This window comes from Kribbella sp. CA-293567 (assembly GCF_027627575.1).
GTDB lineage: Bacteria > Actinomycetota > Actinomycetes > Propionibacteriales > Kribbellaceae > Kribbella.
Genome location: NZ_CP114065.1, coordinates 4,736,747 through 4,792,562, shown reverse-complemented (window position 1 = coordinate 4,792,562; position 55,816 = coordinate 4,736,747). Strand labels below are relative to the sequence as shown.

Annotated in this window: 53 protein-coding genes (2 of these 53 cut by a window edge); 24 read left to right on the top strand and 29 right to left on the bottom strand. The window is 69.4% G+C overall.

What is annotated here, in order from left to right; genetic code table 11:
- On the top strand, positions 1–825 hold the 3' portion of the coding sequence (locus tag OX958_RS21930) for a threonine aldolase family protein (RefSeq protein ID WP_333486405.1). Its footprint begins 255 nt before the window's first position; the window shows 825 of its 1,080 coding nt (coding positions 256–1,080); its start codon lies beyond the left edge, outside the window; it ends in the stop codon at positions 823–825.
- 116 nt (positions 826–941) lie between these two features.
- Positions 942–1,919, top strand: coding sequence for a ribose-phosphate diphosphokinase (locus OX958_RS21925; RefSeq protein ID WP_270131020.1), 978 nt, complete (start codon positions 942–944; stop codon positions 1,917–1,919).
- Here the strand turns inward: OX958_RS21925 and OX958_RS21920 are convergent.
- A complete protein-coding gene (locus OX958_RS21920; RefSeq protein WP_270131019.1) occupies positions 1,916–2,536 on the bottom strand; it encodes a GNAT family N-acetyltransferase in 621 nt (206 codons plus the stop codon). The genes OX958_RS21925 and OX958_RS21920 overlap by 4 nt on opposite strands.
- A 62-nt stretch (positions 2,537–2,598) precedes the next feature.
- On the opposite strand from OX958_RS21920, the gene OX958_RS21915 reads away from it, so the two are divergent.
- The gene (locus tag OX958_RS21915) at positions 2,599–3,546 is read left to right on the top strand and encodes a helix-turn-helix transcriptional regulator (protein WP_270131018.1); all 948 of its coding nucleotides are present in this window, start codon (positions 2,599–2,601) and stop codon (positions 3,544–3,546) included.
- A gap of 25 nt (positions 3,547–3,571) precedes the next feature.
- Here OX958_RS21915 and OX958_RS21910 read toward each other — a convergent pair whose 3' ends face one another.
- On the bottom strand, positions 3,572–6,190 hold the full coding sequence (locus OX958_RS21910; RefSeq protein ID WP_270131017.1) for a glycoside hydrolase family 97 catalytic domain-containing protein: 2,619 nt from the start codon (positions 6,188–6,190) through the stop codon (positions 3,572–3,574).
- A 169-nt stretch (positions 6,191–6,359) separates the two neighbouring features.
- On the opposite strand from OX958_RS21910, the gene OX958_RS21905 reads away from it, so the two are divergent.
- Together OX958_RS21905 and OX958_RS21900 are read left to right on the top strand one after the other, a co-directional pair.
- Positions 6,360–6,887, top strand: a complete 528-nt coding sequence (locus OX958_RS21905; protein WP_270131016.1) for a hypothetical protein — start codon at positions 6,360–6,362, stop codon at positions 6,885–6,887.
- Between the two features lie 74 nt (positions 6,888–6,961).
- Positions 6,962–8,035, top strand: a complete 1,074-nt coding sequence (locus OX958_RS21900; protein ID WP_270131015.1) for a glycoside hydrolase family 172 protein — start codon at positions 6,962–6,964, stop codon at positions 8,033–8,035.
- A gap of 4 nt (positions 8,036–8,039) precedes the next feature.
- On the opposite strand, the gene OX958_RS21895 is transcribed toward OX958_RS21900, so the two are convergent.
- The 8 genes from OX958_RS21895 to OX958_RS21860 all read right to left on the bottom strand — a co-directional run bounded on the left by OX958_RS21895 (position 8,040) and on the right by OX958_RS21860 (position 14,550).
- Positions 8,040–9,323 (bottom strand): glucoamylase, encoded by a 1,284-nt coding sequence (locus OX958_RS21895; protein WP_270131014.1) that lies wholly within the window; start codon positions 9,321–9,323, stop codon positions 8,040–8,042.
- 10 nt (positions 9,324–9,333) lie between these two features.
- The gene (locus OX958_RS21890) at positions 9,334–10,215 is read right to left on the bottom strand and encodes a DMT family transporter (RefSeq protein WP_270131013.1); all 882 of its coding nucleotides are present in this window, start codon (positions 10,213–10,215) and stop codon (positions 9,334–9,336) included.
- An 89-nt stretch (positions 10,216–10,304) separates the two neighbouring features.
- Positions 10,305–10,838, bottom strand: a complete 534-nt coding sequence (locus OX958_RS21885; RefSeq protein WP_270131011.1) for an EF-hand domain-containing protein — start codon at positions 10,836–10,838, stop codon at positions 10,305–10,307.
- 116 nt (positions 10,839–10,954) lie between these two features.
- On the bottom strand, positions 10,955–11,782 hold the full coding sequence (locus OX958_RS21880; protein ID WP_270131010.1) for a DUF4184 family protein: 828 nt from the start codon (positions 11,780–11,782) through the stop codon (positions 10,955–10,957).
- Positions 11,783–11,838: 56 nt separating this feature from the next.
- Complete coding sequence (locus OX958_RS21875) at positions 11,839–12,639, bottom strand: hypothetical protein (RefSeq protein WP_270131009.1); 801 nt, start codon at positions 12,637–12,639, stop codon at positions 11,839–11,841.
- Positions 12,636–12,971 carry a PadR family transcriptional regulator gene (locus OX958_RS21870; RefSeq protein WP_270131008.1) on the bottom strand — a complete coding sequence of 112 codons (336 nt, stop codon included), beginning with the start codon at positions 12,969–12,971 and terminating at the stop codon, positions 12,636–12,638. The genes OX958_RS21875 and OX958_RS21870 overlap by 4 nt, the downstream gene beginning before the upstream one ends.
- Before the next feature lie 120 nt (positions 12,972–13,091).
- Positions 13,092–14,279, bottom strand: coding sequence for a serine hydrolase domain-containing protein (locus tag OX958_RS21865; RefSeq protein ID WP_270131006.1), 1,188 nt, complete (start codon positions 14,277–14,279; stop codon positions 13,092–13,094).
- A gap of 31 nt (positions 14,280–14,310) precedes the next feature.
- A complete protein-coding gene (locus OX958_RS21860) occupies positions 14,311–14,550 on the bottom strand; it encodes a hypothetical protein (protein WP_270131004.1) in 240 nt (79 codons plus the stop codon).
- A 164-nt stretch (positions 14,551–14,714) separates the two neighbouring features.
- Here OX958_RS21860 and OX958_RS21855 point away from each other — a divergent pair, with 164 nt between their 5' ends.
- From OX958_RS21855 to OX958_RS21840, 4 genes are all read left to right on the top strand, one after another.
- Positions 14,715–15,977 carry a sensor histidine kinase gene (locus tag OX958_RS21855; protein WP_270131002.1) on the top strand — a complete coding sequence of 421 codons (1,263 nt, stop codon included), beginning with the start codon at positions 14,715–14,717 and terminating at the stop codon, positions 15,975–15,977.
- On the top strand, positions 15,965–16,621 hold the full coding sequence (locus OX958_RS21850) for a response regulator transcription factor (protein ID WP_270131000.1): 657 nt from the start codon (positions 15,965–15,967) through the stop codon (positions 16,619–16,621). Before OX958_RS21855 ends, OX958_RS21850 begins: the two co-directional genes overlap by 13 nt.
- 78 nt (positions 16,622–16,699) lie before the next feature.
- Positions 16,700–17,500, top strand: coding sequence for an ABC transporter ATP-binding protein (locus tag OX958_RS21845; RefSeq protein WP_270130998.1), 801 nt, complete (start codon positions 16,700–16,702; stop codon positions 17,498–17,500).
- A 3-nt stretch (positions 17,501–17,503) separates the two neighbouring features.
- Positions 17,504–20,011 (top strand): ABC transporter permease, encoded by a 2,508-nt coding sequence (locus OX958_RS21840; protein WP_270130996.1) that lies wholly within the window; start codon positions 17,504–17,506, stop codon positions 20,009–20,011.
- A gap of 62 nt (positions 20,012–20,073) precedes the next feature.
- Here OX958_RS21840 and OX958_RS21835 read toward each other — a convergent pair whose 3' ends face one another.
- A complete protein-coding gene (locus OX958_RS21835; protein WP_270130995.1) occupies positions 20,074–23,307 on the bottom strand; it encodes a TIM-barrel domain-containing protein in 3,234 nt (1,077 codons plus the stop codon).
- Between the two features lie 226 nt (positions 23,308–23,533).
- Between OX958_RS21835 and OX958_RS21830 the strand changes: the two genes are divergently transcribed.
- Positions 23,534–26,008, top strand: coding sequence for an excinuclease ABC subunit UvrA (locus OX958_RS21830; RefSeq protein WP_270130994.1), 2,475 nt, complete (start codon positions 23,534–23,536; stop codon positions 26,006–26,008).
- A 122-nt stretch (positions 26,009–26,130) separates the two neighbouring features.
- Positions 26,131–26,367, top strand: coding sequence for a hypothetical protein (locus OX958_RS21825; RefSeq protein WP_270130992.1), 237 nt, complete (start codon positions 26,131–26,133; stop codon positions 26,365–26,367).
- A 25-nt stretch (positions 26,368–26,392) separates the two neighbouring features.
- On the opposite strand, the gene pknB is transcribed toward OX958_RS21825, so the two are convergent.
- From pknB to thiO, 5 genes are all read right to left on the bottom strand, one after another.
- Entirely contained in the window at positions 26,393–28,387 is a 1,995-nt protein-coding gene (pknB, locus tag OX958_RS21815) for a Stk1 family PASTA domain-containing Ser/Thr kinase (RefSeq protein WP_442913213.1), read from the bottom strand.
- Positions 28,388–28,521: 134 nt separating this feature from the next.
- Positions 28,522–29,520: a LysM peptidoglycan-binding domain-containing protein gene (locus OX958_RS21810; RefSeq protein WP_270130991.1), complete on the bottom strand. Its 999-nt coding sequence runs from the start codon at positions 29,518–29,520 to the stop codon at positions 28,522–28,524.
- Positions 29,521–29,694: 174 nt separating this feature from the next.
- Positions 29,695–30,471, bottom strand: a complete 777-nt coding sequence (locus tag OX958_RS21805) for a thiazole synthase (protein WP_270130990.1) — start codon at positions 30,469–30,471, stop codon at positions 29,695–29,697.
- Between the two features lie 10 nt (positions 30,472–30,481).
- Positions 30,482–30,682, bottom strand: a complete 201-nt coding sequence (gene thiS, locus OX958_RS21800; RefSeq protein ID WP_270130989.1) for a sulfur carrier protein ThiS — start codon at positions 30,680–30,682, stop codon at positions 30,482–30,484.
- Positions 30,679–31,833: a glycine oxidase ThiO gene (thiO, locus tag OX958_RS21795; RefSeq protein ID WP_270130988.1), complete on the bottom strand. Its 1,155-nt coding sequence runs from the start codon at positions 31,831–31,833 to the stop codon at positions 30,679–30,681. The genes thiS and thiO overlap by 4 nt, the downstream gene beginning before the upstream one ends.
- A 58-nt stretch (positions 31,834–31,891) precedes the next feature.
- On the opposite strand from thiO, the gene thiE reads away from it, so the two are divergent.
- From thiE to OX958_RS21780, 3 genes are read left to right on the top strand one after another with little or no spacing between them, the layout of a single operon-like run.
- Positions 31,892–32,557 (top strand): thiamine phosphate synthase, encoded by a 666-nt coding sequence (gene thiE, locus OX958_RS21790; RefSeq protein ID WP_270130987.1) that lies wholly within the window; start codon positions 31,892–31,894, stop codon positions 32,555–32,557.
- Complete coding sequence (locus tag OX958_RS21785) at positions 32,554–32,991, top strand: ribonuclease domain-containing protein (RefSeq protein WP_270130986.1); 438 nt, start codon at positions 32,554–32,556, stop codon at positions 32,989–32,991. The genes thiE and OX958_RS21785 overlap by 4 nt, the downstream gene beginning before the upstream one ends.
- A complete protein-coding gene (locus OX958_RS21780) occupies positions 32,988–33,416 on the top strand; it encodes a barstar family protein (protein ID WP_270130984.1) in 429 nt (142 codons plus the stop codon). Before OX958_RS21785 ends, OX958_RS21780 begins: the two co-directional genes overlap by 4 nt.
- Here OX958_RS21780 and OX958_RS21775 read toward each other — a convergent pair.
- Both OX958_RS21775 and OX958_RS21770 read right to left on the bottom strand, forming a co-directional pair.
- On the bottom strand, positions 33,394–34,101 hold the full coding sequence (locus OX958_RS21775) for a YqjF family protein (protein ID WP_270130983.1): 708 nt from the start codon (positions 34,099–34,101) through the stop codon (positions 33,394–33,396). The genes OX958_RS21780 and OX958_RS21775 overlap by 23 nt on opposite strands.
- The gene (locus tag OX958_RS21770; RefSeq protein WP_270130981.1) at positions 34,070–34,420 is read right to left on the bottom strand and encodes a DUF4180 domain-containing protein; all 351 of its coding nucleotides are present in this window, start codon (positions 34,418–34,420) and stop codon (positions 34,070–34,072) included. Before OX958_RS21770 ends, OX958_RS21775 begins: the two co-directional genes overlap by 32 nt.
- A gap of 66 nt (positions 34,421–34,486) precedes the next feature.
- On the opposite strand from OX958_RS21770, the gene OX958_RS21765 reads away from it, so the two are divergent.
- Complete coding sequence (locus tag OX958_RS21765) at positions 34,487–34,891, top strand: helix-turn-helix domain-containing protein (RefSeq protein ID WP_270130980.1); 405 nt, start codon at positions 34,487–34,489, stop codon at positions 34,889–34,891.
- Positions 34,892–34,894: 3 nt separating this feature from the next.
- On the opposite strand, the gene OX958_RS21760 is transcribed toward OX958_RS21765, so the two are convergent.
- Positions 34,895–35,968 (bottom strand): polyprenyl synthetase family protein, encoded by a 1,074-nt coding sequence (locus tag OX958_RS21760; protein WP_270130979.1) that lies wholly within the window; start codon positions 35,966–35,968, stop codon positions 34,895–34,897.
- A 57-nt stretch (positions 35,969–36,025) separates the two neighbouring features.
- On the opposite strand from OX958_RS21760, the gene metF reads away from it, so the two are divergent.
- Positions 36,026–36,940: a methylenetetrahydrofolate reductase [NAD(P)H] gene (gene metF, locus OX958_RS21755; protein ID WP_270130977.1), complete on the top strand. Its 915-nt coding sequence runs from the start codon at positions 36,026–36,028 to the stop codon at positions 36,938–36,940.
- Positions 36,941–36,975: 35 nt separating this feature from the next.
- Positions 36,976–37,506 (top strand): SixA phosphatase family protein, encoded by a 531-nt coding sequence (locus OX958_RS21750; protein ID WP_270130975.1) that lies wholly within the window; start codon positions 36,976–36,978, stop codon positions 37,504–37,506.
- On the opposite strand, the gene OX958_RS21745 is transcribed toward OX958_RS21750, so the two are convergent.
- The 4 genes from OX958_RS21745 to OX958_RS21730 all read right to left on the bottom strand — a co-directional run bounded on the left by OX958_RS21745 (position 37,503) and on the right by OX958_RS21730 (position 42,146).
- A complete protein-coding gene (locus tag OX958_RS21745; protein ID WP_270130974.1) occupies positions 37,503–37,829 on the bottom strand; it encodes a hypothetical protein in 327 nt (108 codons plus the stop codon). The genes OX958_RS21750 and OX958_RS21745 overlap by 4 nt on opposite strands.
- 115 nt (positions 37,830–37,944) lie before the next feature.
- The gene (locus OX958_RS21740; protein ID WP_270130973.1) at positions 37,945–40,155 is read right to left on the bottom strand and encodes a HelD family protein; all 2,211 of its coding nucleotides are present in this window, start codon (positions 40,153–40,155) and stop codon (positions 37,945–37,947) included.
- 72 nt (positions 40,156–40,227) lie between these two features.
- Positions 40,228–41,535 carry a phytoene desaturase family protein gene (locus OX958_RS21735; protein WP_270130972.1) on the bottom strand — a complete coding sequence of 436 codons (1,308 nt, stop codon included), beginning with the start codon at positions 41,533–41,535 and terminating at the stop codon, positions 40,228–40,230.
- On the bottom strand, positions 41,535–42,146 hold the full coding sequence (locus OX958_RS21730) for a DUF4126 domain-containing protein (protein ID WP_270130970.1): 612 nt from the start codon (positions 42,144–42,146) through the stop codon (positions 41,535–41,537). The genes OX958_RS21735 and OX958_RS21730 overlap by 1 nt, the downstream gene beginning before the upstream one ends.
- A gap of 138 nt (positions 42,147–42,284) precedes the next feature.
- Here OX958_RS21730 and OX958_RS21725 point away from each other — a divergent pair, with 138 nt between their 5' ends.
- Positions 42,285–44,213, top strand: a complete 1,929-nt coding sequence (locus tag OX958_RS21725) for an N-acetylmuramoyl-L-alanine amidase (protein ID WP_270130968.1) — start codon at positions 42,285–42,287, stop codon at positions 44,211–44,213.
- 74 nt (positions 44,214–44,287) lie between these two features.
- Here OX958_RS21725 and OX958_RS21720 read toward each other — a convergent pair whose 3' ends face one another.
- From OX958_RS21720 to OX958_RS21710, 3 genes are all read right to left on the bottom strand, one after another.
- Complete coding sequence (locus tag OX958_RS21720) at positions 44,288–44,758, bottom strand: YbaK/EbsC family protein (RefSeq protein WP_270130966.1); 471 nt, start codon at positions 44,756–44,758, stop codon at positions 44,288–44,290.
- 9 nt (positions 44,759–44,767) lie between these two features.
- Positions 44,768–45,802: a DUF4037 domain-containing protein gene (locus OX958_RS21715; protein WP_270130964.1), complete on the bottom strand. Its 1,035-nt coding sequence runs from the start codon at positions 45,800–45,802 to the stop codon at positions 44,768–44,770.
- Between the two features lie 78 nt (positions 45,803–45,880).
- Entirely contained in the window at positions 45,881–46,519 is a 639-nt protein-coding gene (locus OX958_RS21710; RefSeq protein WP_270130962.1) for a DM13 domain-containing protein, read from the bottom strand.
- Between the two features lie 313 nt (positions 46,520–46,832).
- On the opposite strand from OX958_RS21710, the gene OX958_RS21705 reads away from it, so the two are divergent.
- The 5 genes from OX958_RS21705 (at position 46,833) to OX958_RS21685 (ending at position 50,463) form a co-directional block, all read left to right on the top strand.
- Complete coding sequence (locus tag OX958_RS21705; protein WP_270130960.1) at positions 46,833–47,192, top strand: DUF6504 family protein; 360 nt, start codon at positions 46,833–46,835, stop codon at positions 47,190–47,192.
- Entirely contained in the window at positions 47,189–47,662 is a 474-nt protein-coding gene (locus OX958_RS21700) for an SAV_6107 family HEPN domain-containing protein (RefSeq protein ID WP_270130959.1), read from the top strand. The genes OX958_RS21705 and OX958_RS21700 overlap by 4 nt, the downstream gene beginning before the upstream one ends.
- Positions 47,663–48,076: 414 nt before the next feature.
- Positions 48,077–48,853: a neutral zinc metallopeptidase gene (locus OX958_RS21695; RefSeq protein ID WP_333486401.1), complete on the top strand. Its 777-nt coding sequence runs from the start codon at positions 48,077–48,079 to the stop codon at positions 48,851–48,853.
- A gap of 148 nt (positions 48,854–49,001) precedes the next feature.
- On the top strand, positions 49,002–49,748 hold the full coding sequence (locus OX958_RS21690) for a methyltransferase domain-containing protein (RefSeq protein ID WP_270130957.1): 747 nt from the start codon (positions 49,002–49,004) through the stop codon (positions 49,746–49,748).
- 250 nt (positions 49,749–49,998) lie between these two features.
- Positions 49,999–50,463 (top strand): DUF3040 domain-containing protein, encoded by a 465-nt coding sequence (locus OX958_RS21685; protein ID WP_270139118.1) that lies wholly within the window; start codon positions 49,999–50,001, stop codon positions 50,461–50,463.
- 288 nt (positions 50,464–50,751) lie between these two features.
- Here OX958_RS21685 and OX958_RS21680 read toward each other — a convergent pair whose 3' ends face one another.
- The 3 genes from OX958_RS21680 to OX958_RS21670 are packed head-to-tail and all read right to left on the bottom strand — an operon-like array spanning position 50,752 to position 55,358.
- Positions 50,752–53,118, bottom strand: coding sequence for a transglutaminase family protein (locus OX958_RS21680; RefSeq protein ID WP_270130955.1), 2,367 nt, complete (start codon positions 53,116–53,118; stop codon positions 50,752–50,754).
- Positions 53,115–54,401, bottom strand: coding sequence for a DUF58 domain-containing protein (locus tag OX958_RS21675; RefSeq protein WP_270130954.1), 1,287 nt, complete (start codon positions 54,399–54,401; stop codon positions 53,115–53,117). Before OX958_RS21675 ends, OX958_RS21680 begins: the two co-directional genes overlap by 4 nt.
- Positions 54,402–54,404: 3 nt before the next feature.
- A complete protein-coding gene (locus OX958_RS21670) occupies positions 54,405–55,358 on the bottom strand; it encodes an AAA family ATPase (protein WP_270139117.1) in 954 nt (317 codons plus the stop codon).
- Positions 55,359–55,662: 304 nt separating this feature from the next.
- Here OX958_RS21670 and mraZ point away from each other — a divergent pair, with 304 nt between their 5' ends.
- Positions 55,663–55,816: the 5' portion of a division/cell wall cluster transcriptional repressor MraZ gene (gene mraZ / locus OX958_RS21665; RefSeq protein ID WP_164602800.1), read on the top strand. It continues 278 nt past the right edge of the window; only the first 154 of its 432 coding nucleotides appear in the window; the start codon lies at positions 55,663–55,665; the stop codon falls past the right edge of the window.

Genomic DNA, 55,816 nt, shown 5'->3' with positions numbered 1-55,816 from the left:
CGGGCGCTCGCCGCGCCCGGCACCGAAGTGCTCTGCGAGGCGAGTGCGCACATCGCGCGCGCCGAGCTGGGTGCGCACGCGGCGGTCAGCGGGATCACCACCCGGACGTGGAGCGCGCCCGGCGGGCAGATCGACCTCGCGCAGATCCGCGCCCTGATCGCCCCGGACCTCGGCCCGTACTTCGTCCAGACGGCGGCCGTCTCGGTCGAGAACACCCACAACTTCGGTGGCGGGGCGATCCAGCGCTCGTACGACGCCCTCGCCGACGAGCTCGATGCGGCAGGTCTCCCGCTGCACCTCGACGGAGCCCGGCTGTGGAACGCGTCGGTGGCCTCCGGCGTACCGCTGGCGGCGTACGCGTCACGAGCAGCGGCGGCCAGCGTGTGTCTCTCGAAGGGACTCGGTGCTCCGGTCGGCTCCGTGCTCGTCGGGTCGGCCGAGCTGGTCCGTGAGGCGCGAGTCTGGCGCAAGCGACTGGGCGCGGGCTGGCGTCAGGCCGGCGTACTGGCCGGCGCCGGGCTGTATGCCATCCGCAACAACGTGGAGCGTCTCGCCGAGGATCACGCGAACGCGCGCCGGATCGCCGAGATACTCGCCGACGCGGCGCCTGGCTCGGTCAAGCCGGACCAGGTCGACACCAACATCGTCGTCGCTGACCTGGCCGGCACCGGCAAGACGGTCGCCGAAGTGGTGGCCGCCGCCGCGACCGCCGGTCTGCGGGTCGGTGGCGTCGGCGCGACCCAGCTGCGGGTGGTCACCCACCTCGACGCCTCGGCGGCGGACTGCAGAACCGCGGGGGAGATCCTGGCTCGCCTGCTCAGCTGAAGCGATGGTGATCGACGGCCAGGCGACCGCCGGGCCGCCGGAGGCCCTCGAGCTCAAAGTTCAGGACGCCGGCAGCTAGGCTGCGGGCTGTCGGGTCACAGCGTTCGGGGAGAGCCGTGCGAGAGATCGTCGTGTTCAGCGGAAACGCCCATTCCACTCTTGCTCAGCAGATCTGCGCTGATCTCGGGGTGGAGCTGTCGCCGGTGGAGATCCACCGGTTCAGCAACGACTGCCTTCAGGTCCAGTTGCAGGTGAACTGCCGGCAGCGCGACGTCTACATCGTCCAGCCGCTGGTGCCGCCGACGCAGGAGCACCTGATGGAGCTGCTGCTGATGATCGACGCGGCCCGCGGTGCCTCGGCGGCGCAGATCACCGCGGTGATCCCGCACTACGCGTACGCGCGCTCGGACAAGAAGGACGCCTCGCGGATCTCGATCGGTGCCCGGCTGGTCGCCGACCTGCTGGTTGCCGCCGGCGTCGACCGGGTGCTGACGATGGCGTTGCACGCTCCGCAGGTGCACGGCTTCTTCTCGGTACCGGTCGACCACCTGACCGCGATCGGGGTCCTGGCCGAGCACTTCCGCGGAACCGATCTCAGCAACACCGTCGTGGTCAGCCCGGACCTCGGCAACGCGAAGACCGCGACCCAGTTCGCCCGGCTGCTCGGCCTGCCGGTGGCGGCGGGCAGCAAGCAGCGGCTGGCCGACGACCGGGTGGTGATCGACGCGATCGTCGGCGACGTGGCCGGCAAGCGGGCGATCGTGCTGGACGACGAGATCGCCACCGGCGGCTCGATCATCGAACTGCTCGACCGGCTGAAGGACCGCGGCTGCGTCCAGGCGGCGGTCGCGACCACGCACGGGCTGTTCGCCGGCAAGGCGGTCGAGCGGTTGCGGTCGCATCCGTCGATCACCCAGGTGATCAGCACCGACACGGTGCCGCGGCCCGACGGTTTCCCCGAGCTGCAGGTCAGCTCGGTCTCCGGGTTGTTCGCCGAGGCGATCAAGCGGATCCACGACGGGGAGTCGGTCAGCAGCCTGTTCGACGGCGTCGATCCGACCCACGCGCCGCCGCAGCCCAAACTGCCCTTCTAGCTGTCCTCGAAGTCGATCCGCATCACGTAGCGCCGCAGTGTCGGGTGACTGACTTCCTGGAAGCCCGCCTCCTCGAAGACGCTGTAGTGCCCGACATGCAGCTCACCCCACGGCACGTTCTTGCCGGCGGCCGGCAACATCGGATACCCCTCCAGCGCCCGCGCGCCACGCTCGCGGGCGTACTCGATCGTCGCGCGGGCCATCGCGTAACTGACCCCGCGCCTGCGGTAGCCGAGTCGCGTCACGAAGCAGGTGATGACCCAGACCGAGTCGTCGTCCTTGTCCTCCTGGCGCCCCTTCCAGGGCACCGGCGTACGCCCGAGCAGCCGCGGGTACGCCGTCCGCGGCTCGACCGCGCACCACCCCACCGGCTCGCCGTCCAGATAGCCGACCAGTCCGCTGGTCTGTTTCGCCGCCGGGTTGTCACAGTTCGTCTGCTCCCGCATCAGCCCCGCGCGCTCCGGCTCGGTGGTCACCGACCACATCCAGCCGCGGGTCTTGAACCGCTGGCAGTGACACTGCCCGGCGTCGCTCTTGCCCAGCACGGCCTGCAGGTCCTCCCACGAAGCCTCGTTCGCCGGCCTGAACGTCAACTTGTCGTCGAGGGTCTCGTTCACGGCCGATAGGTTAGTGTCGATTGCGGACGATCAGCTTCCGGATAGGGCGGTTTACTGTGATCGTGGACGAGCTGAGCCCGACGGCCAAGGCGTTGCTGGCGCTCGAGCTGATTCAGGAGTGCCCCGGGATCTCGGGGGAGCGGCTGGGCCTCAGGCTCGGCGTCACCGACCGGGCCGCCCGCCGGTACGTCGGCATCCTGCGGGAGGCGGGCATCCCGATCGAGTCCAGCCCGGGCCGGTACGGCGGATATCGGGTCGGCCGTGGTTTCCGGCTGCCGCCGCTGATGTTCTCGACCGCTGAGGCACTCGGGCTGATGATGGCCGCGCTGGAGGGCCACCATCAGGCGTCGGACCCGGAGGACCCGGCAGGCAGCGCGCTCAGCAAGATCATCCGGGTCCTTCCGAAGCCGGTCGCCGAACCGGCCGAGTCGATGCGCCGGCTGATCACTCCGCGGCAGGCGGCCGACGGCACCTATCCCGATCCGGAGACCACCGCGGCCCTGGTCCAGGCCTGTGCCGCGGGGCGCCGGTTGCGGATCGGCTACCGCAGAGGCGATCGCGACCCGGTGACGATGGACGTCGACCCCTGGGCGGTCTCGGTGCGGCAGGGCCTCTGGTACCTGCTGTGCTGGTCACACACCAAAGACGCCCAACGCGTCCTGCGGGTCGACCGCGTCACCACGACCGAGACGCTGCCCGAGACCTTCACCCCCATCGACGGCCTCGATCCGGTCACCGCCATCGAGGACCACTTCGCCCAGGGCTGGCGCTACGCCATCGAGGTGATCATCGACGCTCCGCTCGCCGACATCGTGCTGGCCCGCAAGCTCGGGCGGCTCGAGCCGATCGACGAGACCCACACCCGGCTGATCGGCAGCACCGACGAGCCGGACTGGTACGCCTACCGGCTCGCCGCCCTCGAACACACCTTCTCGGTCGTCGAACCACCTGAACTGCGGGAGGCGCTGCAGGTCCTCGGACAGCGCATCCTCAAGGCCGCCGAGCTCTAGGGCGCGTCTTCCTAGCAGGGTCTCCCTAGCCGGCACAGGTCAGCGCGGCGCCACCCCAGTCGGCATGATCGCTGTTCTTGCCGTTGCCGCCGTCGGTGGTGGCGAGCGTGAGGCTCTTGATGCCGGTGACGTCGAGATCGAGGTGGGTGGCGGCCTCGCCGGCCCGGATCACCGGGGTATCGGCCAGTGTCTGGCCGTCGCCGACCACCACGAAGGTGACCGATCCGTCATCCGATTCCGTACCGTCGTCGACGCCGACGTCCGCGACGAATCGCGTGCAGGCTCCGCCCAGCCAGGTGGTCAGCGAACTCGCCGCGTGCGCACCGATGCCCTTGGCGAACGTCTTGCCCGCGATCGTCAGCGTCCCGGGCGGCCGGTCGCCACCGTGGTTGTGGTCGCGCTGCTGCGGCCTGCCGTAGCCGTTCACCTCATCGGTCCACGGCAGATCACTCACGTACGTCGCCCCGCGCGGCGGCAGCGGTTCGGCGAAGATCGGCGCCGCTCCGGCGGAGTGGATCAGCCGCCCGTCCGGCGCCGTGTACTTGCCTGCGACAACCAGTTCGAGCTTGCCCCGGGCGCCACCGGCATCGAGCCGCAACGTCCAGTTCCCGCTCACGCTCTCGCCGTCGTTCAGGCGATTCCTGGTGACCGGCGCACCGGCGACCAGCGTCCACCCGGCCGGTACCTCGGGAGCCAGGGTGAGGTTCCGCACGGGGCCACCTGTCCGCGCGACGAAGACGCCCTGCACCTTCACCGTCCCACCCGTGACGATCTGGTCGGCGGACGCGTCCACCAGCACCGTCGTACCGGGCACTGCCGTGCGTGGCTTGTCGCAGGTGACCAAGCCGGTGGCGTACGGGCAGGCCTGCAAGGCGAAGCCGCCATGGTTGCCCACGGCAAGGGACAGTTCGTCCGTCGCCCGGCGTACCGAGGAGGACCTGGCCAGCAGGCGCCCGTTGTCCGTCACGACCTCGACCAGCCACTGCTGACTCCCACCGAGGAACGACAGCGGTACTGCGATCGTGCCCGCGGCACCCGCCGTGATCCCACCGGCGAACCAGCGCGTTCCGCTCCGCCGTGCCATCACCGCCTGCTCGCCAGGCACTCCCGCGATCAGCCGCGTCTCGTCCCAGGCTGTCGGCAACTGCGCCAGGTACCGTGCACCTTCCGGCTGCGAGGCGAGCTCCTCGGGCGTACTGACGACATGCGTCCAGCCCGACTCGTAGACGACCGGCAGCGCGAGCTCGTGAGCATTGGTGGTCTCCGGCTTCGGGTTGGCCGCCGTCGCGAACCGGGTCGGCGTGTAGTCCATCGAGCCGATCACGTTGCGGGTGAACGGCAGGATCGTGTTGCGGGCCGCGTTCAGCCCGTTCTCCTCACCGCGCACGCCTTCCATCGTCATCACGTGCGGCCAGGTCCGGGCGAGTCCGTGCGGCACGGTCGAGCCGTGGAAGTTGATCATCAGCCGGTACTTCGCGGTGTCGGCGAGAATCGCGTCGTACCACTGGTACCGCGCCTGGGTGTCGGACTCCATGAAGTCGACCTTCACCCCCTTGACGCCCCAGCCGACCAGCTTCGGCAGCCATTCGTCGCGCTGTGCCTGGGTCTGCAGGTTGGTCCAGTGGAACCAGACCAGGACGTCGACACCTCGGGCCCGGGCGTACCGGGTCAGCTCCGGGAGCCAGGCCGGTTTCCAGCCTTCGTCCACGAGGACGAAGCCGAGGCCGTTCTTGGCCGCCGCGTCGACGTAGTCCTTCTGGCGTTCGAAGTTGCCGGGGCTGGAGTTCTCGGCGAGCCAGGACCACGACGACAACCCGGGCCGGATCCAGTTGGTGTCGGTGAAGCGGGCCGGGTCGGCGAGGTCGTCCACCAGGGTCGACGCGGTCACGTCGGCGAGCTCGCCGACGATCATCGTCCGCCAGGCTGTTGCCAAGGGCCCGGAAGAGACCACCTGCGGATCGGCCAGCTGGACGTCGTACCGGCTGGAGCCTTGGGTATGGGTGAGTCGCGCGCCGGAGTACCGGCCGTCGACACCGGCCTCGGCGAGCAGCGTGTAGTTGCTTCCGGCCCGGAACAGCGCGGGATGCCCGAACTGTCCGGTCGGGGCGGTGGCGGCGGTCGCCTGGGCATGCTCGTTCTCGTGCTGCGCGTTGTACGGCTGGAGCCAGTTGGTCGTGTCGGCGGCGAACGTGTAGCCGCCGGTCTCGCGCTGGACCGTCACCGGCCCAGGCAGCTCGTAGCGGAACGCGACTCCGTCGTCGGACACCCGCACCACCAGCGCGAACGAACCGCTCGCGTTGCCGAACGTCAGCCGGCTCTCCTGCTGGAAGACGCTGCGGTCGCGCTGCTTCCCGGTCGTCATCCGGTACGACGACCGCAGCGTCCGGTGGCTCTCGGCGGTCAGGGCAAGATCCTTGGACAGGTCGCCGGCCGCGGTGATCAGGCCGAGGTCCGCGACGCTGACCACCTCGGTAGCCCTGGAGCTGACCTTGAGCTTCAGTCTGCCGCTCGCCGACTCCAGCGACGCGCCGACGCCTTCGACGCCGGGCAGGACCCAGGTCTGGTCGCCGTCCACGGCCGCGACCGCAAGCGTGAGCGGAGTCAGCAAGGTCAAGGGCAGGAGCGCGGAGAGCAGCTTCAGCATCGGCGGTTCCTCACGAAAGGTGAACGGGCGGGCACACCAAGTCGCGCTCACGGTAGGAGCTAATGTTGATTACTGCAAGATGCCGTGCAGAAATGTCGGAATCCCGACGGCCTGCCGGGCCTGCAGCGGGAGTCGGAGCGACGGCGGGCGGTCGGCTACTGTCTGCGGCATGAAAGTACCTCCGCCGGCGGTCCGGGCGTGTGCAGCAGCCGGAGCCTGTGTGGTGATCGCGATCGGCGCGGCACTGGCCGTGGACGGGCGACTCGACCGGCACTGGCTGCTGCGCGGACTGACCTTGGTGCTGGCGCTCGGCTGCGCGGGCGTGCTGTGGACCGACTCGCGGCGCAAGCTCCGGTCGATCATCGGCTTCGTCGGCGTGCTGATGTTCGGCCTGGTGATCCCGGTCAGCTCGACCACCTGGTCGGAGCCCCCGGAGATCAAGTTCGCCCTGGCGGTCGCCGACGACGCCGCGGCCGGCGCCCAGAAACAGGCGCGCAGCGTCGTGACCGTGGAAGACGTCAAGGCCGCCGCCGAGGCCCGCGGCGGCGCGGTCGGCTCCCTGAAGACCGGACGCACCCCCGAGATCCGCGGCGCGGACGCCTACCCGCTGATCCTCCGCGCCACCAAGGACCAGGGCCGCCCCCGCGCCTGCCTCACCTTCGAGCAAGGGCAGAACGCCAAGATCCGGCCCTGCTGAGCCACCTCGACCAGATGGTGAGAAATCGATTTCCAGATCTCGTGCCAGTGGGCGCCGCAACCTAGGGTCGGAGTATGACTCTTCCGAAGCTGTCCGGGATCAGCGCGGTCGTCGATGTTCGGACCCGCTCCATCAGTCCCGAGAATCCGACCGGCGAGCCCGGTCAGGGCGGTCGGCGGACCGAGGGGACGGGGGCGAACGCCGCTCGTGATCTCGGGGTCGGGTGGAAGGTCTCGCCGTCCATCGAGATCGCGGCCGGCGAGACCGTGACGCTGGCCGACATCGCCGGGCCGGGGTGCGTCACGCACATCTGGCTGACCACCCACAGCGACCACTGGCGGCGCCTGGTGCTGCGCGGTCACTGGGACGGCGACGAGGCGCCGGCGATCGAGACGCCGGTGGGGGACTTCTTCTGTTCGGGCTGGGGCCGGTTCGCGCAGGTCAGCTCGTTGCCGGTCGCGGTCAATCCGAACGGCGGGTTCAACTGTTACTGGGAGATACCGTTTCGCTCGCAGGCGCAGTTGACGCTGGAGAACACCCATGACTCGGCAGTGGTCGTCTACTTCCAGGTGGACTACTGGCTGGGCGAGGTCGCGCAGGACTCGGCGTACCTGCACACGCAGTGGCGGCGGAGCAATCCGCTTGCTGCCAAGACGGTTCACACCCTGCTCGACGGGGTGGAAGGGCCGGGGCACTACGTCGGGACCTATCTGGCGTGGGGAGTGAACAGCACCGGCTGGTGGGGCGAGGGGGAGGTCAAGTTCTACCTCGACGATGACGACGAGTTCCCGACCATCTGCGGGACCGGGACCGAGGACTACTTCGGTGGCGCCTGGAACTTCGATCTGGGGCCGGATCGTGGTGGCTACGCGGAGTTCAGTACGCCGTACCTCGGGATGCCGCAGGTGATCCGGCCCGACGGGCTCTACCAGAGCCAGCAGCGGTTCGGGATGTATCGCTTCCATCTGCCTGATCCGATCCGCTTCCGGGAGAGGTTGCGGGTCGAGGTCCAGGCCCTGGGGTGGCGGTCCGGCGGCCGCTATCTGCCGTTGCAGGACGACATCGCGTCGACGGCGTTCTTCTACTCGACCGCGACCAGCACAACGCGGCCCGAGGCGCCGACGCAGGACGTGATGGAGATCTGTTAGTTGCTCAAGGCACCGGTAGCGGGTGGTCCAGCGCCGAGGCGGTGAGGACCACGAGAGCCGTCGTCCAGGCGAGCGGTGCTTCGCCGGCGGGCTTGAGGTCGCGGTTGACCTTCTCCGGCAGCGAACCGGTGGCGGTGCGGTGCGAGTTGAGCCAGGCAAGCAGTTCCTGCGCCGTACTGCGGTCGCCGCGGGCGGCGGCGCTCAGCGCGAACAACGCGGTCTGCGGTGTCCAGGAGACTCCGTCGGTGCGCCATTGTTCGCCGGGGGTGACGCCGCCGTTGGGTTGGGTGAGAGCCTCGAAGGTGCTTTCGATCGCTGCCGTCACGACGTCGCGGGCCGGAGCGAACGGCGGGCCGAGGACGGTCACGATCGCGTCCGCGGCGCCGCCGATGCCGATCGGCTCGATCCCGGGCTCGACGAAGCTGACCGCTTCGGCGGGGGTGCGCGGGTAGTCGGGGCCGAAGGTTTCATCGGTTGCTCTGGACAGCCTGTCGAGTGCGTGCTGCCAGGTAGCGACTTCGGTACTGCGGTCCAGTGCTGCGGCGATCTTCAAGCCGGATCTGAGCCCGGTGATCAGCGGCGCGATGGTGCCGAGCGTGACGTCCGACTCGGGCCGCTCCCAGTAGTCGGGGGAGGCGGCAGGCAGGTCGTCGTCGCCGAGTTCGGCGACGATCTGATCGCCGGACTCCTTCACCATCGCCCAGTACTCCGCGAGGGGTTGACCGGCTGGGGGTGTGGCGGCCTCGACACCGGATCGGCCTGCTGTACGCAGCTTGGTTTCGGCGCAGAACCAGGTGGCCCAGAGAACCCAGCCGGAGCCGTCGAGCTGCGGTTCACGCCCGTCCGCGACCTCCTTGCCCTCCGGAGCGGAGTACCGGGCACCCCAGCGGCCGGAGGACGGCCTGGTCCGGTTGAGGAATCCGAGCACCTTGTCGGCTTCGGCGTACTGGCCGACCGAGCAGCGGGCGGCGGCGACGAACGACGCGTCGCGAGGCCAGACGTAGCGCCAGGGGCCGTCCCAGCCGGCCAAGGTCGCGCCGTCCGGCAGGGTGAGCGCGTCCAGATCGGCCAGGGCGTCGCGGATCAGTTCGGGGCGGGCCAGGTCGGCCGAGTCGACGGGTGGCTCGATCCCGGCCGGGCCGGAGCGGCCGGTGATGCCCTCGGCAACCAACTGGGGCTGCGGGTTGAGGTGCAGGTTGACTGCCGTACCGGTGGCCAGGACGGCGAGCAGCAGCACGATCACGGCGGACGGGAACCACCGCACCCGCCGCGCGCTGTCGTCGCGCATCTCACCCTCCCTATTGCCCGAGGTGCTGGACCTCGGCCTCGAACTTACGCCGTGGCGCAAGCTCGACCAGATACATCGCGGACAGCACCAGCGCGCCACCGAGCAGCATCCGTCCGGTCAGGCTGTCGGTGCCGAACAGGACGGCGAACGCGGAGGCGAACACCGGTTCCATCGTCATCGCGATCGCCGCCCGGGTCGGCGTCAGGTGCGCCTGCGCCCAGGTCTGCACGATCAACGCGAGCGCCCCCGCGACCAGCGCCATGTAGATGACCGCGATCCAGTCTCCCGAACCGGTGGGCAGCGAGAAGCCACCGGGGACCGCGCCGACGGCGCAGACGGCGGTGATCACGACCATCTGGAGGGCGGACAGACCGAAGGCGTTCTCCGGGGTGGACCAGGCACCGAGGCCGATGATGTGCAGCGCGTAGAGGCAGGCCGAGGCGAGCGTCAGCAGTTCGCCGGTGCCCATGCTGAAGCCGCGGAGCGAGAGTACGGCGAGGCCGATGGTCGCCAGGACGACGGCGACCCAGGCCCAGCGGCCGATCTTGTGCCGCAGGATCACGGCGGCGAGCAGGGGAGTGAAGACGACGTACATGCCGGTGACGAAGCCGGACACGCTGGCCGAGGTGTGCCGCAGTCCCTCGGTCTGCACCAGTTGCGCGATGCCGTAGGTGATGCCGAGCGCGACACCCCGGCCGCGGTCGAGGCGGCTGAGCTTGGAGATCGCGGGCGGGTGGATGGCGATCAGCGCCACCGCGGCGATCGCGAACCGGAGCGCCAGGTAGTCCGCGACGTCCATCCGGTCGAGCAGGTCCTTGGTCAGGAAGAAGGTGGACCCCCAGGCCGCCGCGACCGCAAGCAGGGCCAGCACCGCAACACGCGACCGATTCACCACCAAAGCCTCTCAGACACCTGACAGGTTCGGCGAATCAGTCCCTGGCCGGCCCGCCACCAGCCGGCGGCGGGCCGGTGCGGCTGGGGTCAGTACGGGCCGAAGACCCACTGGGACGGGGACTTGGGGTCGTCGCCGCGCCAGAAGTCCGACCACAGGCCGCGGAACTCCTCGCGGGACAGGTGGCCGTTGCCGTTCAGGTCGAGACTGGGGAAGACCTGCTCGAGGCCGTCGTCGGAGCCCTTCCAGGCGTAGACGACCTGTTTGTGTTCCTCCAGGGCGATCCGGTCGTCGCCGTTCTCGTCGATGGCGTCGAACATGGCGTCGGCGGTCGAGTAGATCGCGTCGTCCATGGCCGGCAACTGGTCGACGACCGTCATCAGCTCGTCGAGTGACACCAGGTCGTCGCGGTCGCCGTCGGACATCGTCGAGATCGCCGACCACCAGCCCATCATGATCGTCCGCATCCGCTCGTGGTCGGCGGTCCCGGGCTGCCAGCCACGGAGGCCCACCCACCGCTGGGTCAGGCTCTCGAAGTCGGACTCGTCGAGGTAACCGTTGCTGTCGGCGTCCATCGCGTGGAACACCGCCGCGATCTTGCGTCGCTGGAATTCGCTGGCCATTTGTTGCCCCTTTCACCGTTCCGGTCCGCTTCGGACGGTACGCCGCCGGCGGCACCCCCGCACGCTGGGTAATCGCTCGATGTGTGTCGGGTTATCGCTCGGGGTGGCGGTGGCAATTACCTCACAGCGGTGGCGACCTGCCAGCCGGCGGCGTAGAGCAGCAGCGCGATCGCCGCCGCCGCGCCGGCGCGCTTCGCTGCTCCGGTCAGCACGCCTTCGGCCAGGCTGGTCCAGGAGGCCGGAACTGTGCTGGTCGGGTAGCTGGTGCTGATCACACCGTTGCCTTCGTCAACGATGACTGGGTGGTCGTAGTCGACCACCGTCACCGTGCGGAAGTCGGTGTAGTCGTCGTGAGCGAGTGCGGCAGCACCCAGCAGCGGGGCGGCGATCAGCAGGGTGATCGCCACCCGCCGCATCGTGGGGCCGAGGTGGTGGGTCTTGTCGTCCGGACGGCGGAGTCGACCGCGTCGCGTCCAGAGGAACCAGCCGACCGTGGCCAGGCCGAAAGCAGTGCTCGCGTGCTGCAGCAGCCGGGCAGCAGGGACGACCTCGGCGTCGGTGAGGGCGTCCCACGCGAGGTGGGTCGCGATGCCGATCAGTGCGGAGAGTGCGAACCAGGGCAGGTACGAAACGAGCGCTCGGCGCGCGGAGGTCGGGAGGGCCAGTCCGGCTGGAAGCAGCGCGGTGAGTGGTGCGCGCAGCAGCCGGTAGGCGATCACGAGAGCGACGGCGTACAGGAGGGCGATCGGTACGCCGGTGAGCGTGTGGGAGTGCGTCGCGTTGAGGAACGGCTCGTACCAATCGCCGGCACTGGTCGTTGGACCGAGTGTGTCCACGAAGTACGGGACGTCGGGCGCCATCGCGCCGGCCAGCAGGGCCGCCGGCACGAAGGGATGGCGGAGCAGAGGCAGCACCGCGGCGGGGTGGGCCAGGGTGAAGGGCATTTCGATCGTCCTCTGCTTCGCGCCACATGAATGGTCCGAATCAGACAATACTCACTTCAACGGAGTATCGCCAACCAGCCACTCGTAGCGGCGTAGGCGAGGAAAAGCGGTGCGGCCACCACCATCGCGCCCAGTTCACGCAGTCCGGACGACCGCGCGTGCAAGGCGAGAGCAGCACCCGTGAGCGCAAGGACGAGCAGCGGCCAGACGCCGTAGTCCGTGCTCACGATGAAGTTGCGGGTGAGGACCAGAGCGATGGGAAACCACGCGACAGCGGCCGCGGCTCCGGCCACCGCGGACAGCCGCCGGTCGCTGCGGCGATCCGGGGGACACGCGAGTATGACAAGCGCGGTCAGCGCCGCGGCGATCGCCTCGAACGGCCCATCGCCGTACAAACTCGGCGCGAAGGTCCACTGGACGGCGAACCCGAGCAGTCCCGCGACCGCCAGAACCACACCAGGCACCCACCACCTGAGCAGAGCGATGATCGCGCCGGCCGACATCAGCCCGAGGAAGCCCACGTTCAGCGACCACGCGAGATCCATCGTCACCAGGTGACTCCAGGTCGATCCTGGCGAGATCGCGAGGCCGGCGTACCACCTCATCAGCTGGATCCCGCCGTACGCCGCGGCGACCGCCAGCGCGAACGGCGCGGCGAGAGCGAAGAAGCGTCCGCCGGCCGCCGCGGAGTCGAGCCTCAGCCGCACCCGCACCGCGTGCGCGACCAGGTCGGCGTCGGCACGCAGCCGGGCCCAGCGGGGGAGATCGATCGTCATCTCACGATGGACGTCGAGGATCTCGCGTCCGTACGCGGCCCGATAGGCGGCCGGGTACAGCCGGAGAAGGGGGTCGCTCATGTCGCAGGCGCTGTCCCGGCGGCCAGGCGGCGGCGTACCTCGCGGGCGGCGGCGTCCAGTCTCTCCGCCTCGGCTTCCAGGCGCTCCCGGCCGGTGGAGGTGAGGGCGAAGACCCGGCGGGCCCGGCCGCGCACGACCTCTTCCCGCACCACCTCGATCAGGCCCTCGGTGAGCAGCCTGTCCAGCGCGCCGTACAACGCGCCGGTGCGCGGCGCGACCCGGCCGTCGGTGATCGCCTTGACCTCCTGGGCGATCGCGTAGCCGTGCCGGGACTCGTTCGCGAGCGCGGTCAGCAACAGCAGCGCCAGCTCCTGCATCCCTCGGTCGGTCATGTCACCAGACTATTCGGTCCGGCCCGGGCAGTCCTCGGTCGGCGGGGACCTCGGCGAGCAGAGCGCGAACCTCGAGCAGCCCGTCCCAACCGGTGGCGGGACGGGCTGTGCTGCTGGTGGTCAGCTGCAGAGGGCGGTGTCCAGTGACTTGGCCACTCGCTTGGCGTCCTCGAGGGTCGTCGGCATCGCGGTGACGGCCAAGGCTGCTTCGCGACCGTCGGCGGTGACCGCGTTGCGGGTCTCGTAGCCGAAGATGTCGCCGCCGTGGGTCCAGGCCGTGCCGCCGCAGGAGAGCTTCAGCTGGGCGATCCCGAGTCCGTAGCGAGAACCGCCGACCACATCGAAGTCCTCCGCGGGCACCGTGGTCAGCATCTCCTTGAGCTGAGCGGGCCGGAGGAGCTTGCCCTGGACGAGTGCGGTGAAGAAGCGGTTCAGGTCGGCGGGGGTACCGATCATCTGGCCGGCGGCCCAGCCGAGGGACGGGTCCTGCTCGGTGACGTCGGTCTCCTTCCCGTCCGGCGTGGTCTTGTAGTAACCGCGGGGATGCTCGCCGAGGATCCGCTCGTCGCCCACACCGGGCCAGTAGGTGTCCCGGAGCCCGGCGCGGTCGATCACCCGGCGGGTGATCTCCTCGCCGATCGGGCGACCGCTCACCTTCTGCGCGATCAGCCCGGCCAGAACGTAGTTGGTGTTGCTGTACTCCCAGCCGTTGCCCGGCGCGAACGAGGCCTTCTTCCGCAACGCGACATCGACCATCTGCCGCGGTTCCCAGTACGTGTGCTGCATCGGCAGGTAGTCGAGCACGATGTCGTCGTAGTCGGGGATGCCGCTGGTGTGCTGCAGGAGCTGCCGCACGGTGATCTTCCGTCCGTCGATGCCCTGGCCCCGGACCAGACCCGGCAGGTACTTCTCGACCGGGCTGTCCAGGCCGATCTTGCCTTCACCGGCCAGTTGCAGCACGACGACGGCGGTGAAGGTCTTGGTGTTGCTGCCGATCCGCACCCGGCTGTCGCGATCGAGCGACTCGCCGGTCGTCCGGTCCGCCACCCCGGCGGTGTAGGTCCGCACGCGTCCGGAGCGGTCCCGCACGGTGGCGATCGTGCCCGGGAAGCTCGGTCCCTTCACCAGGTCGTTCAGGCTCTTCTGTACGGCGCTGTTCGGGCGGCCTGCCGGGGAGCCGGTCGCCGGCGCTGCCGATGACAGGGCGGCGCCGGCGCTCAGGCCGGTGATCGCGGCGACGGCGGAAACGGCCAGGGTGAACCGCCGGCCGAACAGGCGGCGACGCGACGGGCTGTGAGGCGATGACATGGGATCTCCTTGATCAGCAGGACCGGGGATTTCAGTGCCGGGGCGACTTGTAGTGATGCACGATCAGCCCGGCGATGCAGCCGAGGGCGACCAAGCCGAAACCGACGCCGATGAACGGACTGACGCCGATCGAGGACAGCGTCGCGTTGGCCGCCGCGCTGACGAACAGGCCGATCCACAGCGCGGTGCGCAGCGGCGTACGGCGGGTCTCGGCGGGTGCGGCGACGTGCTGGTTCTCGACTGTGCTGGAGATTCGGTACCGGTCGGTCATGGTGGCTCCTCGGGGTGATGGTCGGCGTGGTCACAACGCTAGGTTCCGGGCCGTCGGCGAACCATCCAGCCAACAGGCCGGCGGACGGTACAGCAGGCTGTACTTTTTGGCGTGCCAGGCCGATCGCCTCCCGGTGTGCCTTACGGTCGTCAGCAGGAGGTGACATGACCGTCGCGCAGCAGGAGAAGCGTCCCCGGAAGGCAGGGTTCCTGCTGTCCCGGCTGGGGCTCGCCGTCGATGCGCTCGAGCATCTCGTCGGCGGCCTGGGGACCGCGATGCTGGCCCTGGCCGCGCTGTTCTGGACGGCCGTCGTCGCCGTCCTCTCCGTGCTCGGGGTCGGCGTCTTCCTGATTCCGTCCGCCCTGCAGGTGACTCGCGCGATCGCGGATCGTGAACGCGCCCGGCTCACTCGCTGGGGACCCGACGTGATCGGCGCGGAACCCCTTGCCGACGGCCGATGGCAGGCGCTCCGCGATCCGGCCGTACGCCGTGAGCTCAGCTGGTTGTTGCTGCACGCAACCTTTGGCTTCGCGATCGGGCTGCTCGGCCTCGGGCTGCCGTTGTACGCCGTCCAGAGTCTGAGCTTCCCGCTGTGGTTCGAGTTGCTGCCTCCAGGCTCCACCGGACCGGGAGTGTCGTTCTGGCGGATCGACGGGATCGGCGACGCGCTGGTCGTCGGCCTGACCGGGCTGGGCTGGTTCTTCGTCACCATCGCGATCAACCCGGTGCTGGCGAGGCTGCAGGCCCGGCCGGGACGACGGTTGCTGGCGCCGTCGGCCGAGGTCGACCTGTCGTTGCGGGTGTCCCAGCTGAGCTCGTCGCGAGCGGCGGCCCTCGACGCGCACGCCGTCGAACTGCGGCGGATCGAGCGGTCCCTGCACGACGGGGCGCAGAACCGGCTGGTCGCCGTGAACGTCTTCCTCGGAGCGGCGCGCCGCGCCCTGGCCCGCGACCCCGCGACCGCGGACGCCGTCCTCGCGCAGGCCCAGGACGCCGCCGAGCTGGCGCTGGCCGAGCTGCGCACTGTTGCCCGCGGCATCCTTCCGCCGGTGCTCGCCGACCGCGGCCTGGCCGGCGCCCTGGCGGGCCTCGCCGCCGGCTCCGGCGTACCGTGCGAGCTCGAGGTGGAGATCGCCGGCCGGTGCCCCGCCTCGGTCGAGGCCGCGGCCTATTTCGTCGTCGCGGAAGCACTGACCAACGTTGCCAAGCACAGCGCCGCGACGAGCGTGGCAGGCACCGTCCGCAGGGAGCGCGACCAGTTGGTGATCGTCATCGAGGATGATGGGCGCGGCGGTGCCGACGAGCGCCGTGGCTCCGGCCTGACCGGCATCCGGAGGCGGGTCGAGGCTTTCGACGGCAGCCTGACCCTGACCAGCCCGGCCGGCGGGCCGACAGTACTGCGAGTGGAGCTGCCATGCGGATCGTGATCGCCGAGGACGACGCCCTGTTGCGGGAGGGGCTGGCGCTGTTGCTGCGCGCCGAAGGGCTGGACGTGGTCGCAACGACCGATTCGCCGGAGTCCTTCCTGATCGCTGTCGACGAACACGAGCCTGACGTGGCCATCGTCGACGTCCGGATGCCGCCCACCCACACCGACGAAGGGATCGTGGCAGCGGTGGAGGCGCGGCGCAGGCATCCGCGGTTGGCGGTGCTGGTGCTGTCCGCCTACGTCGAGCAGGCTTTCGCGACCGAGCTGCTGGCCGGGGGAGCAGTGGGGCTGGGCTACCTGCTGAAGGAGCGGGTGGGCCGGGTCGACGAGTTCCTCACCGCACTGCATCGGGTCGCGGACGGTGGGACGGCGGTCGACCCCGAGGTCGTCGGCCAGTTGCTGGCGCGACGCCGTCCGGACAGCACGCTGGAACGGCTGAGCCCGCGCGAACGCGATGTCCTCGCCCTGATGGCCGAAGGGCTCGGCAACACCGTCATCGCCGAGCGGATGTTCGTCACCGAAGGCGCCGTGCACAAGCACATCCGCAACATCTTCGCCAAGCTCGACTTGGCGCCCGACGACAGCGCCGACCGCCGCGTGACCGCCGTACTGCGCTACCTGGACGGCAGCCAGCGCCGGTGACGGAGGTGGTGCCTGCACCACCTCCGTTGACCCGAAGGCTGCATGTTGCGGGCGTCCCGATCGCCATAGCGTTCTGGTATGCCTTCACTCACCGCGACACCGGACCGCGAACTGCTCGTCGTCCCCACCACCCCAGCCGCCGTACGGGTCGAGCAGCTCACCCGGGTCTACGCCGCCGGCGGCCAGCCGGTGACCGCGCTGGACGGCGTCCAGGCCACCTTCGACCGAGGCACCTTCACTGCCGTGATGGGACCGTCGGGCTCCGGCAAGAGCACCCTGCTGCAGACCGCCGCGGGGCTCGATCGCCCCAGCTCCGGCCGGGTCTGGATCGGCGACACGGAGCTGTCCGGGCTGTCGGAGACCAAGCTCACCGAGCTCCGCCGGACCAAGGTCGGGTTCGTCTTCCAGGCCTTCAACCTGATCGGCGCGCTGACGGTCGAGGAGAACATCACCCTGCCGCTGAGGCTGTCCGGTGCGCGCCCCGACCGTCGCTGGCTGGCCGAGGTGGTCGAGCGGGTCGATCTCGGTTCGCGCCTGCGGCATCGGCCGGCCCAGCTGTCCGGGGGCCAGCAGCAACGAGTCGCGATCGCGCGAGCGCTGGCGATGCGTCCCGACGTCATCTTCTGCGACGAGCCGACCGGCGCGCTCGACACCCAGACCGCGGCCGAGGTCCTCGGCCTGTTGCGATCGACGGTCGACGAGCACGGCCAGACGGTCATCATGGTCACCCACGATCCGGTGGCCGCGTCGTACGCCGATCGCGTCGTGGTGCTCGCCGACGGCCGGATCGTCGCCGACCTGCCGCAGCCCGGCGCCGACCGGATCGCCGAGCAGTTGGCCTCCCTCGGTCGCCGCCCGCGGCTGAGCCGGGAGGGCTGACCGATGACGAACCTTGCCTTCAGCATGCTTCGCCGACGCCCAGGAAGCGTCGTCGCGACTCTGCTCGCCCTTGCGGTGGGCGTGATGATCCTGACCACGATGGGAATGCTGGTCGAGTCGGGTCTTCGGTACCGGCCCGAGACCCAGCGGTACGCCGCTGCCGCCATTGTGGTCGCCGATCGCGACATCACCTTCACCGGCAAGGAGTTCGGCGGCGATCCGTACAAGACGACGGTGACCTTGCCCGACGGCGGCACGGTGCCGGCTGAGCTGGTCGACCAGATCCGGCAGGTACCAGGAGTGGTGGCTGCCGTCCCCGATCACTCCATTCCGGTCCAGGCGCAGGCATTCGGCGCGGCACTCGGCCGCGGCTGGAGCAGCGCCGCGCTCACGCCGTACCGGCTGACTGGTGGGACGCAACCGAGCAAGGCCGGCGACATCGTCCTCGACCGGCGGCTGGCCGGTACGGCGTTGCGCGTGGGCCAGTCGGTTGAGCTGACGATCGCCGGTACCGCGCATCGCTTTCGCGTCAGCGGCTTCGCCGAGCAGACGACCGGCAACGGCCAGCCGGCCGCGGCGTTCTTCACCGACTCCCAGGCCGCGGCGTTCGCGCCGCACCCCGGCCGCGTGGACGCCATCGGCGTCATCACGGCCCCCGATGCTGATCAGCCCGCCGTCGCGGCCGCGGTCGGCCGGCTCGCGGAGCCTGCTTCGGCCAAGGCTTACACCGGGGACGATCGGGCGAAAGCCGAAGAGTCCGGCGCCGCTGGTCAAGCGAGTGATCTTCTGATTCAGGTTGGTGCGGCCTTCGGTGGCTACATCGTCCTGCTGATCATCTGCGTGGTGGCCGGCACGGTCGGCCTGTCCGTCCGGCACCGTCGCCGCGATCTCGCACTGCTGCGGGCGATCGGCGCCAAGCCAGGTCAGGTACGCCGGATGCTGATGGCTGAGGCGGCGTTGACGGGTGCCGCCGCCGCGGTGATGGGAGTGCCGGCCGGTCTCCTCACGACGCGCTGGGCAGTCGGCGAACTGACCAGCCGGGGTTTCGTTCCCGCTGGTTTCCCCATGGCCAACGGCGCTCTGGCCGCGTTGGCAGCGGTGATCGTCACCACGGTCTTCGCGGTGCTCGCGACCCTGATCGCTGCTCGGCGGATCACCGCCATCCGGCCCACCGAGGCGCTCGGCGAATCGGCTGTCGAGTCGGCCGGCAACAGCAAGATCCGCCTCGGGTTCGGTCTGGTGACGCTGGTGGGTGCGCTGTCTTCGAGCGTGGCCACTGTCAGCCTGGGCGGCCAGACAGCGCTGGCGGCCGCGATCGGCATGCTGTACCTGTTCGTCATCGCGGTCGGCCTGCTCGCGCCGTGGATCAACAGGTTCGCTGCCCGGTTGCTGGCGCCTGTCCTGCAGCGTTTCTGGGGCACCAGCGGGTTTCTCGCGACCGCCAACCTGAAGGCGAACGCGCAGGGGATGGCGACCGTGCTCACCGCGTTGGTCCTGTCGGTCGGCTTCGGTGGTTCGGTGTGGTTCCTGCAGGACAACCTGGAGCGGGCGACCCTCGACCAGAGCCGCGACGGGATGCTCGCGCAACACGTGCTGACCGCCCCGGCAGGTCTGCCCGCTGACGCTGTCGGCGAACTGCGCGGTGTGCCGGGGGTCGAGGCGGTCACCGGCGTACGGCGTACCTCGGTGATCGTCAGGATCATGGACGGCGCCGAAGTCGTCAGTGCCCGCGCGATCGACCCCGGCGACGCCGCGTCGACGATGGACCTGAAGGTCGAGAACGGCAACCTGAGCGACCTCCGCGGCGACAGCATCGCGGTCTCGGGGCTGCGGGCGTCTTCCCAGGGCTGGAAGGTGGGGGAGCAGGCGGAGGTCTGGCTTGGCGACGGTACCGCGAAGAAGTTGCGGGTGGCCGCGATCTACCAGCGGGGCCTCGGATTCGGCGACGTGATCCTCAGCCGGGAGACCGTCGGTGCGGGCCTCGACGAGGTGCTGATCCGCACTGCCCCCGGCGCGGACGCCGATGCAGCGCTGGCCAAGGTCGCGGCCCGCTACCCCAGCAGCACGCTGCTGGCGGCCGGCGATGTCACCGGCGCACTGGCCACCGACCTTGCCCTCAGCGCCTGGTTGAACAAACTGCTGATCGGCGTCATGGTCGGCTACGCCGCCCTGGCTGCTGCCAACACGATGGTGATGGCCGCGCTGGCCCGGCGCCGGGAACTGGCCTTGCTGCGGCTGAGCGGCGTGACCCGTCGTCAGGTCAAGCGGATGATCCACGCAGAGCAAGCCGGCCTGCTCGGCGTCGCCCTGGCGATCGGCGCGACCATCGCCGCAGTCACCTTGGTGGCCGTGGTAGCCACCCTGACCGGCGATCCGGTTCCGTACATCCCGCCGCTCGGCTGGGCAGCGGTACTGGGCGGAGCCAGCCTGCTCGCGATGACCACCACGATCCTTCCGATCAGCAAACTTCTCCGCACCCCACCGATCGAAAACCTTGCCACCAAGGAGTAGGCGTCACGCCGATCGACCGGACACCTCGCCGCAGGGAAGCGGCGAGGTGTCCGGTCGCGGTTTCAGTAGGAGATGCGGAGCGGAGTCCGGGTTCGTTGGGAAGGCGCGTTGATCGTGAGGGTCCGGCTCGCGCTGTCCCAGGTCCACTTCTGCGGGTCGAGCCGCTGGCCGTTGAGGCTGATGCGCTCCGGCGCGGCCGTGACGCCGAGGAGTTTCACCGTCCACTCGCGTTCGGTGACCTGCCCGGGGAACCGGCCCTGGGTCGCGTCGATCGTCAACTGGTGACGGCCGGGAGTCTCCTGGTAGGTGAGGTTCGTGGTCGCGTTCAGGGTCTGGTCGGTCGTCGTGCCGTCGTCCTCGTAGAGGGTGAAGCGCCCGGAGGCGCCGGTCGCGATGGTCGCGGTGACCTTCGTCAGCGGGTTCTGGACGTCGTTGGTCACGTTCGTGCTGCGGGTGGTGGTGATGCCGCCGGAGCGTTGGAAGACCGGCATGGTGCCGAGGTCGCTGGTGATCTGCTGGGTGGTGCCGCCGGCGTAGACCTTGCCGGTGAAGTAGTCGGTCCACTGACCCGGCGGGAACCAGACCGTGGTGGTCGACTGCGTTCCGGGTGTCGTCACGGGGGCCACGAGCAGGTCCGGACCGTAGAGGTACTGGCTGCCGGCGGTGGCGTAGGCGGCTTGCTCCTCCGGGTACTCCAGGTACATCGGCCGCACCATCGGTACGCCGGTCGCCGTCGCCTGCTGCGCGAGTGTGTAGGTGTAGGGCACCAGGTTCTCGCGCAGGTTCAGGAACTTGGTCGCGGACTTCGCGGCCTCGGTTCCGTACTGCCAGGGCAGCCGATCGCTGTGGTTGCTGTGCAGCCGGTCGATCGGCTGGAACGTGCCGAGCTGGACCCAGCGTGCGTACATGTCGTCGGGCAGCTTGTTCGTCCGCCGCTGCTGCCCGCCGGACAGGTAGGTCTCGCTGCCGGGCAGTCCGGTGGTGTCGTTGTGGCCGCCGATGTCGTGGCTGATCGCCGACAGGCCGGTGGCCACCGACTCGGCCGGCGTGGCACCGACCTCGAGCCGGAGCGTGCTCCAGTTCGATGCCGTGTCGCCGGTGAAGTGCAGGGTGCTGCGCTTGTCGGCCCAGGGACCGGTGGCCAGCGGGAGAGGATTGCCGTAGCCACCCGCCTGGAGCGAGCCGTAGGCGCGGGAGATGACGAACCCGCGACCGGTGGCCGGCGCCGCCAGCTCGGCGTACTGCTGGTTGATCCAGGCGTCCGGAGTGACACCGGGCAGGCTGGATCGCGAGCTGTCGCAGCACCAGTCGAGCCACCAGAAGTCGTTGCCCTGGGCCATCATCTCCGAGTGCAGCTCCAGGTAGGCCTCGAGCTGGTCGGGGTCGCCCCAGTCGAAGGTGTAGCAGTCGGTGCCGCAGCCGGCCTTGGACAGCTTGCCCTTGGCGGTGGCCATCGCCCGGGCGAACTGCGGGTCGCTGCCCATGATGCTGGGATGGATGTTGAGGTTGGCGTGCAGTCCCTGGGACTTCGACCAGTCGAAGAACGCCTTGGGATCGGGGAACTTCGTGGTGTCGAACTGCCACCCGTTCCAGGTGTCGGGAGCCTTGAAGTCGGTGTCGATGGCAAGCACGTCGAGCGGCACGCCTTCGGCGCGGAAGCGGGCCAGGATCGCCTTGTAGTCGGCGGCGGTGCGATCGATGTACTCGGAGTACCAGACCCCGTAGGCCCAGCGGGGAAGCAGTTGCGCGGGCCCGGTCAGTGACTTCAGGTCCCGCAGGCCGGTCTTGTAGTCATGGCCGTAGGAGAAGAGGTAGCCGTCCTGGTACTGATGACCGCCGCGCGACGGCCGCTGCGTGACCTGCTTGGTCCGGACGTCGTACTGCGCCGAACTGGTGTCGTCGAGGAGATACCAGCCGTCTCGATGGAGAAGACCCGCAGTGGTGCTGGGAGCGCCGTTGTCGGCGTTGACACCGTCGAGGCCGCGCCGGTATCCGCCGAGCGCCAGGTGCGGCTGCGGTGCGGCGGCACCGGTCGGGGTGACCGCGACGGTGTCGAGGTTCACGTGGCAACTCGTTGCGTCAGGGCAGCCCAGGACGATCTCGTTGGTGCCTTTCTTGAGGTCGACCGGGACCGACGCGGCGCCCCAGGTATTCCAGTCGGCGGTCACGGGGAACGACGCCGTACGGGTCACGCCTGCGGCGGTGACACTGGCTGTCCTCGTTTCATGGCGTCCGTCCGCGCCGGTGCCGTTGGCGTAGCGCAGTTGCAGTTGGTAGGTGCCGTCGGCGGGGACGCCGACGACTCGCTGGGTAAGGCTTGACCCGTTGGAGAGCTCGGCGACGAACCCGCGACCGGCGTACTCGGGATGGTTGGCGGCGACGATGGCCGATCCACCCGGCAGCCCGGACTCCGCCTCGCAGCTGACCCCGAATCCACAGTCGCCGTACGCGCGGGCCGAGGCGGGCGGGTAAGCGGCACCGGACTTGAGCAGCGCGAAGCTGTCCACATTGATACTGCCGGAATCGGCCGCGGTCCGGCCCAGTCGTACGACGTGGTGGCCGGCGCCAAGAGTGACCTGTGCCGAGGCCAGCGCCCAGGAGTCCCAGCCGGCGGTCGGGGCGAAGGTCACGCGCTGAGCCGGGCCGCCGTCGACCGACAGACTGAGCGTGCGGGGCTCGTGCTTGCCGTCGCCTCCCGTTCCGTTCGCGTACCGCGCGGTGAACGAGTACGTCCCTGCCTCTGACACGAGGACGTCGGCGGTGGCCTGCATGCCGGCACTCTCGAACCCGGCGAGGAACCCGCCGCCGGTGTAGCCGGTGTGGTCCTTGGCGGTTCCCAGCCCGTCGGCAGCCAGGTCTTCGCCTTCGCACAGCGCGCCGGCAGCGCAGGTCAGGTGGTGCCAGGGCGTCGCATCGACCGTGGCGCTTGCGGTCTCGAACTGGACCCGCAGGTTGCTCGCGTCGAACGGTCCGGAGCCGAGGCGGTAGGTCAGCGTGGCCGCACTGGTCCGGAGGGTGAGGACTCCGTCGGCCACCGAACTGGTGAACGGGACGCGACCGAAGTCGCTCCGGCCGACGGCGTTGAAGGTCGCGGCATCCTCGAACTTGCCGTCGCCGGCGTACTCCGTCCGGATCAGCGTGGGGGACAGCACCTGGAAACGAGCGTTGCCCGCAACGACGGTCTGCGGGTCGGGTTCGGCCACGGCAGGCAGTGCCACCGTTCCTGCGGCCACCGCGGTCGCGGCCAGCGTGAGGGCCAGAGCCCGGCGGAAAGTCCTTGCTGTTCTCGTCCGCACGACGGAACTCCGATCTTGGAGGGGGCGGTTCTCCAACGATGTAGATTGTGGCAGAGCGAAGCGGACCATGTCGGGGCCCTGCGTGTCCAGAGCTGGCCGGCAGTTCGTGCCACGGGAATCCGTCCCGGTGAGTGCGGGGCCGTCGGCCGCATGTTTGCCGGGTGCAACGACATGTCCGCGTCGCGGCGGCGGTCCGCCCTCGGCCGGGGGTCCCTACGATGGCTGCATGCATTGGGGCGAGCAGGTAGCGGTACGGGGTGCCCGGGTCCACAACCTGAAGAGTGTCGACGTCGACGTGCCACTTCGGCAGTTGGTGGCATTGACCGGTGTCTCGGGGTCGGGGAAGTCGTCGCTCGCTCTCGGCGTGCTGTACGCGGAAGGGTCGCGGCGGTACCTGGAGGCGTTGTCGGCGTACACGCGCCGGCGGTTGTCACAGGCTGCCCGCGCGGATGTCGATGCGGTGGACGGCGTACCGGCCTCGATCGCGCTGCACCAGCGGCCCGCGGTGCCTGGGGTTCGCAGTACCTTCGGCACGGCCACCGAACTGCTCAACGCGGTCCGGTTGATGTACTCGCGGCTGGGTGCGCACTTGTGTCCCAACGGGCACCGGGTGCAGCCGACCATCGAGATCGCCTCGACCGCGCAACTCACCTGCCCGGTGTGTGGAGTGCGCTTCGCCGTACCGGGCGCGGAGGCGTTCGCGTTCAACAGTGACGGCGCCTGCGAGACCTGCACGGGGACCGGGGAGACGCGGCAGATCGATCAGCACGCGCTCGTACCGGACGAGTCGCTGACCATCCAGGAGGGCGCGGTGGCGGCGTGGGGCTCGTTCGGCGCCGGTCTGCTGCCGCAGGTGGTGGCTCAGCTCGACGTGCGGGTCGATGTGCCGTTCCGGGAGCTGACACCGGCCGAGCGCGAGATCGTGTTCAGTGGCGAGGAGACCAAGCGCACGGTCGTTGTCACGAGCAAGAAAGGCAACGCGTTCGAGCTCAACGCGACGTACCGCAACGCGAACCGGGTGATCCAGGACGCGCTCGGCAACGCGCAGAGCGAGACGGCCGTCACGCGGCTCGATCGCTTCGTCCACGTCGCCGGGTGTCCGGCCTGTGGCGGCTCCCGGCTGAACGAGCGCGCCCGTTCGGTGACACTCGACGGCGTCACGCTCGACGAGGTGTCGACCTGGAGTCTCGACCGCGCGACCAGCTTCGTCCGGGAGCTGCCTTCCACCGCGCCGGCCGAGCTCAGCCGGATGGCCACCCAGATCGTGCAGGCGTTCACCGCGACCGCCGAGCACCTGCTCGGACTCGGGCTCGGGTATCTGTCCCTGGGCCGGGCATCGCGGACGCTCTCGACGGGGGAGCTTCAGCGAGTCCAGCTCAGCCGAACCCTGCGGAGCAGCGCGACAGGCCTGCTGTACGTGCTCGACGAGCCGTCGATCGGGCTGCATCCCAGCAACATCGACGCGTTGATGACGGTCGCGCGCCGTTTGGTCGAGACCGGCAACTCCGTCGTCCTGGTCGATCACGACGTCCGGGTCCTCCGGCAGGCCGACTGGCTGATCGAGATCGGTCCGGGCGCGGGGTGGCACGGTGGCGAGATCGTTGCCATTGGCACCGTTTCTGACCTGGAGGAGTCGGCCACGTCGCTGATCGGAGGGTTCCTCAGCGGACGTGAGCCGGCTGTGGTCCGTCGGCGGGTGCCGCTCGGCGACCTCTTCGAGCACGGCCGGATCCGGATCGAGACCGGGCCCCGCTTCACCATGAAGGCGCTCGAAGCCGAGTTCCCGCTGCGGCGCCTGACGGCCGTGACGGGAGTGTCCGGATCGGGCAAGACCACCCTGGTACTGGACAGCCTCGCCGCCGCGCTCACCGGTCAGAACCCCAGGCACGTCCTGCGACTCGATGCCGGCGGCATCGACCGTACCGTCATCGTCGATGCCGCTCCGATCGGGCGGAACGTGCGCTCCACCGTCGCGACGTACAGCGGGGTTCTGGACGAGCTCCGGCGCGCCTTCGCCGGCACCGACGAGGCCGGCGCCCGTGGCCTCACCGCGGCCGACTTCTCGTACAACACCGGCAGTCTGCGCTGTCCGCAGTGCGAAGGCACTGGGCAGATCTCGCTCGACGTGCAGTTCCTGCCGGACGTCGACATTCCTTGCTCACTGTGCCAAGGACGCCGGTACGCGCCGGAGGCGGACGCGATCACCCTGGACGGCCTGTCCCTGGCCGGCGCCCTCGCGCTGACCGTCGAGCAGGCGCGGAAGAAGTTCACCGGCCTGCGAAAGATGCAGGCCCGGCTGCGCACGCTCGACGAGGTGGGACTCGGCTACGTCCTGCTCGGCGAGGCGACGCCGGCGCTTTCGGGTGGCGAAGCTCAGCGCCTGAAGCTCATCACCGACCTGGAGAAGCGGCAGCAGGGCACGCTCTTCGTCTTCGACGAGCCGAGCGTCGGCCTGCACCCCGCCGACATCCGCGTTCTGCTGAAGGTCTTCGACCGCCTCATCGACGCGGGCGCGACCGTCATCGTGATCGAACACGACCTGGACATGATCGCCAACGCCGACTACGTGATCGACCTCGGCCCCGGCGGCGGCATCGACGGCGGGCGGATCGTGGCCGCGACCACCCCGGACCTGCTCCCACAGGTGACCGAAAGCCTGACCGGCCACTACCTGGGGGAGACCCTGCAGCACAGAGAGTGAAATTCGGTACCTCCTTTTCACACTTGGTAACAGTCCCGGCGGCCGGCCGATGTAGCAGGTGGGACACCTCACCACGGCCAGCCGGAGCCACCGTGCCGGACGTGGTGACGTGAGGGGGAGTGATGGGCGCGATCCAGGGCTACTTCGCAACATCGGGAATCGGAGCTCTGATCGGTGGTCTGCTCGGCTGGGCCGTCTTCAGCCAGGCCGCCACCGAGGCAACGGACTGCCTGGTCCGGGGCGCGGGACTCTGCCAGGAGCTCGGCGGGATGACCTTCAGCCAGTTCATCCTGGTCACCGCCGCCACGGGCGGCGTAGCAGGCTTCGTCGTGCAGTTGATCAAGGGCGAGATCGGCTAGCCGCGGCGTTCGCCGTCCGCGCGAGCTAGAGGACGGTGACGGTGATGGTCGTGCCGGGCTTCGCTTTGGTGCCCGCGCCGGGGGACTGGGCGGCGACCAGGTTGAGGCCGAGGTTGAACTGGGCCTTGACCACCTTCACCTGGAAGCCCGCCGCGGTGAGGATGCGTTGGGCGTCGGCGAGTTTCTTGCTGCGGACGCTGGGGATCTCGCGCAGTGCCGGGCCCTTGGAGACGACCAGCTGGACCTTGTCCTTGGCATAGAGGGTGCCGTTGCTGGGGGTCTGGCTGATCACCCGTCCTTCGGGCATCTTCTCGTCGTACTGGTCGGTGCGGCCGACCGCGAAGCCGGCCTTCTTCAGCGTGCGGGTGGCCTCGCGGGCCGACTTGCCGGTCAGGTCCGGTACGGCGATCGGCTTCTTGCCCTTGCTGATGGCAAGGTTCACCGTCTCGCCCGGCTTCATCACCGAGTCGAACCTCGGCGAGAACACGATCACCCGGCCGGTCGGCACCGACTCGCTGTAGGACTGGCTCACCTGCCCGACGATCAGCTTGACCGACTCCAGCGCGCGTCGCGCGGCCTCCTCGTCGAGACCGGCGAGCTGTGGCACGCGATACCGCTCGGGGCCCTTGGAGACGGTGAGCGCGATCTCGCCGTCCTTGCGGATCCGCGCGCCCGGCTCGGGGTCGGTCTTCATGACCTCCCCCTTGGGGATGTCCTCCGAGAAGTCCTGGTTCGCCAGATTCGTGGTCAGACCCAGTTCGCCCGCCTTGGTACCGGCGTCAGCGGCGGTCAGGTTCAGCAGCAACGGCGTCTCGGTGTACCGGTGTACGCCGTAGAACCACGCCGCCGAGCCGACTCCCAGCGCCAGCGCCAGTACGGCGAACAACGCGATGAACCCACGTCCCCGCGACTGTCGGGGCACCTGCCGCACCGGGGGAGTCGCCGCCTGGCGAGTCGCACCTTGAGGCCGCAGCAGCGACTGCTGCGGCACCCGGCTCGTCGGCGGCTCGTACGGTACGACGATGGTGTCGTTGCGTGGCTGGTGCTCGGCATACCCACTGCCTCGCGTGTAGCCGTCGTCGTACTCGTTGTCCTGACGCATCTGCTGGATCGGCACGGTCAGGTCGCCGGTCAGCTCGGGATCGTCGGGCAGCCCCTCCTCGATCGCGTTGCGCACCCGGTGGACCTGACGGCTGAACACCCGCGCGTCGGCCGGCCGGAGATCGCGCTCTCTGGCGGTGGCTCGCTGGACCAGGGCGTCGACGTACGGCGGGATGCCCTGGACGAGTTGCGAAGGCGGAGGCACGTCGGCGTGGACGTGGGCGTAGGCGACCTGGATCGGGGTGTCGCCGGTATGGGGTTTGCGGCCGGTGAGCAATTCGTACAGCAGGATGCCGGCGGAGTACACGTCGGATCGGGCGTCGGCGCGGCCGTCGGTCACGAGCTCGGGGGCCAAGTACGAGACCGTGCCCATCAGCAGGCCCTGGGTCGCGGTGTTGCCGGTCGTGGTGACCGCCCGGGCCAGTCCGAAGTCCGCGACCTTGATGGTGCCGTCGTTGGAGATCAGCACGTTCTCGGGCTTGATGTCGCGGTGCACGATGCCCGCGTCGTGAGCGGCCGAGAGCGCGGACAGCACCGGCGCGAGCAGGTCGAGCGCCCGCGCGGGCGGCATCGGCGACTGCTGGCGGATGACGTCGCGCAGCGTACGGCCGGGCACGTACTCCATCGCCAGGAAGAGCGTGTCGTGGTCGTCGCCCTGGTCGAAGACGGCGACCACGTTGGGGTGCGAGAGCTTGGCGGCGGCCCGGGCCTCGGCCACGAACCGCCGTCCGAACTCCGCGTCGTCGCCCATCCCGAGGTGCATCACCTTGAGGGCGACGATCCGGTCCAGCCGCATGTCGAGCGCTTCGTAGACGGTCGCCATGCCGCCCTTGGCGACCCGCGAGCCCACCCGGTACCGCCCGTCGAGCACTCGCCCGACAAGGCGGTCGCCCACCTGGGTGCCTACGTCTTCCGTCACTTGCGGTGAGCCGCCTCTCGAAGCTGTCTGCCCTGAGAGTGTAAATAAGGTGCAAGGCAGCCGGTCCGTCGCCGCGCCGGACCACCCCTGGTGACCACCTCGTCACACCCGGGGAAGCGCTCTCTCAGCCTGGCTCAGAGCGGGCTCCAGCCCTTCTCGAACTGCGCCTTGAGCCGCAGCACGGACTTCACGTACAGCTTGGTGTCGGGGTACATGCCGTTTCGCCGGACGCCGCCCAGACCCTGGTAGTAGCCGGCCACCGCGATGTCGAGCGTTGCCGCTCTGGTCAGCCGGCTGAGCAGCACCACACCCGCCGTGACGTTGTCCTGTGGCTTGAGCAGGTCCAGCTTGCGGCCGACGATGCTCGAGGTGAACTGGCCGGTCGACGGGATCACCTGCATCGCGCCGACCGCGTTGGCGGGCGAGACGACCCGCTGCTTCCAGCCGGACTCCTGCCACGAGATGGCCAGCGCCAGTTCGGGGTCGACGCCGTACCGCTTGGCCGTGGTGATGATCAGGGTCCGCATCTGGGCCCGCGTCGGCAGGTTGCGCTTGCGCAGCGCGGCCCGGTTGCGGTCCGCGGCCGAGACGATGTGGTCGGCGTACGTGCGGCCGGCGAAGGTGTTGTTCTTGGTCTTCTTCCGGGTGCTCTTGACCGGCTTCTTCGCGACCGGCGTGGCCTTGAGCTTGACCGGCACCAGGATCTTCTTGCCGGCATAGATGTGGTCGCCGGCCCGCAACCCGTTCGCCGCCAGCAGGTTGGCCTGCGAGCAGTGGTAGCGCCGCGCGATCTGGCCGATCGTGTCGCCGGCCTTGACCACGTAGACGACCCGGCCGAGCTGCGAACGCTTGGCCTGGCCCGGCTGCTGGGATCCGCCTCGCTGAGGGGCCTTGCCCGGTAGCTTCAGCACGTCGCCGGCGTAGATGGCGTTGCCGTTGCCAGGCAGCTGGTTCAGCGAGACCAGCGTGCGGACGTCGGTGCCGTACGCCGCCGCGATGTGGCTGAGCGTGTCACCGTTCTTGACCTTGTACTGCCCGAAGCCCGGTGATCCGGCGGTGATGACTCCGGCTGCGAGCAGCGGAACCGCGAAACCAGTCGATACCCGCAGGACCTTTCTCCACGTGTTGCCCATCTTTCCATCTCCCCGTGTGAACGTCCCTTGACGGTAAGTGGTGGTACAGATGTGACAACAGGTACCGGTGGGTCATTTGTTACGGCTGTGATCGAAAGGTAACAATTAAAGGCTGAACTACATGATTGTGGTTCACAATCGATGTTTGCTCCTGGCAACTGGTGCCGAGGGCATCTAAAGTGACGCGCGCCCGTCGAGCGGTGACGAGGCCTGGGCGGAGTGGTACCGGCGGGGAATGCGTCCGGCCAGCCGCGCGCCTCGCCCGGCCGTGACGGCATCACGCATCGCGGCGGCCATCAGCGCCGGCCGCTCCGCCCGGGTGACCGCGGTCGCGAGCAGTACGGCGTCGCAACCGAGCTCCATCGCCAGCGCGGCGTCACTCGCCGTACCGATGCCCGCGTCCAGCACGATCGGCACCTTGGCCGCCTCGACGATCATGCTGATGTTGTGGGGGTTGCGGATGCCCAGTCCCGAGCCGATGGGCGAGCCAAGCGGCATCACCGCGACGCAACCGACCTGCTCCAGCCGGCGGGCCAGGATCGGGTCGTCGTTGGTGTAGGCGAGCACGGCGAAGCCGTCCGCCGCGAGGGTCTCTGCGGCGTCCAGCAGCTCCACCGGATCGGGCAGCAGGGTGTGGTCGTCGGCAACCACCTCCAGCTTGATCAGGTCGGTCTGCAAGGCCTCCCGGGCAAGCCGGGCGGTCAGCACGGCCTCACCGGCAGTGAAACACCCCGCGGTGTTCGGCAGTACTGCGATGTCGTGCTTGCGCAGTACGTCCAGGACGGACCCCTGCTGGTTCGGGTCGAGCCGCCGGAGCGCCACAGTGGTCAGCTGTGTCCCGGAGGCGACCAGTGCCTCCTCCAGTACTTCGAGGCTCGGCGCACCGCCGGTCCCCATCACCAGCCGGGACGTGAACTCGCGTCCTGCGATCACCAACGTGTCGTCACTCATCGGGTTCTCCTCAACCGCCCTGGACCGCGGTGAGGATCTCCACCCGATCGCCTTCGGCCAGTGTCGTCCCGGGCCACTCTGTCCGGGTCACCACGGCCTCGTTCACTGCTACTGCCACCCCGACCGGCGTGCGTGCCCAGCGCTCGACCACCTCGGCCACTGTGGTTCCGGCTGCGATCTGCTCGGCGCTACCGTTCACGACCACGTTCATGGCGCCACCTTAACTTCGGCGAAACGGCTGGCCAGGAAGGGTGCTGCCAGCTCGGGAAGGACTCCGGTACGGACAGTGTCGGCGAGGACCTGTGCGGAGACAGGAGTCAGCAGTACGCCGTTGCGGTAGTGCCCTGTCGCCCACAGCAGTCCGTCGAGGCCGGAGGGCCCCAGGATCGGTGCATTGTCGGGTGTGGCCGGCCGTAATCCGGCCACTGCCTCCACCAGTTCCAGCTCGTCGGTGATGGGCAGGATCATCCGCGCATCCCGCAGAAGCGCGAACACTCCTCCAGCCAGCACACGAGTGTCGTAGCCGAGTTCCGACGTGGTGGCGCCGACCACCAGCTCACCACCTGGGCGGGGGACCAGGTAGACGGAGAACCCTCGGGCTGTCGCTCGCACTGTGTGGTTCAGAGCCGGCCGGTACGCCTCGGGCACCCGCAGGCGCAGTACCTCACCCTTGACTGGACGGACCGGCACCTGCAGTTCCGGCGGGATGCCTTCGAGCTGTGCAGACCACGGGCCGGTCGCAGCGATGACCTGGCCGGCATGAACGGCCGATCCGTCTTCCAGCTCCACCCCGACTGCAGTAGCGCCGGAGGTGAGGACGCGGCGTACTCGCTGCCTGACGACCTGGACGCCGCTCAGCTCGGCGGCACCCAGCAAAGTCGAGACGGCCTGGCGGTTGTCCACGGAGTGATCGCCGGGCACCCAGACGCCGGCAGTGACGCCGGCTGCGAGCAACGGCTCTCGCTTGCGGGCTTCCCGGCTGGTGAGTTCCTCGACCTCCAGGCCGAGCCTTCGCTGGTATTCGGCGAGGCGGCGGATCGCGGCGGCGTCATCGGCGTCGTACGCGACCGAGAGGGTTCCGGTGCGGTGCAGCCCGGCGGATTCACCGGTGAGGGCTTCCAGCTCCTCCGCAAAGGCCGGCCAGGCGGCCACGCTGGCGAGGTTGAGCGCGAGCAGGGCGTCCTCGCCGTACTCGACCTCGGTGACGGGGGCGAGCATGCCGGCGGCCACCGACGAGGTCTGGCCGCCGGGGGTGGGGTCGCATACCGTCACCTGGATATTGTCTACAGCGAGCCGCCAAGCGGTCGCGAGGCCGATCAGCCCCGCACCGATGATGACGACGTCGCAGGTTCGCTCGGCCATGGCGCCAAGACTACGACGCCGGACACACCGAAGCAGGGGCACATGGCAGGCTGGTCCTGTGACTGAGCACACCGTTGACGCCGGACTACGGCACCGGCTGGCCGACGCCCACCTCTACCTGTGCACGGATGCCCGGGAGCAGCAGGGCGATCTCGAGCAGTTCCTGGACGCCGCCCTGGGAGGTGGTGTGGACATCGTCCAGTTGCGGCAGAAGAACCTGGAGGCCGCTGACGAACTGGCGGCCCTGGAGGTCTTCGCGGCGGCGTGCCGGCGGCACGGCAAGCTCCTTGCCGTCAACGACCGCGCGGACATCGCCTTCGCCGCGGGCGCCGACATCCTGCACCTCGGCCAACGGGACCTGCCGGTGCCGGCCGCGCGGGCCGTCACCGGGATGGAACCGGTGATCGGCCGCTCCACCCACACCTTCAGCCAGGTCAACGCCGCCGTCGACGAGCAGGGCTCGGACTACTTCTGTGTCGGCCCGACCTGGGAGACCCCGACCAAACCCGGCCGCAGCGCCGCCGGGCTCGAGCTGGTCTCGTACGCCGCGAGCCGGCCGACGGAGAAGCCGTGGTTCGCGATCGGCGGGATCGACCTCGACCGGCTGGACCAGGTGGTCGAGGCAGGCGCGACCCGCGTGGTCGTCGTACGGGCGATCACCGACGCGGACGACCCGGCCGAAGCGGCGGGGGAGTTCAGCCGGCGGTTGCGGCGCGCCGGATGATGAACAACCCGAAGGTGGTCCGGGCGGTCGCGGTTGTCGTGATCGCGCTGATGGTGATCACGCTGGCCGCGTCGCTCATCGGCTGCAGTCCGTCCGGTACGGCGACCCAGGACAGGCCCACGAAGGATCCGGTCAGCGGCCTGCCCTATGTGGCCGTGGCCGACCTCCCGAAGGAGGGGCAGCAGACGCTCGAGCTGATCGACAAGGGCGGGCCGTACCCGTACGGCAAGGACGGTGCCACCTTCGGCAACTTCGAGAAGATCCTGCCGAAGCAGAACCGTGGCTACTACCGGGAGTTCACCGTGAAGACGCCGGGCGAGCGGGACCGCGGCGCGCGCCGGATCGTGACGGGGCAGGGCGACGAGCGTTACTACACTGACGACCACTACAAGTCGTTCCGCCGGATCCAGGCGGACGGGGGGACAGGCGGATGACGGACCTGCACACGCTGCTGGGCCAGGGCCTGCGTCCGGGCGTCTACCGGTGGCCGTCCGAGCTGACTGTCGACCAGGCACGCCGCACCGTCACCAAGGCCGGCTGGAACTTCGTCCTGCTCGACACCACGAGCGTGCACGACAAGGCGGGCTTCCTCGACGTCTGCGCGACCGCCTTCGACCTGCCGCGCTGGTTCGGGCGGAACTGGGACGCCCTGGCCGACTCACTGGGTGATCGGTCGACGGGCGAGCCCGAGGTGGTGCTGTGGGAGGGCTGGCGAAACCTGCTGAACGACGACCACGACACGGTCGACGTGGCGCTGCAGATCTTCACCGAGGACGCCAACGAGTCGGGTCAGTTGCGAGTGCTGCTGCGCGAGGCCGACGACGTACCGGGCCTGCTCAGTGAGGTACCGGTCCTCTAGGCAGGCCGAACAGGGTCGTTACGCCGGCGCTGAAGGCCACGTGGTCGGGCGGGCGGGCGCTGAGCTCTCCCAGTCCTACCGAGGCGAGCAGCCCACGGTCTTCGAAGTGCTCCAGTTCTGCGTGTCGCAGGACCCAGGACGGGTGCTCGTTGGGCATGTACCAAGTGCGGCCGGCCCTGGTGAGGTGCAGGCCCCAGCGCGCGGTCAGGAAGTGCTCCAGCGGGCCGGGCTCCAGTTGGTCGCCGACGCGCACCTGGATCGTGCTGCCGGCGGTCAACCGCGGCCAGCGCAGTGCTGAGGTGACGTAGATGTGCTGGTTGCCTTCGACGTGGTGCTGCATTTGCGCCCAGCGATAGGGGATGCCGAGTGTGCCGCGGGCACCTGCGACGAGCGACAGGCGGGTGGCGTCGAGACTGAGGAAGATCACTCCGCGCCGTCCGGTGCCGTCCACGGAGTACAGGCGGACGTTGGTCTCCAGCAGCGAGCCGAACATGACCATCCGGAAGGGCACCAGGCCGACGTACGTCCGGCCTTCGAAGGTGTCCGGCCGAGTGCCGGGCGGAAAGTAGCGCGCGACCGCGGCCGGTTCGACGGCCCAGTGGATGAAGGACAGGTCCCGCCAGGCCTGCCGGAGGATGCGCGGCCGAAGCAGCTCAGGCGCCCGCGGTGAGATCTCCTCCAGCATGAAGGCAATCTAGCGCGGCCTGATCCGGCACGAACTTCAGCTCGCGACCCCGGCCTGCCTCCCGGACCCAGTCACGGAACGGCGTACTGGCCGCGGCGTACGCCGAGACGTCGCCCAGCACGATCAGTCCCATCCGGTAGTTGACGAACTTCTGCACGATCGCCCCGGCCAGCCCGCTGCTCAGCCGGAAGAACTCGGCCGGCAGCAGCTCGACCGGCACCACCACCCACTCGGCGTCGTGCCCGTAGTGCGCTTCCGCGATGACGTCGACGGCGTCCGTGTCGCTCTTGATCACCGTGGTCGCCTGATATGTCCTCAAGATGCTCTATCCTTCCCCTACAAGCACATTTATAGGGAATTCTAAGATAGACGACAGGGATCTAGCATGCTGTATTCGGTCGAGCAGGTGGCAGAGCAGCTCGGGCTGCATGTGCGGACCATCCGGAACTACGTCCGCGACGGCCGGCTGAAGGCGGTCCGGATCGGCAAGCAGTACCGGATCTCCCGGGAGGATCTCGAAGCCTTCACCGGCCTCCCGGCCGCCGAGGCCGACCTGGACGGGCGGCATGTCGAGGTGTCGAGCATCGTGCAGGTCGACGCGATCGACCGGGCCGGCGCCGACCGGATCAGCACCCACCTGCACGCGGCGGTCAACCAGGGCGGCCTCGGCCGGCTGCGGGTGGAGACCGCCTACGACGAGGACCGCGGCACGCTGAAGGTGATCATCCTCGGCGAACCCGAGGTGACGGCCGACCTGCTGCGCACGATCGGCCTGCTCGCCAAGGCGTGAGGCTCAGAGGTGCCGCGAGGTGGCGGCGATGGCCAGGTCGGCGAGCGCCTTGCGGGAGGTGTCGTCGTCGATCGGAGCCCGCTCCAGCGCGTCGAGGGCGTCCTCGGTGCGCTCGCTGATCAGGTCCTCGCAGGCCTGCACCGCGCGGCTGTCCTGCAGGATCTCGCGGAGCAACTGGATCTCGTCGTCGTCCAGGTCCGGCCGGCCGAACAGCCGGTCGAACTCGGTCAACTGCACCTCCGACGCGTGCTCGACCGCGTACGCCGTGAGTACGGTCCGCTTGCCCTCCCGCAGGTCGTCACCGGCCGGCTTGCCGGTCAGCGCCGGATCGCCGAAGACACCCAGCAGATCGTCACGCAGCTGGAAAGCCTCACCCAGCGGCAGCCCGTACGCCGACAGCGAGTCGACCAGGTGCTGTCCGCCGCCACCGAGCGCGGCGCCGATGTGGAGCGGGCGTTCGACCGTGTAGGTGGCCGCCTTGTACCGCAGGACGCGCAGGGCCCGGTCCATGTCGGCCTCGCCCGAGGCCTGGGCGACCAGGTCCAGGTACTGCCCGGCCGTCACCTCCACCCGGACCGCGTCGAAGAACTTCGAGGCCGCGGCCAGCGAGCCCGCGTCGAAACCGGACGTGTTGAGCATCTCGTCGGCCCAGATCAGGCACAGGTCGCCGAGCAGGATGGCCGCGCCGATCCCGAAGCCGACCGGGTCGCCGCCGTGGCCGGACTTTTCCGAGCGAGCCCGCTGCAGGGCCTCGAAGCGCCGGTGCGCGGCCGGCGCGCCGCGGCGTACGTCGGACGAGTCCATCACGTCGTCGTGCACCAGCGCGCTGACGTGCAGCATCTCCAGGCTCGCCGCGGCCTTCAGGATCGGCTGCTTGTCCGGATCGCCACCGGCGGCCCGGAAACCCCAGTAGCAGAACGACGGTCGCAGCCGCTTGCCACCGCTGGTCGCGTCGCGCGCGGCCTGGACCTGCTCCTCGAGCTCCGGTCCGATCGCGGCGAGCCGCTCCTGCTGGATGTCCAGGAAGCTGGTCAGCGCGGCCTGGATCTCGGTCGGGATGTCTGCGTCGGCATACACGTCTCGGAGGGTAGTCGGTCCTGACGCGGAGGCCCACGTCCCGGTAGCCTTGAACCCATGGCAACCGGTCTTCCGTCCACGCTCCCAGGCACCACGCCGACGATCAGTGAACTGCTCTCCACCCCGGAGCCATCTTTCTCCTTCGAGTTCTTCCCACCGAAGACGCCCGAGGCGGAGGAGGTGCTGTGGCGCTCGATCCGCGAGATCGAGCAACTGCGGCCGACCTTCGTCTCGATCACGTACGGCGCCGGTGGCACCACCCGGGACGGCACCATCCGGGTCACCGAGCGGGTCGCGCAGGACACCTCGCTGACCCCGCTCGGCCATCTGACCTGTGTCTCGCACTCGCGCGACGAACTGCGCTCCGTCATCGGCGCGTACGCCGGATCCGGCGTCCGCAACGTGCTCGCTCTGCGCGGTGACCCGCCCGGTGGTCCGTCGCAGCCGTGGGTCGCGCACCCCGAAGGCCTGAACCACGCGGTCGAGCTGGTCGAGCTGGTCCGGGAGCTGGGCGACTTCTGCGTCGGCGTCGCGGCCTTCCCCGACAAGCATCCGGAGGCGGCTGACCTGGAGGCCGACGCCCGGGTGCTGGCGGCGAAGGCGGCAGCCGGTGCCGACTACGCGATCACCCAGATGTTCTTCGGCGCGGACGACTACTTCCGGCTCGTCGACCGGGCCTCGGCGCTCGGCTGCGAGATCCCGATCCTGCCCGGCGTGATGCCGGTGACGAACCTCAAGCAGATCGAGCGGATGGCCGAGCTGACCGGCATGGCCCTGCCCAAGCTGGTCACCGACCGGCTGCACGCGGTCGCGGACGACCCCGCGGCGGTGCGGGCGGTCGGCATCGAGCTGGCCAGCGAGCTGTCCGACAAGCTGCTCGAGGGCGGCGCGCCCGGCATCCACTTCATCACGCTGAACCGCTCGACCGCGACGCGGCAGGTGTACCGCAACCTGCAGTCGACGGTCGTCTAGCGCGCGTCCACGGGCCCTGGCCCTATCCTGGGCCGATGGCTGACTCGTCGGACCTGCTGATCGACCGCACCCTGGTACTGCTCCGGCACGCGAAGGCGGTGCCGCCGGAGTCGATGCCCGATCTCGAACGCCCGCTCGCCGATCGCGGCCGGGCGGACGCGGCGGCGGCCGGCCGCTACTTGGTTGCCCAGGGCATCGAAGCCGAGCTGGTCCTGTGCTCGCCCTCGATCCGCACCCGGGAGACCTGGCAGTACGCCGCCGAGGCCGGCGCGATCGCCACCGACATCTGGTACGACCGGCGGATCTACAGCGCCGGCACCGACGAGCTGCTGGCGGTCATCCGCGACGTCCCGGCCGAGGTGCGGACCGTGGTGATGGTCGGACACGCCCCCGGAATCCCTTGGCTGGCGGACGAACTGGCCCTCGACGGGACCAGTCCGAACCGCATCGAGCTGACCCAGAAGTACCCGACCTCAGGCCTGACCGTGCTGCACCACACGGCTCGCTGGGCCGACGTCGCCGCGGACGACGCCGACCTCGTCGAGTACGTGATCCCGCGCGGCTAGTACCCGCCGACACTCCAGAAGTAGTTGATGTTGGCGTTCTCGTAGGGAACCACCAGCTGGTTGCGGCCACTGCAGTTCGTGCCGGACCAGGCGCGCTGGTTGAAGCTGGAGCGATTCCACAGCCGGTCGTACGAGTGTGAGAGGTAGCGGCAGCTGCCGGAGCTCACCGGCGCGAACTTGGAGACCAGGGAACCCTGGTAGTAGACGCAGACCTCACCGGCATAGCAGGGTGGGTCCGCCGAAGCCGTCTGCGCGGACAGCCCGCTGATCCCCAGTACCGCGATCGCCGTCGCCGCCATCATCCTTCGTGCCTTGAACCTCATGTCTTGCTCCCATCACTCAGTCCGAAAGAGACGATGGAAGCAAGCCATGGCGGCAGGGCCGGCCGCGCAGCCTTCGATGAGCAGCGGCAGTGATGGCGCTGAGCGGCGAACTCTGTTATCCGGGCAGCCAGTGGGTGCTGCTGTTGATGGTGATCATCCGCTGGGTCGCTCGGGTCAGTACGACGTACAGAGCCCGTACGCCGCCCAGTGTGTCGCTGACGATCTGGTCCGGCTCGACCACCACGACGGCGTCGTACTCCAGGCCCTTGGAGTCCAGCGGGCTGAGCGCGACCACCCGGGGATCGCCGAGTTCGGCGAGCACCGCGTCGATCGCCGGCCTGAGCCTGGGGGACACGATCACGCCGACGGTGCCCTCGACCACGCGCAGCAGTTCACCGGCGGCGTCGGCCGCGGCCTCGGTCACCTTGCCGGCGTCGAAGATCCGGTGTTCCGGGTCGACGCCGGTTTCCCGGACCGCGTTCGGCAGGTCGGCGTCCGGGATCTGCTGCCGGATCACCTGGCCGGCGAAGGCATAGATCTCCGCCGAGTTCCGGTAGTTGGTCGAGAGCCGGAAGGTGTGCCGCTGGAGGTGCGACAGCATCGAGTCCATCGCGGCGCGTGCCTCGGCCGGGTCGGGCCAGGAGCTCTGGGCCGGGTCACCCACGATCGTCCAGCTCGCCTGCGGGCCGCGACGCGTCACCATGCGCCACTGCATGGGGGAGAGGTCCTGTGCCTCGTCCACCAGCACGTGGGCGTACTCGTCGGGCTCGTCGGCGTCTGCTGCCGCCACTGCCCGAGCACGCCGCTCCGACGTGGTCAGTACTTCATTGACCCCGTCCGACAGCCCCTCGAGCCAGTCGAACTCCTCGTCCTTGCCGGCCTCGATCGCTGGCGGCCTGCCGAGCAGTGTGCTCAGCTCGTCGAGCAGCGCGACGTCCGCGATGGTGAACTCGTCCGTGCTCGCCACCGCGGCCGACAATTGGTCGATCTCGGCAGGGGTGAAGTCTCCACGGCCCCAACGCTGCAGGCGCCGGGAGTCGCCCAGCCAGCGCAGTACGGTGCCGGGGGAGAGCATGGGCCACCAGGCAGCGAAGAACTGCTTGTAGGCGGGCAGGTCGGTAACGATGTCGCCGAACGACTCGCGGTCGGCGTACACGCCGTTGCGGAGGTCGTCGGGGAAGCGCTGCCACAGCGCCGCGACCAGGCCCTTGCGGGCTTCGGAACCGGCTCGGTTGCGCGGCGTACGACGGAGGGCGTTGCGGCGGACGTTGTCGAGCTGGTTCATGTCGAGCTCGACGGTGGCGCCGTTGACGAAGACGCGCAGGCTGGTAGGCGCGTCGGGCACCCGATCGCGTGCTGCCTTCGAGAGCAGGCCACGCATCCGCAGGGAGCCCTTGATCGCGGCGACGTCGGCGTCGTCGACTGCGGTGGCCCGCACGCCGTCCACGAGTTCACCCACCGCCCGCAGCGAGACCGTGTTCTCACCGAGGCTGGGGAGGACCCGCTCGATGTATGCCATGAAGGCGGCCGAGGGGCCGACCACCAGCACCCCGCCACGCTCGAACCGCCGGCGGTCGGAGTACAGCAGGTAGGCGGCGCGGTGCAGCGCCACCACGGTCTTGCCGGTGCCCGGACCGCCGCCGATGACGGTGACGCCGCGGGCAGGTGCCCGGATCGCCTGGTCCTGCTCGGCCTGGATGGTGGCGACGATGTCACGCATCGTGTGGCCGCGTGCCCGCGACAGGGAGGCCATCAGGGCGCCTTCGCCCATCACCGGCAGATCCGCGGGCGCGCGCTCGGGGCCGAGCAGGTCGTCCTCGATGCCGACGATCCGCGGGCCCTTGTTGCGCAGTACCCGGCGCCGGACGACCTTCAGCCGGTTGGTCGCCGTGGCGCGGTAGAACGGCTCGGCGGCGGGCGCGCGCCAGTCGATCACCAACGGCTCGTACTCCGCGTCGCGCACGCCGATCCGGCCGACGTAGAGGCTCTCCAGCTCCGCGGCGGCCGCTACCGGTTCGGTCTCGTCACCCAGGTCGGAGTCGAGCCGCCCGAAGACCAGGCCTTCGTGCTCGGCGTCGAGCTCGGCGATCCGGCGAGCGGCGGCGAAGACGAGCACGTCGCGCTCGTACAGGCCGGTCTGCTCCTCGTCGCGGACGCGGCCGACGTTCTGGGCCTGACCGCGCTGGTGCCCGTCGACCGCGATCCGGGACGCTGACCGGGCGGCTTCGGCAACCCGGGAGTAGACCCGGTCGACGTGCTGCTGCTCAGCTTCGAGCTCAGCCCGCTCGACGTTCTCCAGGTCGGCCGAGTTGGGGGTTTGATCCACCGGGGTCCTCTCTACTGCCGGGCACACATCCCCGACACGAACACATGAACGATCAATCTTAGTGCGCGGCGATCAAGCCTTGCCGACGGCGTCCGCCACAATGGCCGCACCGAGCGTGGTAGCCGGTACTCCGACGCCTGGGTGAGCCCCCGCTCCGACGCAGTACAGGCCCTTGATGGGGGAGGCGTTGGCCGCCCGGCGCTTGGCGGTCTTGTAGCCCTCCCAGGCCACTCCGGCCCACCACGACGGCGACGTCTGCCGCGAAACGACCTTGTCCCGGATGTGGAGCCCTCTGGCGACCAGCAGGTCCACTACGTCGTCGGTGGGGTAGCCGTGGACCAGTACCGACCATGCCTGGTGTCCCGCCGGTGCCTGTCCGCCAGTGCGGACCACAACAGTCGGGCTGCCGTGCAGGACGGTCTCGAACGGCAGGGACGGCAGCGGCTCACGCAGGCCGAGATGTACGACGTACGCCGCCTGGGCCTGGTGGGTGGAGAGCACCCTGCGGCGCACCTTCTTGGCCTGGGGGTCGTCGACCAGCTGTCCGTAGAGGTCCCGCGGATCGATGTCGCTGACCACGATCTCGGCCGGCAGCGTCCTGCCGTCGGCCAGCCGGACGCCTGTCACCTGGCCGTGGTCGGTGTCGACCCCGACGACCTCGGCCTGCGTGTGGATCTCGATCTTGCGCTCACTGGCTCGCTGCGCGAGTGCGTCGGCCAGGACGCCGAATCCGCCCTCGACGGTCCACCGCCCGAAGGTGCGCTCCAGGTAGGACCAGACGCCGACGTAGCCGGGGGTCAGCTTGGGATCGGAGCCGTGCTGGATGGCGTAGTACCGCAGTACTGCGCGGGCACGCTCGTCGTTCAGGCCGCGTTGGGCTGTCCGCTCCAGCGATTGCCAGGGCTTGAGGCTCCGGATGGCCTGCAGGGGAAGCTTGTCCATCAGTGGCGGCTCCAGCGAGGACTTGCGCAGGATCTGCCAGGTCTCGCCGTACTTGTCGACCAGTTCGGTCCACTGCTTCGCCGTCTTGTCGTCGGCCAGATCGGTCCAAGCCTCCGCCTGGGCGGCCCGGTCGCCGACGGGGAGGTCGAGCACGGAGCCGTCACCGAACAGGTGGCGCCTCGGCTCGCTGATCGGCTCCAGTTGGGCCAGGCTCTCGATCGGGCGGCCGCTCTTGCGGAACAGGTCCCGCAGGGCGGCCGGCAGCGTCGTACTGGCTGCTCCTGCGTCCCAGCTGAAGCCGTCGGCCTCCACACGGCCCAACGCGCCGCCCAGGCGGTCGTCCTTCTCGCAGATGCTCACTTGGTGGCCGAGCTTGGCCAGCCGTACGGCGGTGGCGAGACCGGCGAGGCCGGCCCCGATGACGATCACGCGGGCCATCAGACTGCACTGCTCCCAGTTGCTGGATTGCTTCGTTTCTCCCGCCAGGCCCGGAACCTGGCCAGTCCCCGGCGGATCGCGCGGAACGCGAAGTACACCGAGATGAGGCCGATCACCAGCAGAACGCCGGCGACGATCAGGGCGGCGGTGGGGTGGAACGCGGCCAGGGTGACGACCCCGGCCACCGCGACGTCCTCACCGGACGAGGCGGCGATGTTGGTGACCGGCTCGGGCGAGGTGTTGATCGCCAGCCGCAGACTCGACTTGATCAGGTGGGAGACCAGGGCGGTGACGCCGCCGGTGGTCGCGATCAGCGCCTGCTGCAGAGTGTCGGCCTGGCCGGCCAGCAGGGCGGCCAGGACAGCGCCGACCGTCGGCCGGATGACGGTCGAGATCGCGTCCCAGGCCGAGTCGACGTAAGGGATCTTGTCCGCGACGAACTCGAACGCGAACAGCACTCCGGCGGCGATCAGGACGCCGGTGCCGGTGAGCGAGCTCGGCACCTCGTCGACGCCGGCGAACCGGCCGAGCAGCCCGAGGATCAGCACGCACGCGTAGGCGTTGATGCCGCTTGCCCAGCCCGTCGTGAACGCCAACGGCAACGCTTCCATGGCCCCTCACTTGTCGTCAGAATCGAACACTCTGACCTCAAAAATGGTTAACCGTTGACATCGGGAACTCCGCGACCCAAAGTGAACGGGTTGCCGGTCTGCGTGACCGTCGCCCCATCGGTCCAGGGAGAGCAGAACATGCGTCGTCGTCCGAAGATTCTCGCCGCACTGGCAGTGGTAGCGCTGCCCATCAGCCTGACCGGCGTGTCGGCCGGTGGGCCGTCCGCGGCGACCGCTGCCACCCCGGCGGCTCCGTCCGCCGAGGCGGCTGAGGCGTTCCGTTCCGCGTCAGCGAAGTACGGCGTACCGGAGGCCGTGCTGCTGGCGGTGTCCTACGCCCAGACCCGGTGGGACGACCACCAGGGCAAGTCGAGCACGTCGGGCGGCTTCGGCCCGATGCACCTCACCGCGGTGGCCCCTGGGACGGTGGTGGAGCGGTCGATCGGTCAGAAGCTGGGCAGGACCGAGTCGCTGCGGACGCTCTATCAGGCGTCCGACCTGACCGGGATCGACCCCGTTGCGCTGCGCAACGACACCGCGGCCAACATCGAGGGTGGCGCCGCACTGCTGGCGTCGTACCAGCGATCGATGAAGCTGCCTGTCGGCGCTACCACCTCTCCTGCTGAGTGGTACGGCGCTGTGAGCACCTACGCGGGTGCTGCAGACCGGACCAGCGCCGGTGCCTTCGCGGACGACGTCTACTCGATCCTGGCTCGCGGTGCTGCCCGCACGACGAACACCGGCCAGCAGCTCGTCATGCCGCCGGTCAACGTGACGCCCGACAAGGCACAGTTGGCCAAGACCGCGCTGCCGGCCGGCCCGGCCCGCAAGACCGCGGGGGGTGCGCAGTGCCCGACCGACCTCGCATGTGAGTGGCTGCCGGCGCCGTACCAGCTGAACGGGACCGACGGCGACTACGGCAACCACGACCAGGCGAACCGGCCGAAGACGGGCAAGATCGACTACATCGTCATCCACGACACCGAGGGTGGCTGGCAGGGCACGCTCAACATGGTGCAGGACCCGACGTACGTCTCCTGGCAGTACACGATGCGCTCGTCGGACGGCTACACCTGGCAGCACGTGAACTCCGAGGACGTCGCCTGGCACGCCGGCAACTGGTACGTGAACATGCACAGCATCGGGATCGAGCACGAGGGCTTCGCCGCCCAGGGCGCGACCTGGTACACCGAGGCGCTCTACCGCAACTCCGCCAAGCTGGTGAAGTACTTGGCGAAGAAGAACAACATCCCGCTGGACCGGGCCCACATCATCGGCCACGACCAGGTGCCGGGCACGCTGCCGAGCACGGTGCGCGGCATGCACTGGGACCCGGGACCGTACTGGGACTGGGAGCGTTACTTCGACCTGCTCGGCGCGCCGATCTACGGACACAGCGTGTTCCCGGTCAAGGCCGGCACGATCGTCACCGTCAAGCCTGGGTTCGACGACAACCAGCAGGTGATGATCGGCTGCACCACTGCCGGGACGCCGTGCACGCCGCAGGGCACCAACTTCGTCTACCTGCGACAGGCGCCGGACGACGCTGCACCGCTGGTCAAGGACCTCGGCCTCCGGCCGGACGGCGCCGACAGCACCACGCAGGTCTCCGACATCGGCGCCCGGGCCGCCGCCGGTTCGCAGTACGTCGTGGCTGAGCGCTCGGGCGACTGGGTGGCGATCTGGTACCTGGGGGCGAAGGCATGGTTCAAGAGTCCTCGCAGCGCGCCTGACGCCTTCGCCAAGCCGGGGCTCGTCGTGAAGCCGAAGGCCGGCAAGACGAGTGTGCCGGTCTACGGGCGGGCGTACCCGGAGCAGGCCGCTTATCCGGCAGGTATTCCGTACCAGGCGGTTACGCCGCTGCAGTACTCGATCGGAGCGGGTCAGGCCTATCCGGTGGGCGACGTGAGCATCGAGACGGACTACTACCGCGCCAGTACGTTCGACGGCCAGCCGCCGACGGATCACGTACAGGTGCTCGGCAAGGACCGCTACTACCAGATCTGGTTCGGTCACCGGATGGCTTACGTCCGCGCCGCTGACGTGGACCTGAAGCTCGCCCACTGACCTTGCCTGCCGATGAAGCCGTCCAGCTGCTACTGGACGGCTTCATCGCTGTCAGGTGTGCCGGTGAGTGAGGCTCAGTTGACGGTGGCCGGGGTGCCGCCCGTCAGCTCGAGCAGTTCGGTGTAGCTGGTCGGGAAGATGGAGTGCGGGATGCCTGCGGCGGCCCAGACGACGGCGTACTGGGCGAGGGTGGTGTCGACCAGCGTGCGCACGGGACGCGGGTGACCCACCGGGGCGACGCCTCCGATCGCCTGGCCGGTGTGCTCCTTGACGAACTCCGGGGTCGCCCGGCGAAGCTTGCTGATGCCCAGCTCGGCGGCGACCTTCGCGGTGTCCACCCGATGCGCGCCCGATGTGAGGATCAGCACCGGGGAGCCGTCGCCGTCGAAGATCAGGCTGTTCGCGATCGCGCCGACCTCGCAGCCGAGCTCCGCCGCGGCGGCGGCCGCTGTCGGCACGGCGTCGTCGAGGATCTTGATCTCACCGGCGGCGCCGGCCGTCGCCAGGGCGTCGGCGACCCGCTGGACATTCGGATGATTGCTCACGGCAAAACCCTACTTCTGGTAGATGCTGATCAGTCTCCGGTACGCCGCCGGGTTGCTCAGCACGTCGGTGTTGTCGGCGAACTGGTCGATCGTGCCGATCAGTCCGAGGTCCTTGAGCCGCTGATCGCTCACCCGGTCCAGACAGGCCTGCTCGAAGCGGCCGGCGTCGAGTATCAGTGCCGGACGGTCGTGGAACGGTCGCGGTGACGGATCGACCGGCGCTGTCAGTGCGAGCGCGTTGTGCCTGCGCGCGACCTTCTCGTACGCCGTCGTCAGGGCGTGCTCGCGCTGGGGCAGGGCGTGGGCGGCGAGTGCCTGGTCGAGGTCGCGGTCCAGACCGTCGGGGTGGCCGAGGCGAGCGAACGCAGTACCGAGCCATTTGGTGTACGGCGCGTAGGCGCGCTCCATCAGCAGGGCGAGGCGCATCAGATCGCGAACCAGGCGGGCGGCCACGATGCGCGAGCCGAGTTCGTCTCCCACCTCGGAGGTGCGTTGGACGAAGGGTTCCTCCTGGGCGACGCGGGACCACTGGCAGGCGAGCATCCAGAGCCACGGATCGTCGGGGTACCAGCGGAGGGCGTCGCGGACGACCTGCAGACGGCCGTCGTCGGCGTACACGGCACCGGCCACCACTCCGAGCAGCTTCTGCTGCGGGGTCACCAACCAGTCCTCCAGGCTGAGGTGGCGGCCGTTGTGGACGCCTAGGTGCTCTTCGAGCCAGCCGTCGACAGTGGTGACAGTGATGCGGTGCACCGGCGTCACGGTGTCCGAGCCGTACTGCACCGGGTGGCCCTTGTACTGCTTGGGCAGGGCCGGCTCAATCAGCTCGGTGACCCGGTCGACCTCGTGGGCGTCGACGAAGACGTGCAGCCGCGGACCCCAGTCGTGGTCGGTCGAGCGCTCGGTGTCGTACCCGAGAACGTCCGATCCCCAGCCGACCAACGCTGCCGCGTAAGGGATCTCGGGAAGCAGGGGGCGGATGACTTCGTCGTGGAATCCGTGGCTGAGGGTGGTGGCCGGGACGAAGGCTCCGTCGGGGGTCATGGGGGCGAGCGTAGTTGGGGGAGTGGTCGGCCACCTCCGGATTTCCGGGAGCCGGGGCGGGGTTGCGGGGTTGTGGGTTCAGGCGAGGGTTGCGGCGCCGAAGGAGACGTTGAAGCGGTCGCACCAGATCGAGATGCTGGTGAGCGCGGTCAGGTCGGTGTCGGCGGGGATCGCGTAGTTCTGGTTGCCCTTGGTTCCCTTGAGCTCGCCGAGGCTGCGGTACCGGCCGTCGTCGAACACCTGCCAGCCGGCCCGTCCGTCGACCACCTTGGCGTCGCTGAGCCAGACCTTCAGATCAGGGCCGTCGGAGGTGGCGAGGCCTTCGAGGCGGAGTACCCGGGAGCCGTTGGGGAGTTCGAGGATCGACGCGGTGCCGGTGGTCCGGTGCTCATGGCTGATCAACTCGCCGGTCGCCAGGCGCCGCGGGGCGGCCGGTCGGCTGGTCGGTCGAGCGGTCGGCTGGGAGGTGGCCGAAGTGGCGGGCCGTGGCGTGCCGGGCGGGGGAGCGGTGGGGGTGCGGCGGCCGGCGCCGGAAATTGTCGGTGGCGCCACGGAGGATGTGGTCATGGAGATCGGATCGGCGCCCGGGAGCGCTTCGTCGACCACCTTGCCGGTGAAGAGCCGCCAAGGCTGGAAGAGCGGCAGTGCGACGGCTGTGACCACGGCGGCGACCGCCAGCGTGGCGATGGTCAGGGTGCGACGACGGTTTCTCGGCATGGCTCCAGTCTGGCGGCGGGACCGCTCGCCGTGGGCACCTCACCGCTTACGGCCCGTTGACGATTGTCGGCGGACAGGGTTACGCTTCCAGTGTTCGAACAGATGTTCGATTGCCGCCGCGCCGGTCTCGTCGGGAGACCACGGGTGGCCGGCGATCGAAGCAACTGAAGGACTCCGGTGCGGAGTTGCGGCCGCATCGGATACCGGCGGTCCCGGTGGGCCGGGCGCCGAGGTGGACCTCGACCCCCACCTCGCGTCCACCCACCGGGCCGCTGACCAGGGGAAGAAGTTCGTGCACAGGAGGCGATGCGAGATGTGGGAATTCGACGAGACCGTCGAGGTGCGTTCGGACGTCGTGGACGGCGTCGAGACTCCACAGCAGTTCCTCTGGCGTGGACGGTTGTGGCTGGTCTGCTCGGTCCAGGCCAGCTGGGTGGAGACCGCGGCCTGGTGGGAGCGCGGCGTGATCGGTTCCGGCGTCGGTGCCGCCACGGCGACGGCCACCGCGGGATCATCCGCGGCCGTTGGTGTGTTGGATGCAGATTGGGGGCCGCAACGGGCGGTCTACCGAGTGGAGGCAGGGTGCGGCCGGCACGGCCGGCGCGAGATGTTCGACCTCGCGCACGACCCCGACTCCGGACGCTGGCAATTGGAGAGGGTGACGGACCGATGACAGTTTCACCGGTTGCACCGGCGGCCGCGGGCTCGGCCAGCCGCGATCTTTCCCGGGCGCGTACTGCGCTCGCGGAGGCCCGCGAAACCGACGACCACCTGATCCGCTACTCGAGCGCCCACGTGGCGGCCCTCCGGATCGCGGCCGCGGTGCTCGCCGTCCGGGCCCGCCCGGTCCGCTCCAGCGCCCGCCGCCGCGTCCAGCGCAACGCCTGGGTCCTGCTGTCCGAGGTGGCCCCCGAGTTCGGCGAATGGGCCACCTTCTTCGCCGCCGGCGCCGCCCAGCGCGCCGCCGCCGAAGCCGGCCTCGAGCGAGCCGTCACCACCCGCGAAGCCGACGACCTGGTCCGTGCCGTCGAAGCCTTCTACGACCTGGTCGACTCCAGCCTCCACCTCGCCACCCAACCGCCCCTCCCCGAATACTCCGACAGCCAGTCGGTCCTCGCCCAACCCTGGATGCAGGCCAGCTAACCGCCGCCCGCTTCCCCCAGTCCAGCGCTCGCAGGCCCCCCGTTCCTGCGAGCGCTGACCCCTGCCTTGCCCTGTGCGCTGTCCGAGCTCCCGTATCGCCTGCACCTCAAGGTCGTCTGATTGATCTGGCGGCGTTCGTAGGACCAGCGAGGGCTGCAGAAGGCGCAGCAGCAGGAAGCGGAGTGCCGATGAAACCGACGACGATCGCCCAATGTTTCTGTGGACGGCGTCATGCAGAGCTGGTTGGGCGGACGAGGGTCGGCGGGGCAGGAGCTATCGTCTAGCGGTGTGGAGTAGACGCTTCGTCGTGGCTGGGGTGCTGGTTGCGGTTCTGGCTGTGGGTTGCGGCCGGGCTGACGATGACTCCCGGTCAGCTCGACCACCTGGTCGGAGGCGATCAATGCGCGCTCGGCGTTGCCGTCGGCGGTCACGCCGACGCCGAGCACTTCCGAGACGATCAAGCAGGTTCCTCAGCCGGCGACGCTGACGCGCAACCGCTTGTACGACGCCGGCCCGGTCGCCCCGAGCGGTTGCCGTGAGCCTGCCGTTCAGCCGTCGGACCTGGCTGCAGCCGAGATCTTTTTCCAGCAGGCATTGGCGTGCCTCGACCGCAGTTGGGCGCCGGTCGTTCGCAGGGCCGGCTTCGCCTTTCGGCCGGCGAAACTCGTCGTCACGGTGGGAGAGTCGCCGTCGTCTCCTTGCGATGTGTCCGACGGTCGATCGTTCTACTGTGACGGCACCACCATCTACATCGACGCGCACGAGGTGCTCGCGGCGTTCGCGGAAGCCGAGACGGCCGCGGATCGGAGCTGGGTGCTGACCTCGATGGGCTTCTTGATCAGCCACGAGTACGCCCATCACCTCCAGGAGTTGGCGGGCATCAGCACCGCGCAGTACCTGCTGTTGCAGAAGGTCAGCGGCGTCGACTTCGCTTTCGAGGAGACTCGCCGCCATGAACTGCAGGCGTCGTGCCTGGCGAGCGTCTTCTTCGGAGCCAACTCGTCGTGGTTTCCCTCAGCTGATCGGGTCTCGCAACAGAAGCGACTCGTCGGCCTGCTGGGTGACGAATGGGACTCCGAGCGAACCCACGGTGCGAGCAAGAACCATGCGGCCTGGTCGATGAAGGGGCTCGACGCCGCTGAGCCTGTCGCGTGCAACACCTACGTGGCGACGTCCGCGCTCGTGTCCTGAGACGACGCGCGACGAGGCTGCGAAAACGGCTGCGCGGCTTGGCCGGCAGTCGGTACGCCGTACCTGGACGGCGGTGTGGTGAGGTGGGCCGACGGGTGGCAAGTAGGGTGTGGCCCGGAGTGATGGTGTAGTCGAGGAGGGCTTCAGGATGGTCGACCGACGTCGGCGTTCGGTGCGAACGGCGCTGGTCGCCGAGGCGCTGCGGGTGGCGCTCGCGGGCCGGGCGCGTATCGACCCCGGAGCAGGGCTGGACATCGTCGATCTCGGCGGTGGTACCGGTGGCTTCGCTGTCCCGCTGGCCGTCGAGGGGCATCGCGTCACGGTTGTCGACCCCAGCGCGGACGCGCTCGCCTCGCTCGAACGGCGGGCTGCCGACGAGGGTGTCAGCCAGCTTGTCCGTGGTGTGCAGGGCGATGCCGCCGAGCTGCCCGAGATCGCGGGGGAGTCGAGTGCCGACGCGGTGCTGTGCCACGGCGTACTGGAGGTCGTCGACGACCCGGTCCAGGCGTTGCAGGCGATGAGGTCGGTACTGCGTGAGGGTGGCGTGCTGAGCCTGTTGGTTGCCCAGCGCAACGCCGTGGTGCTGGCCCGGGCGCTGGCCGGTCACCTGGCCGACGCGCGGGTCGCGTTGCAGGACCCCGACGGACGCTGGGGCCCGACCGACCCGATGCCGCGGCGGTTCGACGAGGCGGGCATCATCGGCCAGCTCGCGGAGGCCGGTTTCATGGTCCACACAGTGCATGGCGTCCGCACGTTCGCGGATCTGGTCCCGGCCGCTTTCGTCGACTCCGAGCCGGGCGCCTCCGAAGCACTGGCAGAGCTCGAGCGAGCCGCCAGCCAGCACCCCGCGTTCCGGGCCCTGGCCTCACAGCTCCACATCCTCGCCACCCGCTGACCTCGGCTGCCGGCGTACTTGGCCGGTTCACTGCATCAAGCGTTCGTACGACGCTGTCGCTCGCCCGGCGAGCCTCACGGTGTCCTGACGCTTGCCGATGAACTCATGCAATCGCGCGGTTCGCGATGAGCCCGACACGCCGGGTGTTCAGGCGGTTCTGAGCGTTGGAACCGGTGCCGGACGGGTGGTTTCGGCACGGAGTTGCCGGACCGTGACGCGCGGGACAGGCGGTCAGGGTTTCGTGGACCGCATGGTCGGCCTAGACTGGACTCGGCCTATCGAGATCGCGCTCACCATGGAGGGATCGACGGTGCCCCTCTCGGAAGAAGAGCAGCGCCAGTTCGAGCAGCTCGAACGTGCCCTCGCTGCGGAAGACCCGAAGTTTGTTTCCGCCATGCGAGGCACCAATGTGCGCTTGTACTACAAGCGCCGGGCAGTGCTCGCCGGCGTTGGATTCGTGCTGGGCATCGTGGTTCTGATGACCGGCGCGATCGTTCCCAACACCATCATCGGAGTGATCGGCTTCGTCATGATGGTCGCCTGCCTGTACGTCGCGGCGCTGAGCATGAGACGGATCAGCAACGCGAGCGACGGCGACGACCTACCGCCGCCTCCGCCGCAGTCGAAGAAGCACCGGACCAGGCACGACTCGTCCGGCAGCTTCATGGAACGGATGGAAGATCGCTGGCGCCGCCGCCGCGACGAGGACCTCTGACGGTCCGAGACACTGTGTGGACCACACCCGCGCTCGGCGCCGGGTGTGGTTCTGTCTTTCCCCGTACTGCGTACGTGCCCCTCGGTCGCCGCAGCCTGCCCTGGTGCCGGCAACTGCAAAGGCCGAGCACAGCTCGCCGTAGAGCCCCGCAGAGCGCCCCATCGCACAGTCAGGTCCCTCGAGCTCGAGCCGGTTCCTGCTGGGCATGCATCACGCCCACCCAGCAGATAGGCTGCCCACCCCGACGGGTAGGCAGCCGATGACTGCTGAGCTGGCTGAGCCGACTGACTAGCCGGCCTGCCGCCTGGCCCGGCGGGGAAGCACCGCCGAGCGGATCCGGGCCAGCAGGAGGTCGAACTCGTCCAGCAGGTCGGACGCTTCGGAGCTGCCCCGGTTGAGGTACCAGCGCCAGGATGGAGGCAGCAGCCGAGCTCGCCAGCGGCGGGCCAGGCTGATGTCTCGCCACAGCGCCTTGCGAACTGCTTCGGCTTCCGTCCGGAGGTCGGGGAAGGTGCTGTCCTGCCCGGCGTACCGCATGGCTTCGACGCCGCGGGCCAGGCGCAGGGCCTGGGGCTTCGTCTCTTCCGGGAGCCGGGCGACCAGCCAGTCGCCGAGTTGCCGTGGGGTGGAGATCTCCGACCACTCCAGGCCGAGGTCGCGAGAGGTGTCACGGACCTCCGCCCACAGTCCTTCGATGCCGAGCCGGCTCGGCACCCGGCTGAAGCGCTTGCGCCGGGTGAGCGTGCGGATCAGCCACGGCACGCCGAGCAGCAGGATCACGGCGAGCACCAGACCGATGATCTTGGCGCCACCGTTGGTGAACCAGTTGCCACCACTGATCGGCGTCAGGCCCTGGTCGCCCGGCAGGTTGCGCGGGTTCTCCGGCCTGTCGATGCCCGGGTCGAAGGTCTGACCCGGCGTGGTCGGCGCGGTGCTCGGCGCCGTCGTCGGGCTGGTGGTGACGGCGCTGCCCGGCTGGGTCCAGTCCGGCGTGGTGCTGATCCGGGCCGAGGGCGTCGGCTCGAACGGCACCCAGCCGATACCGCCGAAGTACAGCTCCGGCCAGGCGTGCATGTCGTGCATCTTGACCAGGTGCTTGTTGTCGTTGTCGGCCGGCCGTGGCATGAAGCCGACCGCGACCCGCGACGGGATGCCCAGCGTGCGGGCCAGCAGCGCCATTCCGGTCGCGAACTGCTCGCAGTACCCGGTCTTGTTCTCCAGCAGGAAGGCGGACAGCGCCCTCATGCCGCTCTGGCTGTCGGTGTCGGTGCTGTAGGTGAACTCGCCGGACCGGAACCAGTTCTGCAGCTCGACCGCCTGCTGGTAGTGGTTACCGCCCGCCCTGGACGTGACGTCCTTGGCCAGCTGGATCAGCTCGGGGTTGGTGTCCCTGGGGTAGTCGCTGGTGACTTGGTCGGGTTCGCCCAGGGTGACACTGTCGATCAGGTCCTGCGGACTCGGCTTCAGCTCGTACCACGAGAGGTTGTAGTCCTGGCCGCCGACGACCTGGCCGTTGGTGGACTGCACGTCCAGTGCCGACGGGTCGAACTTCCAGTTCTTCTTCAGCGAGATCTGGCGCAGCGGGTACGGCACCGGGGCGAAGACCGAACGGAAGCTCCGGCTCACGTCGATCTTCAGCTTGGTCTGCGGCACCTTGCTGAGATCGCCGTTGTAGCCGGACGGCGGGCTCAGCGGGCTGTTGCCGATCTTCTGGCCCTCACCGCGCTGCGACATCCGCCAGGCCTTGCCGTCGAAGGCATCCAGGACGGTGAGCCGTAGGTAGGTCCCGCCGGCCGGGCCGCCCGTGTAGGTCAGCGCGTCCACGTTGTCGCCGCGCTTGAGGTTCTTGCCCATGTCCAGCATCGGGTCGTTGGCGGCGATGATCGCGCCGGCGCCCGAGCCACTGCCGCCTCCGGCCAGACCGTTGCCGATCACGCCCTCCGGCAGCGCGGGGATCAACGCCGGCACCAACGCGGCCAGCGCGACCACGCTCAGGCCGATCCGCCGGCCGGCCTGTCCCAACGCGGAGGCCTCGATCGGCTCGGCCGCGTCCAGGTGGGACACCCCGGAGATCCGGCGGCCCCAGCGGCTGAGCCGGGTGCGGCCCTCTGCCGACAGGAGCACGATGTACCCGACGGCGGGCGGGATGAACAGCAGGGCAGGCAGTCCGCCGTGCACAGTCGCGGCGGGCACGGTGTACATCGTCAGGAGCAACAGTCCGGCCCAGGCCGCCTGCCGGATCTGCACGGCGACCAGGTGGATCAGCAGGCCGGCAGCACCGATCACTGCCGAGGCGAACAGCAGCAGGTGCCGCTCGGCCGGCAGGGGAGCGCTGTACCGGTTGATGGAGTCCATCGCGTCGACCATCTGCTGGTTGAACGCGAGCGCGGTGTCCCGCCACGGCAGGATGCCCCACTGCATCGTGTCGCGGAGGAAGAACAGTGAGACCAGCTCGACCAGGACGAGCAGCTGCACCACCGGTACGACGACGCGCGGCGCCCGCAGGTTCTGCAGCAGGATCCCGGCACCGGTGATCGCCCCGCAGAGGAAGGCGCTGATGAAGAGGAAGGGGCCGGAGAACACCGGCGTGAGCACCAGGGCGCCCAGTACGGTCGCTGCCCAGGCGGCGAGGGAGATCCTGACGTGGCCGGTCATGCGATCCTTCCGCTGCGTAGTCCGAGGGTGGACCACACGGTCGGGAGATGGTCTCCGCGCTGCACTCTGGCGACCCGCCAGCCGTTGCGGCGCAGTTCGTTCTCGGTGGCATCTGTGGCGGCGCTGAGGCGGGCAGCCTTCTCGGTGCCTTCCGCGCCCACCGACCAGCTTGCCGCATCGAGCAAGAGCGCGACCCCGCTCGCCTGGCTGGTCCGCCAGCGATTGAGCGAGGTGATGTCCTCGGCGTTGCAGGCGCCGACGATCGCGACCACCAGACTCGGCTCCTGGATGTGCCGGTCGACGGTCAGCAACGGACCGATCTCGGCGTACTTGTGCTCTTCCACCGTCGCGCACTCGGTCAGCAGTTGCTGGGTGTTGAGCGGCTGGTGGATCGCGGTGGAGCTGCGATGACTGATCGCCGACAGCGTGGTCGGCCCGCCGAGCAGAGTGGTGACGTAGCCGCGCCGGATCCGGTCGATCCCGACCGACGCCGCCGCGCTCACCGCCCACTCCAGACTCGAGGACGGCCCGTGACCGTGGTGCGAGATGGTCCGGGCGTCCAGGAAGAGCGCGCACCGGCTCTGCCAGGGCTGCTCCTCCCGGCGGACCATCATGGTTCCGCGCCGCGCGGTCGAACGCCAGTGCACCCGGCGCAGGTCGTCGCCGTCGCGGTACTCGCGGACGGTGGCGTCCTCCTCACCCGCCGCGGCGATGGCGCGCGGCCGGTTCTCCCCGGAGCCCGCGCGATCGGCGCCGAGCCGCACCTCGGGGAGCTGATAGACGCGCGGCGTCACCAGCAGGTGCTGGCTGCGCGTGAACGTCCGGCTCGTCTCGACCAGGCCGAACGGGTCCGCGACGGTCAGCATCAGCGGACCGACCTGGAACAGCCCCCGGACATCGGACTTCACCGGATAGGTGACGGTGCGTTTCCAGTTCGGGCTGACCCGGTCGACCACGAACCGCGGCCGGTGGCCCAATACATAAGGTATGCGGTCTTCCAGCAGAAGCAGTCCGGCCGGCATCCGGCCCTGGTTGGTCAGCGTCAACTCGACGGTCGACTGGGTACCCACCGGGACCTGATCCGGAGCCAGGCTGCGCCGGACCTGCAGGCGCAACCGGGTCCGGCCGACGACGAGTGCTGCCACCAGCGGCAGGGCGACCAGCAGGATGCCGACCCGCAGCAGGTCCTTCTGGCCGAGCAGCAACGCGCACAGAGAAGCAGTGATACCGGCTGCGACGAACGCCCGCCCGCGGGTGGTCAGTCCGCGCAGTGCCTGCCGCATGTCTCAGTCCCGACGAGTGCGGGGCAGCGGCACCGAAGCCACGAGCCCGGAGATGATGTCGGCCGCACCGCGTCCACCGAGGTGAGCTTCGGCGGCCGGGAGCACCCGGTGAGCCAGTACGGGCACGGCCAGCTCCTGCAGGTCGTCCGGCAGGACGAACTCACGTGAGTCGAGCGCGGCGGCAGCCCGGGCGGCCCGGACCAGGTGCAGGGTGGCGCGCGGGCTCGCGCCCAGACGCAGTTCCTGGGAACGCCTGGTCGCCCCGACCAGCGCGACGGCGTACTCCTTCACCGACTCCGACACGTGCACCGAGTGCACGGTCTTCACCAGCCGGAGGATCTGCTGCCCGTCGGTCACCGGCTGCAGGTTCAGCAGCGGCTCGGCGGCGGCGTGCCCGTCGAGCATCCGCAGTTCGGCGGCCGGCTCGGGGTAACCCATCGACAGCCGCGCCATGAAGCGGTCGCGCTGTGCCTCGGGCAGGGGATAGGTCCCCTCCATCTCGATCGGGTTCTGCGTCGCGATCACCATGAACGGCGCCTCGAGCTGGTACGTCGTGGTGTCGACGGTGACCTGGCGCTCCTCCATCGACTCCAGCAGCGCGGCCTGGGTCTTCGGCGAGGCCCGGTTGATCTCGTCACCGACGACGATGTTGGCGAACACCGCGCCGGGCTTGAACTCGAAGTCGCGGACCTCCTGGTTGAAGACCGACACGCCGGTGATGTCCGACGGCAACAGGTCCGGTGTGAACTGGATCCGGCGGACCGAACAGTCGATCGACTTGGCCAGTGCCTTGGCCAGCATCGTCTTGCCGACGCCCGGTACGTCCTCGATCAGCAGATGTCCCTCGGCGAGTAGCACGGTGACGGCTACTTCGACGACATCGGGTTTGCCCTCGATCACAGTCTCGATGGCTCGGCGGACCCGTCCCGCCACCTCCGTCAGCTCGTCGAAATCCATGGCCGAGCTGGTCGCGGTGGTGCTCACCCTAGGTCCTCCCCATTGGTTGATGGCCGACTCATTCTGACCCGGTGCGAGGGTCGGGCCTAGATCTCCGTGCGTTTCGTTACCAGTCGTTTCGGCGTCCATCGAATCTGCCCTCACCCGTTGTCGCGCTTTCGTGACCTCCAGCGTACGGGGGAGCGAAACGGGGCGAATTTGGTTGACGGTGGGGCAAAGTGGAGTAAGGTGGAGCGCAGTGGTACTGAAATGGTGGACAACAAGCTCGACCTGAGACGGAGAGTCCGCAACGGGGAGGTGGAGCGTGTTCCTTGGAACGCACTTCCCCAAGCTCGACGACAAGGGCCGACTGTTCCTGCCGGCGAAGTTCCGCGACGAACTGGCGGAGGGTCTGGTGATCACACGTGGACAGGAGCGGTCGCTGTCGGTGTGGCCCGAGGCCGAGTTCGTGCAGTTGA

What these genes read in the sequence shown, in the direction of transcription:
- OX958_RS21685 (WP_270139118.1), top strand. Translation starts at nt 49,999, where the DNA reads ATGGTCGGCCTAGACTGGACTCGGCCTATCGAGATCGCGCTCACCATG.
- OX958_RS21670 (WP_270139117.1), bottom strand. Translation starts at nt 55,358, where the DNA reads ATGGATTTCGACGAGCTGACGGAGGTGGCGGGACGGGTCCGCCGAGCC.
- thiO (WP_270130988.1), bottom strand. Translation starts at nt 31,833, where the DNA reads ATGGCCGAGCGAACCTGCGACGTCGTCATCATCGGTGCGGGGCTGATC.
- OX958_RS21845 (WP_270130998.1), top strand. Translation starts at nt 16,700, where the DNA reads ATGCCTTCACTCACCGCGACACCGGACCGCGAACTGCTCGTCGTCCCC.
- thiS (WP_270130989.1), bottom strand. Translation starts at nt 30,682, where the DNA reads ATGAACGTGGTCGTGAACGGTAGCGCCGAGCAGATCGCAGCCGGAACC.
- OX958_RS21810 (WP_270130991.1), bottom strand. Translation starts at nt 29,520, where the DNA reads ATGGGCAACACGTGGAGAAAGGTCCTGCGGGTATCGACTGGTTTCGCG.
- metF (WP_270130977.1), top strand. Translation starts at nt 36,026, where the DNA reads ATGGCAACCGGTCTTCCGTCCACGCTCCCAGGCACCACGCCGACGATC.
- OX958_RS21840 (WP_270130996.1), top strand. Translation starts at nt 17,504, where the DNA reads ATGACGAACCTTGCCTTCAGCATGCTTCGCCGACGCCCAGGAAGCGTC.
- OX958_RS21910 (WP_270131017.1), bottom strand. Translation starts at nt 6,190, where the DNA reads ATGCTGAAGCTGCTCTCCGCGCTCCTGCCCTTGACCTTGCTGACTCCG.
- OX958_RS21865 (WP_270131006.1), bottom strand. Translation starts at nt 14,279, where the DNA reads ATGTCATCGCCTCACAGCCCGTCGCGTCGCCGCCTGTTCGGCCGGCGG.
- OX958_RS21705 (WP_270130960.1), top strand. Translation starts at nt 46,833, where the DNA reads ATGTGGGAATTCGACGAGACCGTCGAGGTGCGTTCGGACGTCGTGGAC.
- OX958_RS21870 (WP_270131008.1), bottom strand. Translation starts at nt 12,971, where the DNA reads ATGACCGACCGAGGGATGCAGGAGCTGGCGCTGCTGTTGCTGACCGCG.
- OX958_RS21730 (WP_270130970.1), bottom strand. Translation starts at nt 42,146, where the DNA reads ATGGAAGCGTTGCCGTTGGCGTTCACGACGGGCTGGGCAAGCGGCATC.
- OX958_RS21830 (WP_270130994.1), top strand. Translation starts at nt 23,534, where the DNA reads ATGCATTGGGGCGAGCAGGTAGCGGTACGGGGTGCCCGGGTCCACAAC.
- OX958_RS21735 (WP_270130972.1), bottom strand. Translation starts at nt 41,535, where the DNA reads ATGGCCCGCGTGATCGTCATCGGGGCCGGCCTCGCCGGTCTCGCCACC.
- OX958_RS21690 (WP_270130957.1), top strand. Translation starts at nt 49,002, where the DNA reads ATGGTCGACCGACGTCGGCGTTCGGTGCGAACGGCGCTGGTCGCCGAG.
- OX958_RS21710 (WP_270130962.1), bottom strand. Translation starts at nt 46,519, where the DNA reads ATGCCGAGAAACCGTCGTCGCACCCTGACCATCGCCACGCTGGCGGTC.
- OX958_RS21680 (WP_270130955.1), bottom strand. Translation starts at nt 53,118, where the DNA reads ATGACCGGCCACGTCAGGATCTCCCTCGCCGCCTGGGCAGCGACCGTA.
- OX958_RS21725 (WP_270130968.1), top strand. Translation starts at nt 42,285, where the DNA reads ATGCGTCGTCGTCCGAAGATTCTCGCCGCACTGGCAGTGGTAGCGCTG.
- OX958_RS21825 (WP_270130992.1), top strand. Translation starts at nt 26,131, where the DNA reads ATGGGCGCGATCCAGGGCTACTTCGCAACATCGGGAATCGGAGCTCTG.
- OX958_RS21715 (WP_270130964.1), bottom strand. Translation starts at nt 45,802, where the DNA reads ATGACCCCCGACGGAGCCTTCGTCCCGGCCACCACCCTCAGCCACGGA.
- OX958_RS21875 (WP_270131009.1), bottom strand. Translation starts at nt 12,639, where the DNA reads ATGAGCGACCCCCTTCTCCGGCTGTACCCGGCCGCCTATCGGGCCGCG.
- OX958_RS21775 (WP_270130983.1), bottom strand. Translation starts at nt 34,101, where the DNA reads ATGCTGGAGGAGATCTCACCGCGGGCGCCTGAGCTGCTTCGGCCGCGC.
- OX958_RS21860 (WP_270131004.1), bottom strand. Translation starts at nt 14,550, where the DNA reads ATGACCGACCGGTACCGAATCTCCAGCACAGTCGAGAACCAGCACGTC.
- OX958_RS21700 (WP_270130959.1), top strand. Translation starts at nt 47,189, where the DNA reads ATGACAGTTTCACCGGTTGCACCGGCGGCCGCGGGCTCGGCCAGCCGC.
- OX958_RS21855 (WP_270131002.1), top strand. Translation starts at nt 14,715, where the DNA reads ATGACCGTCGCGCAGCAGGAGAAGCGTCCCCGGAAGGCAGGGTTCCTG.
- OX958_RS21895 (WP_270131014.1), bottom strand. Translation starts at nt 9,323, where the DNA reads ATGCGCGACGACAGCGCGCGGCGGGTGCGGTGGTTCCCGTCCGCCGTG.
- OX958_RS21765 (WP_270130980.1), top strand. Translation starts at nt 34,487, where the DNA reads ATGCTGTATTCGGTCGAGCAGGTGGCAGAGCAGCTCGGGCTGCATGTG.
- OX958_RS21805 (WP_270130990.1), bottom strand. Translation starts at nt 30,471, where the DNA reads ATGAGTGACGACACGTTGGTGATCGCAGGACGCGAGTTCACGTCCCGG.
- OX958_RS21880 (WP_270131010.1), bottom strand. Translation starts at nt 11,782, where the DNA reads ATGCCCTTCACCCTGGCCCACCCCGCCGCGGTGCTGCCTCTGCTCCGC.
- OX958_RS21675 (WP_270130954.1), bottom strand. Translation starts at nt 54,401, where the DNA reads ATGCGGCAGGCACTGCGCGGACTGACCACCCGCGGGCGGGCGTTCGTC.
- OX958_RS21905 (WP_270131016.1), top strand. Translation starts at nt 6,360, where the DNA reads ATGAAAGTACCTCCGCCGGCGGTCCGGGCGTGTGCAGCAGCCGGAGCC.
- OX958_RS21785 (WP_270130986.1), top strand. Translation starts at nt 32,554, where the DNA reads ATGATGAACAACCCGAAGGTGGTCCGGGCGGTCGCGGTTGTCGTGATC.
- OX958_RS21850 (WP_270131000.1), top strand. Translation starts at nt 15,965, where the DNA reads ATGCGGATCGTGATCGCCGAGGACGACGCCCTGTTGCGGGAGGGGCTG.
- OX958_RS21885 (WP_270131011.1), bottom strand. Translation starts at nt 10,838, where the DNA reads ATGGCCAGCGAATTCCAGCGACGCAAGATCGCGGCGGTGTTCCACGCG.
- OX958_RS21750 (WP_270130975.1), top strand. Translation starts at nt 36,976, where the DNA reads ATGGCTGACTCGTCGGACCTGCTGATCGACCGCACCCTGGTACTGCTC.
- OX958_RS21900 (WP_270131015.1), top strand. Translation starts at nt 6,962, where the DNA reads ATGACTCTTCCGAAGCTGTCCGGGATCAGCGCGGTCGTCGATGTTCGG.
- OX958_RS21780 (WP_270130984.1), top strand. Translation starts at nt 32,988, where the DNA reads ATGACGGACCTGCACACGCTGCTGGGCCAGGGCCTGCGTCCGGGCGTC.
- OX958_RS21745 (WP_270130974.1), bottom strand. Translation starts at nt 37,829, where the DNA reads ATGAGGTTCAAGGCACGAAGGATGATGGCGGCGACGGCGATCGCGGTA.